At 31.8% G+C, this 57671-nt stretch carries 58 protein-coding genes (2 of these 58 cut by a window edge); 35 read left to right on the top strand and 23 right to left on the bottom strand.

Annotated features, from left to right (window positions below):
- Together C8N27_RS04305 and C8N27_RS04300 are read right to left on the bottom strand one after the other, a co-directional pair.
- On the bottom strand, window positions 1-15 hold the beginning of the coding sequence (locus C8N27_RS04305; protein WP_121146415.1) for a RagB/SusD family nutrient uptake outer membrane protein. The gene continues 1473 nt to the left of window position 1, outside the view; 15 of the gene's 1488 nt are visible here — the first part of the coding sequence; its start codon is at window positions 13-15; its stop codon lies beyond the left edge, outside the window.
- Between the two features lie 12 nt (window positions 16-27).
- Window positions 28-3363, bottom strand: a complete 3336-nt coding sequence (locus C8N27_RS04300; RefSeq protein WP_121146414.1) for a SusC/RagA family TonB-linked outer membrane protein — start codon at window positions 3361-3363, stop codon at window positions 28-30.
- Window positions 3364-3575: 212 nt separating this feature from the next.
- On the opposite strand from C8N27_RS04300, the gene mutY reads away from it, so the two are divergent.
- The 4 genes from mutY to gldD are packed head-to-tail and all read left to right on the top strand — an operon-like array spanning window position 3576 to window position 6986.
- Entirely contained in the window at window positions 3576-4616 is a 1041-nt protein-coding gene (mutY, locus tag C8N27_RS04295; RefSeq protein WP_121146413.1) for an A/G-specific adenine glycosylase, read from the top strand.
- 37 nt (window positions 4617-4653) lie between these two features.
- Window positions 4654-5091, top strand: coding sequence for a single-stranded DNA-binding protein (locus tag C8N27_RS04290; RefSeq protein WP_121146412.1), 438 nt, complete (start codon window positions 4654-4656; stop codon window positions 5089-5091).
- A 19-nt stretch (window positions 5092-5110) separates the two neighbouring features.
- Window positions 5111-6439 (top strand): gliding motility-associated protein GldE, encoded by a 1329-nt coding sequence (gene gldE, locus C8N27_RS04285; protein ID WP_164723398.1) that lies wholly within the window; start codon window positions 5111-5113, stop codon window positions 6437-6439.
- Entirely contained in the window at window positions 6432-6986 is a 555-nt protein-coding gene (gene gldD / locus C8N27_RS04280; RefSeq protein ID WP_121146411.1) for a gliding motility lipoprotein GldD, read from the top strand. Before gldE ends, gldD begins: the two co-directional genes overlap by 8 nt.
- On the opposite strand, the gene C8N27_RS04275 is transcribed toward gldD, so the two are convergent.
- Window positions 6983-8014, bottom strand: coding sequence for a COX15/CtaA family protein (locus C8N27_RS04275; protein ID WP_121146410.1), 1032 nt, complete (start codon window positions 8012-8014; stop codon window positions 6983-6985). The two genes, gldD and C8N27_RS04275, sit on opposite strands and share 4 nt — an antisense overlap.
- Window positions 8015-8099: 85 nt before the next feature.
- Window positions 8100-8579: a cation transporter gene (locus C8N27_RS04270; RefSeq protein ID WP_244174712.1), complete on the bottom strand. Its 480-nt coding sequence runs from the start codon at window positions 8577-8579 to the stop codon at window positions 8100-8102.
- An 89-nt stretch (window positions 8580-8668) separates the two neighbouring features.
- On the opposite strand from C8N27_RS04270, the gene C8N27_RS04265 reads away from it, so the two are divergent.
- Complete coding sequence (locus C8N27_RS04265) at window positions 8669-9541, top strand: DMT family transporter (protein WP_121146409.1); 873 nt, start codon at window positions 8669-8671, stop codon at window positions 9539-9541.
- 79 nt (window positions 9542-9620) lie between these two features.
- Here C8N27_RS04265 and C8N27_RS04260 read toward each other — a convergent pair whose 3' ends face one another.
- Window positions 9621-11669: an insulinase family protein gene (locus tag C8N27_RS04260; RefSeq protein ID WP_121146408.1), complete on the bottom strand. Its 2049-nt coding sequence runs from the start codon at window positions 11667-11669 to the stop codon at window positions 9621-9623.
- 19 nt (window positions 11670-11688) lie between these two features.
- Window positions 11689-13005, bottom strand: a complete 1317-nt coding sequence (locus tag C8N27_RS04255; RefSeq protein WP_121146670.1) for a M16 family metallopeptidase — start codon at window positions 13003-13005, stop codon at window positions 11689-11691.
- A gap of 208 nt (window positions 13006-13213) precedes the next feature.
- Between C8N27_RS04255 and rplU the strand changes: the two genes are divergently transcribed.
- From rplU to C8N27_RS04235, 4 genes are all read left to right on the top strand, one after another.
- Window positions 13214-13699, top strand: coding sequence for a 50S ribosomal protein L21 (rplU, locus tag C8N27_RS04250; RefSeq protein WP_099214854.1), 486 nt, complete (start codon window positions 13214-13216; stop codon window positions 13697-13699).
- Between the two features lie 22 nt (window positions 13700-13721).
- Window positions 13722-13982, top strand: coding sequence for a 50S ribosomal protein L27 (rpmA, locus tag C8N27_RS04245; RefSeq protein WP_028891690.1), 261 nt, complete (start codon window positions 13722-13724; stop codon window positions 13980-13982).
- A 370-nt stretch (window positions 13983-14352) separates the two neighbouring features.
- Window positions 14353-15090, top strand: a complete 738-nt coding sequence (locus tag C8N27_RS04240; protein ID WP_121146407.1) for a LytR/AlgR family response regulator transcription factor — start codon at window positions 14353-14355, stop codon at window positions 15088-15090.
- Window positions 15091-17013 carry a tetratricopeptide repeat protein gene (locus C8N27_RS04235; protein WP_121146406.1) on the top strand — a complete coding sequence of 641 codons (1923 nt, stop codon included), beginning with the start codon at window positions 15091-15093 and terminating at the stop codon, window positions 17011-17013.
- On the opposite strand, the gene dinB is transcribed toward C8N27_RS04235, so the two are convergent.
- From dinB to trhO, 4 genes are all read right to left on the bottom strand, one after another.
- Window positions 17010-18092 (bottom strand): DNA polymerase IV, encoded by a 1083-nt coding sequence (gene dinB, locus C8N27_RS04230; RefSeq protein WP_121146405.1) that lies wholly within the window; start codon window positions 18090-18092, stop codon window positions 17010-17012. The genes C8N27_RS04235 and dinB overlap by 4 nt on opposite strands.
- 88 nt (window positions 18093-18180) lie before the next feature.
- A complete protein-coding gene (locus C8N27_RS04225) occupies window positions 18181-18411 on the bottom strand; it encodes a ferredoxin (RefSeq protein WP_047787972.1) in 231 nt (76 codons plus the stop codon).
- Entirely contained in the window at window positions 18411-19658 is a 1248-nt protein-coding gene (locus C8N27_RS04220; protein WP_099214850.1) for a peptidase U32 family protein, read from the bottom strand. Before C8N27_RS04220 ends, C8N27_RS04225 begins: the two co-directional genes overlap by 1 nt.
- Window positions 19658-20689 carry an oxygen-dependent tRNA uridine(34) hydroxylase TrhO gene (trhO, locus tag C8N27_RS04215; protein ID WP_099214849.1) on the bottom strand — a complete coding sequence of 344 codons (1032 nt, stop codon included), beginning with the start codon at window positions 20687-20689 and terminating at the stop codon, window positions 19658-19660. The genes C8N27_RS04220 and trhO overlap by 1 nt, the downstream gene beginning before the upstream one ends.
- 225 nt (window positions 20690-20914) lie before the next feature.
- Between trhO and C8N27_RS04210 the strand changes: the two genes are divergently transcribed.
- Entirely contained in the window at window positions 20915-21922 is a 1008-nt protein-coding gene (locus C8N27_RS04210) for an aspartate-semialdehyde dehydrogenase (RefSeq protein ID WP_099214848.1), read from the top strand.
- Window positions 21923-21986: 64 nt separating this feature from the next.
- The gene (locus C8N27_RS04205) at window positions 21987-22640 is read left to right on the top strand and encodes an HD domain-containing protein (protein WP_121146404.1); all 654 of its coding nucleotides are present in this window, start codon (window positions 21987-21989) and stop codon (window positions 22638-22640) included.
- A gap of 200 nt (window positions 22641-22840) precedes the next feature.
- On the opposite strand, the gene C8N27_RS04200 is transcribed toward C8N27_RS04205, so the two are convergent.
- The 4 genes from C8N27_RS04200 to C8N27_RS04185 are packed head-to-tail and all read right to left on the bottom strand — an operon-like array spanning window position 22841 to window position 26718.
- Entirely contained in the window at window positions 22841-23623 is a 783-nt protein-coding gene (locus C8N27_RS04200; protein ID WP_121146403.1) for an enoyl-CoA hydratase/isomerase family protein, read from the bottom strand.
- 7 nt (window positions 23624-23630) lie between these two features.
- Complete coding sequence (locus C8N27_RS04195) at window positions 23631-25043, bottom strand: sensor histidine kinase (RefSeq protein ID WP_099214845.1); 1413 nt, start codon at window positions 25041-25043, stop codon at window positions 23631-23633.
- Window positions 25044-25093: 50 nt separating this feature from the next.
- Window positions 25094-25564 (bottom strand): hypothetical protein, encoded by a 471-nt coding sequence (locus C8N27_RS04190; protein ID WP_121146402.1) that lies wholly within the window; start codon window positions 25562-25564, stop codon window positions 25094-25096.
- Between the two features lie 2 nt (window positions 25565-25566).
- Window positions 25567-26718 carry a DNA polymerase III subunit gene (locus C8N27_RS04185; RefSeq protein WP_121146401.1) on the bottom strand — a complete coding sequence of 384 codons (1152 nt, stop codon included), beginning with the start codon at window positions 26716-26718 and terminating at the stop codon, window positions 25567-25569.
- A gap of 120 nt (window positions 26719-26838) precedes the next feature.
- On the opposite strand from C8N27_RS04185, the gene C8N27_RS04180 reads away from it, so the two are divergent.
- The 3 genes from C8N27_RS04180 to C8N27_RS04165 all read left to right on the top strand — a co-directional run bounded on the left by C8N27_RS04180 (window position 26839) and on the right by C8N27_RS04165 (window position 29891).
- On the top strand, window positions 26839-27063 hold the full coding sequence (locus tag C8N27_RS04180) for a FeoA family protein (RefSeq protein ID WP_099214842.1): 225 nt from the start codon (window positions 26839-26841) through the stop codon (window positions 27061-27063).
- Between the two features lie 3 nt (window positions 27064-27066).
- Window positions 27067-29172: a ferrous iron transport protein B gene (gene feoB / locus C8N27_RS04175; protein ID WP_121146400.1), complete on the top strand. Its 2106-nt coding sequence runs from the start codon at window positions 27067-27069 to the stop codon at window positions 29170-29172.
- Window positions 29173-29390: 218 nt separating this feature from the next.
- Window positions 29391-29891 (top strand): DUF3575 domain-containing protein, encoded by a 501-nt coding sequence (locus C8N27_RS04165; RefSeq protein ID WP_099214839.1) that lies wholly within the window; start codon window positions 29391-29393, stop codon window positions 29889-29891.
- Window positions 29892-29974: 83 nt separating this feature from the next.
- Here C8N27_RS04165 and brnQ read toward each other — a convergent pair whose 3' ends face one another.
- A complete protein-coding gene (gene brnQ, locus C8N27_RS04160; RefSeq protein WP_121146399.1) occupies window positions 29975-31261 on the bottom strand; it encodes a branched-chain amino acid transport system II carrier protein in 1287 nt (428 codons plus the stop codon).
- The gene (locus C8N27_RS04155; protein WP_124587754.1) at window positions 31258-31707 is read right to left on the bottom strand and encodes a hypothetical protein; all 450 of its coding nucleotides are present in this window, start codon (window positions 31705-31707) and stop codon (window positions 31258-31260) included. Before C8N27_RS04155 ends, brnQ begins: the two co-directional genes overlap by 4 nt.
- 130 nt (window positions 31708-31837) lie before the next feature.
- Here C8N27_RS04155 and C8N27_RS04150 point away from each other — a divergent pair, with 130 nt between their 5' ends.
- Window positions 31838-32641 carry an alpha/beta fold hydrolase gene (locus C8N27_RS04150; RefSeq protein WP_244174711.1) on the top strand — a complete coding sequence of 268 codons (804 nt, stop codon included), beginning with the start codon at window positions 31838-31840 and terminating at the stop codon, window positions 32639-32641.
- Window positions 32642-32684: 43 nt separating this feature from the next.
- On the top strand, window positions 32685-33338 hold the full coding sequence (gene upp, locus C8N27_RS04145) for a uracil phosphoribosyltransferase (RefSeq protein WP_121146396.1): 654 nt from the start codon (window positions 32685-32687) through the stop codon (window positions 33336-33338).
- Window position 33339: 1 nt separating this feature from the next.
- Here upp and C8N27_RS04140 read toward each other — a convergent pair whose 3' ends face one another.
- A complete protein-coding gene (locus tag C8N27_RS04140) occupies window positions 33340-34245 on the bottom strand; it encodes a DUF6427 family protein (RefSeq protein WP_121146395.1) in 906 nt (301 codons plus the stop codon).
- Window positions 34246-34287: 42 nt separating this feature from the next.
- Between C8N27_RS04140 and C8N27_RS04135 the strand changes: the two genes are divergently transcribed.
- The 19 genes from C8N27_RS04135 to C8N27_RS04045 all read left to right on the top strand — a co-directional run bounded on the left by C8N27_RS04135 (window position 34288) and on the right by C8N27_RS04045 (window position 52867).
- Window positions 34288-34509: a DUF6341 family protein gene (locus tag C8N27_RS04135; RefSeq protein WP_099214833.1), complete on the top strand. Its 222-nt coding sequence runs from the start codon at window positions 34288-34290 to the stop codon at window positions 34507-34509.
- 12 nt (window positions 34510-34521) lie between these two features.
- Entirely contained in the window at window positions 34522-35193 is a 672-nt protein-coding gene (gene trmB / locus C8N27_RS04130) for a tRNA (guanosine(46)-N7)-methyltransferase TrmB (RefSeq protein ID WP_099214832.1), read from the top strand.
- A gap of 81 nt (window positions 35194-35274) precedes the next feature.
- On the top strand, window positions 35275-35598 hold the full coding sequence (locus tag C8N27_RS04125; RefSeq protein WP_121146394.1) for an MGMT family protein: 324 nt from the start codon (window positions 35275-35277) through the stop codon (window positions 35596-35598).
- The gene (locus C8N27_RS04120) at window positions 35595-36140 is read left to right on the top strand and encodes a DUF4269 domain-containing protein (RefSeq protein WP_164723397.1); all 546 of its coding nucleotides are present in this window, start codon (window positions 35595-35597) and stop codon (window positions 36138-36140) included. The genes C8N27_RS04125 and C8N27_RS04120 overlap by 4 nt, the downstream gene beginning before the upstream one ends.
- A 210-nt stretch (window positions 36141-36350) precedes the next feature.
- A complete protein-coding gene (locus C8N27_RS04115; protein ID WP_099214829.1) occupies window positions 36351-37481 on the top strand; it encodes an Mrp/NBP35 family ATP-binding protein in 1131 nt (376 codons plus the stop codon).
- Window positions 37482-37487: 6 nt separating this feature from the next.
- Window positions 37488-37724 (top strand): NifU family protein, encoded by a 237-nt coding sequence (locus C8N27_RS04110; RefSeq protein WP_099214828.1) that lies wholly within the window; start codon window positions 37488-37490, stop codon window positions 37722-37724.
- Window positions 37725-37914: 190 nt separating this feature from the next.
- Window positions 37915-38970 (top strand): NAD(P)/FAD-dependent oxidoreductase, encoded by a 1056-nt coding sequence (locus C8N27_RS04105; RefSeq protein WP_121146392.1) that lies wholly within the window; start codon window positions 37915-37917, stop codon window positions 38968-38970.
- 7 nt (window positions 38971-38977) lie between these two features.
- On the top strand, window positions 38978-39553 hold the full coding sequence (locus C8N27_RS04100) for a GrpB family protein (protein ID WP_121146391.1): 576 nt from the start codon (window positions 38978-38980) through the stop codon (window positions 39551-39553).
- A gap of 5 nt (window positions 39554-39558) precedes the next feature.
- On the top strand, window positions 39559-40455 hold the full coding sequence (locus tag C8N27_RS04095) for a sterol desaturase family protein (protein WP_244174709.1): 897 nt from the start codon (window positions 39559-39561) through the stop codon (window positions 40453-40455).
- Between the two features lies 1 nt (window position 40456).
- On the top strand, window positions 40457-40789 hold the full coding sequence (locus tag C8N27_RS04090; protein WP_121146389.1) for a 2Fe-2S iron-sulfur cluster-binding family protein: 333 nt from the start codon (window positions 40457-40459) through the stop codon (window positions 40787-40789).
- A gap of 172 nt (window positions 40790-40961) precedes the next feature.
- Complete coding sequence (locus C8N27_RS04085) at window positions 40962-42470, top strand: pyridoxal phosphate-dependent decarboxylase family protein (protein ID WP_121146388.1); 1509 nt, start codon at window positions 40962-40964, stop codon at window positions 42468-42470.
- A gap of 5 nt (window positions 42471-42475) precedes the next feature.
- On the top strand, window positions 42476-43798 hold the full coding sequence (locus C8N27_RS04080; RefSeq protein ID WP_121146387.1) for a lysine N(6)-hydroxylase/L-ornithine N(5)-oxygenase family protein: 1323 nt from the start codon (window positions 42476-42478) through the stop codon (window positions 43796-43798).
- Between the two features lie 4 nt (window positions 43799-43802).
- Entirely contained in the window at window positions 43803-44978 is a 1176-nt protein-coding gene (locus C8N27_RS04075) for an MFS transporter (protein ID WP_244174708.1), read from the top strand.
- A gap of 3 nt (window positions 44979-44981) precedes the next feature.
- A complete protein-coding gene (locus C8N27_RS04070; protein WP_121146386.1) occupies window positions 44982-47399 on the top strand; it encodes a GNAT family N-acetyltransferase in 2418 nt (805 codons plus the stop codon).
- Window positions 47400-47401: 2 nt separating this feature from the next.
- Window positions 47402-47992, top strand: a complete 591-nt coding sequence (locus tag C8N27_RS04065) for a GNAT family N-acetyltransferase (RefSeq protein WP_121146385.1) — start codon at window positions 47402-47404, stop codon at window positions 47990-47992.
- Entirely contained in the window at window positions 47982-49820 is a 1839-nt protein-coding gene (locus C8N27_RS04060; RefSeq protein ID WP_121146384.1) for an IucA/IucC family protein, read from the top strand. Before C8N27_RS04065 ends, C8N27_RS04060 begins: the two co-directional genes overlap by 11 nt.
- Window positions 49821-50921, top strand: a complete 1101-nt coding sequence (locus C8N27_RS04055; RefSeq protein ID WP_121146383.1) for a heparan-alpha-glucosaminide N-acetyltransferase domain-containing protein — start codon at window positions 49821-49823, stop codon at window positions 50919-50921. It abuts the gene before it with no gap.
- Window positions 50922-50923: 2 nt separating this feature from the next.
- The gene (locus tag C8N27_RS04050) at window positions 50924-51952 is read left to right on the top strand and encodes an alpha/beta hydrolase (protein ID WP_121146382.1); all 1029 of its coding nucleotides are present in this window, start codon (window positions 50924-50926) and stop codon (window positions 51950-51952) included.
- A 3-nt stretch (window positions 51953-51955) separates the two neighbouring features.
- Window positions 51956-52867, top strand: coding sequence for a sterol desaturase family protein (locus tag C8N27_RS04045; protein ID WP_201796517.1), 912 nt, complete (start codon window positions 51956-51958; stop codon window positions 52865-52867).
- Between the two features lie 19 nt (window positions 52868-52886).
- On the opposite strand, the gene C8N27_RS04040 is transcribed toward C8N27_RS04045, so the two are convergent.
- From C8N27_RS04040 to C8N27_RS04015, 6 genes are all read right to left on the bottom strand, one after another.
- Window positions 52887-53861 carry a helix-turn-helix domain-containing protein gene (locus C8N27_RS04040; protein ID WP_121146381.1) on the bottom strand — a complete coding sequence of 325 codons (975 nt, stop codon included), beginning with the start codon at window positions 53859-53861 and terminating at the stop codon, window positions 52887-52889.
- 43 nt (window positions 53862-53904) lie between these two features.
- Window positions 53905-55977, bottom strand: a complete 2073-nt coding sequence (locus C8N27_RS04035; protein ID WP_121146380.1) for a PepSY-associated TM helix domain-containing protein — start codon at window positions 55975-55977, stop codon at window positions 53905-53907.
- Complete coding sequence (locus C8N27_RS04030) at window positions 55977-56279, bottom strand: hypothetical protein (RefSeq protein ID WP_121146379.1); 303 nt, start codon at window positions 56277-56279, stop codon at window positions 55977-55979. Before C8N27_RS04030 ends, C8N27_RS04035 begins: the two co-directional genes overlap by 1 nt.
- A 1-nt stretch (window position 56280) precedes the next feature.
- Window positions 56281-56610 (bottom strand): hypothetical protein, encoded by a 330-nt coding sequence (locus tag C8N27_RS04025; protein WP_121146378.1) that lies wholly within the window; start codon window positions 56608-56610, stop codon window positions 56281-56283.
- 107 nt (window positions 56611-56717) lie between these two features.
- Window positions 56718-57452, bottom strand: a complete 735-nt coding sequence (locus tag C8N27_RS04020) for a DUF4198 domain-containing protein (protein ID WP_121146377.1) — start codon at window positions 57450-57452, stop codon at window positions 56718-56720.
- Window positions 57453-57503: 51 nt separating this feature from the next.
- Window positions 57504-57671, bottom strand: partial view of a TonB-dependent receptor domain-containing protein gene (locus C8N27_RS04015; RefSeq protein WP_121146376.1) — the 3' end only. 2181 nt of this gene lie beyond the right edge of the window; the window shows 168 of its 2349 coding nt (coding positions 2182-2349); its start codon lies off the right edge, out of view; the stop codon is at window positions 57504-57506.

Here is a 57671-nt window from a genome sequence, read left to right as displayed (position 1 = left end):
TTTATTTTTAATCATACTATTATTTTGTTAAAATCCTAAATTTAATGAGAAAGTATATTGCCTAGTAATTGGTAATGCAACTCCACCTGTTTGATAGAATTCTGGATCTTGACCGTTAAGTTTAGAGTCAGAGTATAATAAAAACAAGTTTGTTCCTTGAAATTTAACTTTTAAATGTGAAAGGCCTAGTTTTTCAACTAGTTCATTATTAAATTTATATCCTAATGAAATGTTTTTCATACGTAAAAAATCTCCATCTGCTACTCGCTCAGTAGAATAGTTGTAAGCATTATAAACCGTTCTTAAGTTTGAGTTTCTTTGAAAAGCAGAAGGGTCTGGTACTACAGGGATGTTGGTTATATTCTCATCTCCAGGGTTAAGCCATCTGTTTACATGGCTCTTAGAAAAAATGCTTGTATCTGAATAAGTAGAGCTAAATACAGGGTTTAACCTTACTTTATTTCCTCCGCTACCAGTTATCAATACTCCTAAATCCCAGTTCTTATAAGTAAAATTGTTAGAAAAACCAACTGATATATTAGGGTTTACGGAACCTTCGTGTTTTAAGTAGTCAGTTAAGTTTTCGTTGTTTTGAAAGTCTAAAACAGAAGCTACTTCACCATCTTTATTTATAAACTGTGGTAATCCTTCATTATTTAAACCAGCAAATTGAAAAGAAAACATTGAGTTGATAGGGTATCCTACAACATTACCCCCAGTTTGATCTACTAAATCAAAAGCAATAGGTGTATTGTCTAATTTTGTAATTTCTTGATCAAAATATGAGAAATTAATGTTAGAAGACCATGTAAAGTTGTCTGTTACTATGTTTTTAGTGTCTAAAGTAAATTCTATACCATAAGTTTCAACATCTGCGTTATTTCCTTGTTTTATAAATTGCCCACCGATACCAGAAGTTCTTACAAAATCAATATTATCAAATATATCTCTTTTGTAAACATCTGTTATTAAATTAACTCTATTGTTGAATAAGCCTAAGTCGACACCAAAGTTTAATTCATATTGCTTTTCCCATGTTAACTCAGAGTTTTGTAATGCAGTTATATTTAAGAAATTTTCTCTATCTGCTGGTAAAAGTCTGTCTGCTATTTGACTTGTAAATATAGCTAATGCATTTGTTGCGTTACCAGGAGTTGCCACTAAACCATATGAAGTTCTAAACTGTAAGTTGCTAAAAGTGTTAGAGTTTTCTAAGAAAGACTCTTTACTAGCGTTCCATTTAGCACTAACAGTTCCTGTTGGTAACCACCTTGAGCTACTACTGCGCCCTTGTCTGTTAGACCCGTCATATCTTCCTGTTAAAGAGAAAACATACTTATCATCATAAGAATAAGTTGCCTTACCAAAGAAAGCTACTGTTCTTTCTCTTTCTTTAGTTAATCCAAAATAAGCTTCGCCTCCATTTATCAGTTTTTCAAGAATTCTAGGGTCTGTAAATGCTGTTAAACCATTGTCGTATTGTAACCCATATCCTGTAAATCTGTCTGAATTTCTATTTACAAACCTTATCTCTTGACCTAACAATGCATTAAAATTATGTTTTTCATTAAACGTATTGTCGTATTTAAAGCTATTTCTAGCATAAAAAGTTGTTAAGTAGTCGTCGTTTTTAAAATAGATACCACCGTTTGGTAAAACCGCAACAGGTAAAGCATCAGGATCTGTAGGGTCTTGATATAAGAATATATTATCGTCTCTTAAAACTGTTGAAGAATCAGCATTATAAGCTCTTACAACATTTGAATTTTCTCTAACGTTATGTTCTCTTACTGTATTAACAAAACGACCAGCACCATTAAAGTCGTAAGTGATGTTGTCTGTTATTTTATAAGATGCATCTAATTGGAATCGAATATCTCTTTGGTTAATGTCAATAGAGTTGTTTGCTAACTCTTCTAATATATTAAAGTCAGCCCAGTTGTTTCTATAATACTCATAACCTCCAGTATCGTTATATGGTCTTAATGTTCTAGAGGTATTAAGAGCGTAGCTAAAAGGGTTGATATCAAATTCACGAGATATGTCTCCTGTTACTGGATCTGACTCTCTGCTGAATGTACCTGGTGCTTTTTGTTTTCTTATGGATGCGTTTACAGCAAGAGTAGCATTAAACTTATCAGAAAAATAGAACGTATTTTTTAAGTTAGTTGTAAAACGAGTTACCTTATCAGCAATAGTCCACCCCGGATCATGCAAAAGACTCACAGAAGCATAGTAAGAATTATTTTCACTACCACCAGAAAGACTTAAAGAGTGGTTTTGCATTAAAGAGCTATTTCTAAATAATGTTTTAAACCAATTAGTGTTGGCTAGTTCATATTTGCGTAAAAAAGCTTCTCTGGCTTCAGGAGTGTTCCCTAGTTCAAACATTCCAGTTGACTCGTTATAGTTATCTAAAGCAGTAGCTCTGATGTAATAAACACCGCCATATCTACCTCTAGAAACACTTGGTAGTTGGAAAAAACCTCTACTTTCATTTTCTCTAAAAATAGCCATGCTTTCTTTTGAGTTTAGCAAATCAAAATTACTATATGAAGGTATGTCACGTATTGTTTGCTCTAGGTTATAGTTTAGTTTTAAAGGAGAGTCTTTTCTTCCAGATTTAGTAGTTATTACTACTACACCATTTCTAGCTCGTGCACCATAAATTGATGTTGCAGAAGCATCTTTTAAGATATCTATTTTTTTTATATCGCTGGCGTTTATACCAGCTATAGATGAGCTAATTAAAGTTGAAGGGTCTCCTGATGTTAATTGATCTAAGTCTTGTTCTATTACATCCTCTTGTACTACACCATCAATTACGTATAGAGGTGTGTTGTTCCCAAAGATAGAGGAAGAGCCTCTAATAGTGATGTTTGGAGCAGTACCAAAAGTACCAGAAAGATTTTGGATATTGACTCCTGCAACTCTACCCTCTAACATTCGAGTTACATCTACAACCCCGTCTATTTTTAAATCATCGATTCCAACTGAAATAGCAGATCCAGTAAAAGTTTTTTTGTTTATTTTGTCATAACCAGTAGCGATAACTTCTACTTCGTTAAGAATATTAGAATCATCTTCCAATACTAAATTAATAACGGTTTGGTTTTGTACCTTTATCTCAGTAGTTTTTTTACCAACAAACCTGAAAACAAGTACATCTCCTTGGTTTACTTTTATGGTATAATTTCCATCAAAATCTGTGTCTGTTCCTTTGGTTGTGTTCTTGATTAAAACAGTAACGCCGGGCAGAGGACCAGTAGTATCGGAAACTGTACCAGAAATACTTTTTTCTTGAGCATAGGTTATTCGCCCAAGTAACACTATAAATAGCGTTAGCATGAATTTAGATTTCATTAATTAAATTATTTAAATTAGTACCCGGAAAAAAAATAAATTTTCCCCCTTCATTATTGAATATAATAACAGGTAAAGGTGGTTGTACCCTACTTTTTTTTACGAAAAGGTTTAAAAAACAATGTAATTACATTGTTTTTTTAGTTTTTTTGTTGATAGTTCAATAGTGTTGGTGTGTTTTTGATTTTTGTTAAAAATAAACGTATTTTTTTGTGGTTTTAGAATTGATTTATTGGTATAGTAAAAATAAAAGGAGTCTTCCTTGGAGAAAAACTAAGGATCCATACCGGGTTTGGTTAAGTGAAATTATGTTACAGCAAACACGTGTAGCACAAGGCTTACCTTATTTTTTAAAGTTTACAGAAACTTTTCCAACAGTGTTTGATTTAGCTAAAGCAGATGAAAGTGAAGTACTGAAGTTATGGCAAGGACTTGGTTATTATTCACGCGCAAGAAACTTACATTTTACAGCTAAGTTTGTAGCAAATAAATTAAATGGAGTATTTCCTAAAACATATAAAGAGTTACTTAAATTGAAAGGAGTGGGGGATTATACTGCTTCTGCAATTGCTTCTATTTGTTATGATGAGCCAGTTGCAGTTGTTGATGGTAATGTTTATAGAGTTCTTTCTCGTTTTTTTGGTATATATACCCCAATTAATTCTACTAAAGGGATTAAAGAGTTTAAAGAATTAGCACAAACGCTAATAGATGCATCCCAACCAGGAGTATATAATCAAGCTATAATGGATTTTGGAGCGTTACATTGCAAACCTAAAATACCTTTATGTGATAAGTGTCCACTAGCTGACAGTTGCATGGCTTTGGCAGAGAGTAAAGTAAAGGAGCTTCCTGTTAAAGAAAAGAAGATAAAGGTAAAAAAGCGATATTTTAACTATCTAGTTCCAATAACAGAAGAAAATGAAACTGTTTTAGAAGAACGAAAAGGGAAAGGTATATGGCAAGGACTTTATCAGTTTCCTTTGGTAGAAACACAAAAGATAATAAGTGAAGAAGAGTTGATAGAAAGTGAGCAGTTTGTGAAACTTTTTCCAAAAGAAACTACTATCTCACTTTTTAATAAAGAAGAGATTATTCACAAACTATCACATCAGCATTTAATTACTAAGTTTTGGGTAGTAAAAACTATAGGTGTAAATACAAAAACTATGGATTGGACAACAGTTAAAGAACGTCCAGTACCCGTGTTAATTGATAAGTTTTTAGAGGAATATTTAAACAAAGAATCTTAAAATTTGTATATTTGATTTTACACAAAACTATAATGCTATGGCAGGAACAATAAACAAGGTTATTTTAATAGGACATTTAGGAGATGAGGTTAAAATGCATTATTTCGAAGGAGGAAACTCAATAGGTCGTTTTCCTTTAGCAACTAATGAAACTTATACAAATCGTCAAACAGGAGAGAAAATAACAAATGTTGAATGGCATAATATAGTAGTGCGTAATAAGTTGGCTGAAATTTGTGAAAAGTATTTAACCAAAGGAGACCGTGTGTATTGCGAAGGACGTATAAAAACACGTCAGTATGAGGTTGATGGACAAAAAAGGTACACAACAGAAATTCATGTACAAGATATGACGTTCTTATCAACAAAAAAAGATCCAAATGACACACAATCAAATACAGCACCAACTCAAGGGAGCCCTAATCCTACATCACCAAGTGTAGCTAGTGAAGAAGATGATGATTTACCGTTTTAGTTTAATTAAATTTTAAAAATTGGATCCAGAACCCGAACCTTTACTTTTATTACTATCAAGTTTTGATTGGTTGACTGCCATTAACTGTTTATTATTGGTTTTATTATTGGTTTGCTCTGCGTTAGTTTCAGGAACTGAAGTAGCTTTCTTTTCAATTTCACAAACTGAATTAGATGAGTTATCAGCAAACTCTAAAGAAGAAAACACCGTAGTAAAATTACTTGATGACCCCAAAAAACTATTAGGAACTATTCTAATAACTAATAACTTTATTAATATTCTTATCGTGTTGCTTTTTGCAAGTATTGGTAAAGTGTTGTTTGCTGGGTTAAATTATGAATTAAACTTTTACTTTTTTAACGTATCAGTGCTTTTTCTAATAGAAATAGTACTCATTACTTTTTTAATTTTATTGTTTGGTGAAGTATTGCCAAAAGTATATGCTAGCAGAAAATCATTACAGTTTGCAGAGTTTATGGCTAAGCCTATTCAAGTACTAAATACTTTGTTAACCCCATTAAGCCTTCCTCTTATAAGGTTAACAAGTGTTGTTGAAAACAAGCTAGGAAATAAGAATAATAATCTTTCTGTAGAACGTTTGTCACAAGCATTAGAGTTAACATCTGATGATGCAACGACTAAAGAAGAGCAAAAGATTTTAGAAGGAATTGTAAGTTTCGGGAATACTGAAACGGTACAAATTATGAAGCCTCGAACAGATGTGTGTGCTATTGCTGATGACACTAGTTATGAGGATGTGTTAAAAACTATTTTAAAGAATGGGTATTCTCGAAACCCAGTATATCATGAAAATGTAGACAATATTATTGGTGTTTTATATGCTAAAGATTTGTTAGAGCATTTAAATAAGAAAACATTTAAATGGCAGAAGTTGTTACGAGAACCATTTTTTGTTCCAGAAAATAAAAAGTTAGACGATTTATTGGTGGAGTTTCAAGAAATGAAAAAGCACTTGGCTATTGTGGTTGATGAATATGGTGGAACTAGTGGAATTGTAACATTAGAAGACGTAATAGAAGAAATTGTAGGGGATATTAATGATGAATTTGATGATGAAGACCTAACTTATTCGAAACTTGATGAAAATAATTATATTTTTGAAGGAAAAATAACTATTAAAGATTTTTGCCGTGTCTTAGAAGACGAAGATGAGGAAAAGTTTGAAGAGGCTAAAGGAGAAAGCGAAACGATAGCAGGTTTTATTTTAGAGGTCTCAGGAAAATTTCCAAAAAAAGGTGAAAAAATAAACTTCAGTAATTATACGTTTACTATTGAAGCGTTGGCTAAAAAACGTATAAAACAAGTAAAAGTTACCCGAAATGCGTAAACTATTTTTGCTGGTATCAGCAATGTTTTTAATAAGTTGTGGTGAGGAAACCTTACCCAAACCCAAAGGCTATCTAAGTTTAGAATATCCTGAGAAAACTTATAAAAAAGAAAACTTAAACAAACCATATACGTTTGAAATAGCTCAAATAGCTAAAGCTAAAAACTTACCAAAAAATTGGATGAAAGTTGAGTATCCAAGTTTAAAAGCATCGGTAGATATTACGTATCGTCCTATTGAAGGTAATTTAAGGGAATTACTAATAGAGTCTGAGAAACTAGTATTTGAACATGCCATAAAAGCTGATCAAATCACTGCTCCTGTTGAATATGCAAATCCAAATACGAAAGTATATGGGAGTTTATATCAAATTCTGGGGAATGCTGCTTCTCAAGTGCAGTTTCATGCAACAGATAGCTCTAAACACTTTTTAAAAGGGTCTTTATTCTTTTATACCAAACCGAATTACGATTCTATTTTACCAGCAGTGGAATACATCAAAAAAGATATGATTCATATGATGGAAACACTAGAATGGAAAGATTAAGTTATTGAATAGTTGCTTTTTCTGGATTGCAACCACAAATAAAATTGTAACCCAAATAAAATAGCGCCAGATAACAAGTGTACAGCTTGTGTTCCTAGAGGGAATTCAGCATAGTACATTAAAATACCTGTAATCGTCTCTAAAAAGATTAAAGCAACAATCCAATTTACTAGTTTGTAACCTAAATTTTTCATCTGATTTAAGTAAAATAACCCAAGGTTTACTAATACAATAGCTATAGTAAATGAACGGTGGATGTAAAATTTAATGTTTGGATCCATCAAACTATAATGTTTGTTTTCGAATCCATGTAGTTTTACTTGTTCATCAATAAATTGACGAACTTGAGTTCCTAAAGCAATTTGAATAAGTGAAAATATAGCTGAAAGAATTACTAATTTACTAAACAATGAATTGTATTTATAAGATGTTTTCTTTTGGTCGGAAACTATATACAGTAACCATAACAACAAAGCAACAATAACTAAACCACCAACCATGTGAATGGTGATTATTGTTGGCTTTAGGTTTGAATCTACTACGGTTTTACCAAGCCACGCTTCAAATAACATCAAAAAGAAAGCACCAAATGATAGAAGCGTAATTTGTTTGTTTTCTTTCCAAAACTTAAGAGAGACAAAAATTAAAAACAAAAAAGGGATTCCTGCTAAAGCAGAACTTAATCGGTTAATATACTCTGTCCAAGTATGAAACTTGTTAAATTTTGCGTAATTATGTTTTGTATATTTTTCCCAGTTGTTGGCATTAAACTTTTCAGAGGTTTTAATATCATGACCTGCTACAAATAGTGCTTCGTCTTTCACGATAATCATTCCTTTTTTATACTCAGAATCTGGTTGCCAAGTAATTTGTTCTTCAGAAGTTGGAGGAATGTAATAACCAAAACACTTTGGCCAATCAGGACACCCCATTCCAGAACCTGTCATACGAACAACAGAACCAGCTAAAAAAATAACATATACAGCAATCAACGAGATTTTTACAATGAGAGGAAAATGTTTCTTCATTTGATGAAAAGTTTTAGCAAAGATACTTAAAAGGCATAAAAAAAGCTCCTAATTTAGGAGCTTTCGGTATTGTTTAAATTAACAATTATGCTTTTTTTGCTTCAGCACAACACGCCATAGTACAATCTTCTTTACATGCCTTTTTTTCAGCTTCAGTTTTTGTAGAGCATTCTTTTTTACAATCAGCGTCACAAGATTTCTTATCAGCTTTTTTAGTAGTTTCAGAAGCTTTGTACATGTCTCCGCTACCAATTCCTTCTACAAAAGCAATTAAATCCGCTTTGTTTGTTTTGTTAGCATCGTATTTTATAGTTGCAATACTGTCGTTAAAAACAACGTTTGCTTCTAAAACACCTTCTTTCTTGCTTAAGTCAGAAGCTATTTTTCTAGCACAACCTATTTCACAAGTCATCCCTGAAATACTTAAAGAAAGTTCTTTAGCGTCAGCAGCTACCTCTGTTTTTTGCTCTTTGGTAGCCTCTTCTTTTTTAGCTTCATTTTTACATCCAATAGCTAAAAAACTAACAAAAGCTAATGCAAATAATATTTTATGAATTTTCATCATTTTTATTTATTGAGTTATTCAGCAAATTTATCAATAAATTCAAAATTAAAAACAGAAATAAACGACTTTTGTGCTTAAATTAACTGAGAATGAATAGTCAACAACAAAAATGGTTGTTTTTAATAGTGCTTTCGCTAGTTTGGGGAAGCTCTTTTATTTTAATGAAAAAGGCATTAATTGGGTTAACTCCAATTCAAGTAGGTGCTTTACGAATGCTAATCACAGCAGTTTTTTTACTGTTAGTTGGATTTAAAAGTTTAAAAAGAATAGAAAAGAGGCACTGGAAATATGTTGCATATACAGCAGTTTTGGGTACTTTTTTTCCTGCGTTTTTGTTTGCTTTTGCTGTAAGTAAAATAGATAGTTCTATACCAGCTATTTTAAACTCGTTAACACCTTTTAATACGTTTATTTTTGGAGCGTTGGTGTTTGGGTTTACTTTTAAAAGAAAACAGTTTTACGGAGTTTTAATTGGGTTAGCAGGAACTTTAATTCTTATTTTGAAAGGAGCTGAATTAAATCCGAATCAAAATTATTGGTATGCTGTTTTAATACTAATAGCTTCAATAGGATATGCGTTTAATGTAAATATGATTAAAAAGTATTTAGATGATTTAGATGCACTGGCAATTACAACTGGAAACTTTTTATTATTGATAATACCAGCGTTTATAGTTTTAGCTTTTTCTGGATTCTTTTCAACTTTTGAAGTAACAGAAGAAACAACTTCAGCATTAGGTTATATTACTGTTTTAGCTGTAGTGGGAACAGGAATAGCAAAAGTACTGTTCAATAAAATGGTACATCTATCATCTCCTGTTTTTGCAGCTTCAGTTACGTATTTAATTCCAGCGGTTGCTGTAATTTGGGGAATTGTTGATGGAGAAAAGCTAAGCTTAATACAGTTACTGGCAGGAGGGATTATTTTGTTTGGAGTTTGGTTGGTAAATAAAGCTAGATAGTTTTAAAATTACTTAAAATAAAAAGAGCCAAAATGCAATATTTTGGCTCTTTCATTTTTTATAGACTTAGGTCTAATACTTATTTAAAATCAGCATCAGAAACCCCTTCGTTAATTTTAATTTCTTTTGTAATGAACTCAAAAGTCATTGGTCCATTCTTTTGAATCATTTTATGAGGGAATTTAATTCCGTTTACCTCTTTGTAATCTGAAAAAACAACAGGTACTTTTATTTCTCCTTGTGGTCCTTTAGCAGTTTTTACCTCTTTAACCTTTAATCCAGATTTTACATCATAAAAGATTTCTTTTTTACCATGTTTAATAACATAAGCATTGTTTCCATCTATAGGCTCAATTCTATCTAAAGTTCCAGTCTTATAAGCTTTATCAGCAAAAGGAGCAGATTCTTTTTTTGCTTTTTCTAACTCTTCTTCTGTCATTTCTTTTTTCTGACCGTTAGCTTCTTGGTACCCTTTAGTTCCGTCAAAAATTACTTTTTGCATTACATTACCCATCATAGAAACAATAACAGAAGACTTGTTAGGAGTAGCATTTTTTTGAACTAAACTTAATTGCATTCCTTGAACTGCAGCATTAGAAGTAATCATTACAGATTTTACGTTTGCTACTTTGTCTTTTCCTCCAATTGCTTTAAAATAATCATCCACTACACTAGATGCTGTAACACCGTTAGGAATAGGTAAACTCATTGCTGGTTTCTCAGTTGGATTTCCGTTTTTATCAAAATAGTTGATTTTATAATCAGCTGTTTTTTCTAAGTTCTTTAAAACATCAATTCCTTTACCAGTAATAATAATACGAGCTTTATCTCCTTTGAAGTACTTAATTGCTGCATTTTGAACATCGTTTAATGTCACAGCATTAATGTTTTTTAAGTAGTTCTTGTAATAATCAGCAGGTAAGTCGTTTGTTAAAATGTTTAAAGCATATGAAGCTACTGTTTGAGGCTTCTCAACGTTACGAACAAAGTTCCCAATGTATTTAGCTTTAGCTATATCTAACTCTTCTTGAGTTGCTTTTTGGTAACGGATTTTGTTGATTTCTTTCATCGCTTCAACCATAGCGCTATCAGTAACCATGTTTCTTACAGATGCAGTTGTTTTAAAACGAGAAGCATATCTACTTGACCCGATTCCTGAATAAGCTCCATAAGTGTACCCTTTATCTTCACGAAGATTTTTGTATAATCTACCAGTGCCGCCTCCACCTAGAATTTGGTTAGCTAATAAAGCAGCATAGTAATCTTTATCGTTCATCTTTAAATCTACTGCGTTAATGATAGATAATTCAGACTGAACAGCATTTGGCATATCAATAAAGTTGATCTCAGTAGTTGTTGGATTTTCAACTTTTGGTAATTTTTGAGTAACTAAATCACCTTTTTTCCAAGTTCCAAATAAGTTTTTAACTTGTGACTTAATATCGTTAAAGTTTACATCACCAATTATAATTAAGTATGCATTATTAGGCTTATACGTTTTGTTGTATAAGTCTTTAACATCTTGTAACGTAACATTTTTTAACGTTTCTTCAGAGGTAAACTCTCCAAAAGGGTGATTTTTACCATACGTTAATGCGTTTTCAACTCTACTAGCAATAGCTTTAACACTCTTGGCATTGTTTTTTATTCCGTCAAGAGATTGTTTCATTTGTTTATCAAATTCTTCTTGAGTAAACACAGGGTTAAAAGCAGCATCAGCCATTAATCCTAATACTTTTGGAAAGTATTTAGATAATGAACTTGCTCTAGCTCCTTCATCCCAAAAAGAGATGTTAGCTCCTAAAAAGTCAACTTCTTCATCAAACTTTGCTTTTGGAGTGTTTGTAGATCCAGTTCCAAGCATTCCGCTTAATAAGCCCTCAACACCTTTTTTATCTCCATAAGACATTGGTGGGTTGTCAATAGTTAATGTAGTAGATACTCTTGGTAATTTATGATTTTCAACCACTAAAACTTGCAATCCGTTAGGTAAAGCAAACTTTTTAGGAGTTCCTAAGTTAATTTTAGGAGCTGGACCTGGTTTTGGCTGTTGGGTTCTATCAATCTGCGCTGAAACAGTTAATGATAGAAATAATATTGTGATAATTGAAAATATTTTCGTTTTCATTAAAATTCAGTTTAGATGATTATTTCTTTTTTGGTAAATATTCGATAACAACACGACGGTTTTTAGCTAAATATTTTTTAGCAACGTCTCTAATTTCTTCTTTAGTAATAGAGTTGATAACTTCTAACTCTTTATTAATTTGATTAGTGTTTCCAACTAACATATAATTTCTTGCTAAAGAGTTAGCGATACCTTGTACACTAGAATTTGAAGCAACAAACTGATTTTCAAATTTATTACGAACCTTTTGTAAATCTCTATCAGAAATTAACTCTGTTTGAAGTTTTTCAATTTCTTCATCCATTTCTTTAATTAAATCATCTAAAGAAGTTTTTCCTAAAGGAATAGCTCCAATGTTGTAAACACTGTAATCTTCTAGGTTACGAGCAAAAGAAAATACTTGTAATGCTTTTTTCTTATCGTCAACTAGTTTTTTATACAATCTAGAGCTTTTTCCGTTACTTAAAATAGTCGAAATTACATCCAATACTTTAGAGTCTCTTTCTTTCATTGAAGGAGTTTTGTGTGCTAATAAAATAGCTGGTAATTGAATGTTTGAATCATATTCTTTTACACGCTTTTCTTTAGCTCTTTCAGGCTCAACCACTTTGTCTCTTTTTGGAAGTGTTCTTGCAGGAATTGGCTCAAAATAATCTTTAATTAACTTTTTAGTAGAAGCTTTTTCAAAATCACCAGCAACTACTAATACAGCATTATTTGGCATGTACCATTTGTTATAAAAATCCTGAAATTCACTCAGTTTAGCGGCATCTAAATCTTTAATGTAACCAATCATAGGTCTACCATAATTGTGCTTGTCAAAAATATGACTATACACGTCTCCATATATAATTTTTCCATAAGGAGCATTATCCATACGTTGACGCTTTTCTTCTTTAACCACTTCGTTTTGAGTATCTACAGCTTTTTGGTCGATAATTGGATGTAATAATCGCTCAGATTCCATCCATAAACCTAACTGTAAGTTATTAGAAGGGAATGTTTCGTAGTAGTAAGTTCTATCCCAGTTAGTGTTAGCATTACCAGTTCCACCATTCGCAGCTTCAATTTTATTCCATTCACCACGGCCAATGTTTTTAGTTCCGGTAAATAACAAGTGCTCATAAAAATGCGCCATTCCTGTTTTTCCATCCTCTTCATCTTTGGATCCTACATGGTACATTACGCCAACAGTAACAACAGGAGCAGAATTGTCTTTATGCAAAATAACATGCATTCCGTTGCTTAAATCGTACTCTTCAAACTCAACTTTTTGTGCATTAGCCGATAAGCCTAACAACAAAGCTGAAGCTAGAGTGATAACTCTTTTTCTCATTGATTGAAATTTAATTTTTAATGATTTTCGTGTATTTGACGTGAAATTATGGCATTTGTTACAGTTGAAATAATAAAAACGAACCTTTTTTATGCTAAAAGAGTAATTTTCTGAGTAATACATTTTTTTTTGAAGTAAAAAACGTATATTTGCACCCGCATTTTTATTTAAGAAAGTGTGAATAAAGTATAAACGCAAAACAAATAGTATGTACGCAATCGTAGAGATAGCAGGGCAGCAATTTAAAGTAGCAAAAGACCAAAAAGTATACGTACACCGTTTACAAGAGGCTGAAGGATCAAAAGTAACTTTTGATAATGTAATGCTTATTGAAGATAAAGGAAACGTAACTATTGGCGCCCCAGCTATAGAAGGTGCAGGAGTAACTGCAAAGGTTTTAGGTCACTTAAAAGGTGATAAAGTAATCGTTTTCAAGAAGAAAAGAAGAAAAGGTTACAAAAAGAAAAATGGACACAGACAGTATTTAACTGAAATTCAAATCGAAGGAATTTCTGCGTCAGGAGTAAAAAAGGCGGCTGCTAAGAAAGAAGCTCCTAAGGCTGAAGCAAAAGAAGAATCGAAGGATTTAAGTTCAATGACTGTAGCAGAATTAAAAGCTTTAGCTAAAGAAAAAGGTATTACAGGATACACTTCTTTAAAGAAAGCAGAATTAATTGAAGCATTAAGTAAATAATTAACTTTAAAAACTTACAAAGATGGCTCATAAGAAAGGTGTCGGTAGTTCGAAGAACGGTCGTGAATCAGAATCGAAACGATTAGGAGTAAAGATTTTTGGAGGACAAGCTGCTATCGCAGGTAACATTATTGTTCGTCAAAGAGGAACTCAACACAATCCAGGTGAAAATGTTTACATGGGTAAAGATCATACTTTACATGCTAAAGTTGATGGTGTTGTAAAATTCCAAAAGAAAAGAGATAATAAATCATACGTTTCTGTAACTCCATTCGAGGCTTAAGAAACTAACTGATTAGAATAAGATAAAAAGCTCAACTAAATTTAGTTGAGCTTTTTTGTGTATATAAATAAACGAACAATAAAATTTATATAAAAAAAACACCACTATATAGTGGTGTTTCATAACTTAATATCATTATTGATTAATCCCCCAATTTATCAATATGATTCCCCTTGTGTATTACATTGCAAATATCTTATAAAAGAACCTGTGTTAAAATAAAGGATGTATAAATGGTGTTCTTTTTTGTGTAAATGGTAAAAATTTTATGTTTATCACATGATTTTGGGTTGCTTTTTAGTTAAAATCGTATTAGTTACATTTTATTTTTAAAAGATTATCTGTTACATTTGATATAAATGTACATGAAATGTTAAGAGCAGTTATAGTTGATGATGAGCCAAAAGCAATACAAGGTCTTTCTTGGGAATTATCATCCTTTGGAAGTGATATAGAAATTATAGAAACATTTACGGTTGCAGAGAAAGCAATTAAGTTTATAAATGAGAATAGTATTGATTGTCTTTTTCTAGATATTGAAATGCCTACGATGGATGGTTTTCAATTATTAGAGAAAATTGAGGATAAAGATTTTGCTATAATTATTACAACGGCATATAATGAATATGCAATAAAAGCTTTGAAAAACCAGGCAATAGATTATCTACTTAAACCTATAGATTCTGATGATTTAGAGGAAACGATAGGAAGAGTTAAGCAGCATTATAAGAAGAATAACAATACCGAAAAGGTAGAGAAAATATTATCAAGCTTTAATAAAAAATTCAACAGAAGAAAAATAACTATTAATACAGATGGTAAATTAGTTTTTCTATCTCAAGATGAGATCTTATTTGTAGAGTCAGATGGTAATTATTCAACAATATATACTACAGGAGCTAATAAAAAGATTGTAGTAACAAAAAAACTGAAAGAAATAAACTTACTTCTTCCAGAAGATCATTTTTTTAGAATACATAATTCATATATAATTAACTTGAATAAAATTAAAGAGTTTTTAAAGTCAGACGGTTATGTTGTACTAGAAAATAACCATAAAATTCCTGTTTCTAGACAAAGAAAGTCGGATTTCCTAGAAAAATTTTAAATGAAGAAATTAATCATAATCATCTTTTTATTTTATGTGTCGTTTTCTTGTTTTTCACAAGAACAGAAGAGTAACCTAGATAGTTTAATACAGTTAGCAATTGAAAAAAAGATTGATGATTATTATGACTTATATCGTTTCCTTCAAGGTAAGCGATTTAATAAAGAAGATATAGATTTTCTTTTAAGTGAGAGTCAGCAAAAAGAATACAGGTTAGGAGAGGTTTATGCATATAACTTGTTAGGGAGACATTACAGAAATAACTCTTTTTTTGATAGTTCAATAGAGAGTTATATGAAAGCTCTTGAGTTATCAAGAGAAATCGAAGACGTCAATGCAGAGATTGTTACTCTTAATCAAATAGGAGTAGTATATCGAAGACAAGATAAGATTAGAAATGCTTTGAACTATCATCAAATGGCGCTTGAATTAGCTGATAAAATCGAAATTCCAGATGTTGATACTAAAATAAGCATAAGTATATCAAACAATAGTATTGGTAATATTTACCTGGCTCTTAAGCAATACCAACTAGCTTTAGAAAAGTTTAAAAAAGCCATCTTAATTCAAGAAAAAACAGGAGATAAAAGAGGGTTAGCTATTAACCACCAAAATATGGGGCTTGCGTTTCAAAATATAGGAGACATAGATGCCGCATTAGAGCATTATAACAAATCTTTACAATACAACATAGAGAATAATTCAAGTATAGGAAAAGTTATTTGTCATAATAGTATTAGTAATGTTTTATTGTTACAAGGAAAGTATGAGGAAGCTTATAAGTATATAAGTGAAGTATTAGCTCTTTCAGAGGAAATAGGTAATCAATATTATACATCCGATGTATATGTTACGTTTGGAAACGTACAACTAAAGTTAGATAGTTTAGATAAAGCAAAAATATATTTAGAAAAAGGTTTAGAGGTAGCTAATAAGCATAAAATTCCTTCAGGAATTAATCAATCTAACTTGTATTTATCTGAGTTGTACGAGAAACAAAAGGATTATGAAAAGGCGTATAGTTTTTATAAGAAGGCTATTGAAGGAGAACGTAAAACCTTTAACGATAAAAATATATTATACGTAAACAACCTTATTAATAAATATGATAATGAGGTAAGTAGAAATAAGATAAAAAACTTAGCAAAAGAGAATGAAATAGCAAAACTAAAACTATTAAGAAATAGGAATGTTTTAATTATAGCATTAGTTTCTATAGCGTTATTAGGTGTGTTGTTGTATTCTATGTACAGACAACGTTTGTTAAATAATGACAAGAAAATATTAATGTTAGAACAGGAAGCTTTGAGAATTCAAATGAATCCGCACTTTGTGTTTAATGCATTAAACTCTATTAAACTCTATGTTATAAATAATGAGCAGAAGAATGCCGTATACTACTTAAACAAGTTTTCAAAGTTAATTCGAAATATTTTAGAGTCTTCTACAGTAAAAGAAGTAACGTTAAGTGAAGAGTTAAAAACAATGAACTTATATATGAGTATCGAGAATATTCGATTATCAAATGAAGTTAATTATATAGAAAACATAGACCCAAATGTAAATATAGAAAGGATAAAGGTTCCACCATTAATACTGCAACCCTTTTTAGAAAACTCTATTTGGCATGGGCTTTCATCTAAGAAAGGAAAAAAAGAAGTTTCATTATCGGTTACAAAAATATCAGATGAATTTATACAAATAGATATTACAGATAATGGAATTGGTAGAGATGCTGCTATGAAAATTAGAAAAAACAAGTCACTAAACCGTAAATCAATAGGTATAGACTTAACAAAAGAACGATTACGAAATTTTGCAAATGAGTATGTAAATAACTATTCATTAATTTATACAGATATAATTGATGAAGAAGGAAAGCCAAAAGGAACCAAAGTATCGTTGAAAATACCAATACTTTAAAAATCAAATCGTAACTGTACCCAAACAGGATCTTTTTTCTCTGTATTTAAGTTACTGAAAGAAATACCTAGTAAACGGACAGAGTTGTTAAGAGTATCTTGATACAGTAACTCTTTTACAATAGGATAGAAGTCTTTTTTTAGTTGTAAGTAATGATTGGTGGTCTTACTACGAGTTTGTTGCGTAAAATCGCTGTATTTGATTTTGAGAGTTACCGTTTTACCTTTTGTGTTCGACTTTTTCATTCGACGTTCCAATTCATCAGCTATTTTTTCAAGACGCTCTAGCATAAAAATCTCTGAAGATAAATTTTCTCTAAAAGTTGTTTCAGCAGCAATAGATTTTCTAACGCGATTTGGCTTCACTTCCGAATTATGAATGCCTCGAACAATGTTGTAATAATGCAACCCCGATTTCCCAAACAATTTACTGAGTTCTTCTAATGATTTCTGTTTTAAATCTAACCCAGTAAATATGCCTAAGTTGTGCATTTTAGCAGCAGTGACTTTACCTACTCCATAAAATTTATTTACAGGAAGTTGTTCTAAAAATTCTATAACCTCTTCTGGATTGATAGTTTTTTGTCCGTTAGGCTTGTTAATGTCAGAAGCTACTTTTGCTATAAATTTGTTGATTGATATCCCTGCAGAAGCTCGTAACTCCAATTCCTCCCATATTCGCTGACGAATTTCCTGAGCAATTATGCTTGCAGAAGGATTTCCTTTTTTGTTTTCAGTAACATCTAAATAAGCCTCATCTAATGATAAAGGCTCAACCAAATCAGTGTAATCATAAAATATTTTTCTAATTTTTGAAGAAATTTCTTTGTAGCGATCAAACCTTGGAGGAACAAAAATAATATGCGGACATTTTTGTTTAGCTAAAACACCACTCATAGCAGAACGAACCCCAAACTTTCTAGCTTCATAGCTTGCCGCCGAAACGACACCACGTATTTCACTCCCCCCAACTGCAACAGGTTTTCCTTTTAATTCAGGATTATCCAATTGCTCTACTGATGCATAAAAGGCATCCATATCTACGTGAATAATTTTACGAAAAGGAGGTTGTAATTCCATTCTGTAAAAATAACAAAAGCCCTCGTAAGAGAGCTTTTGTTAGTCTTGATTCTTTTTTCTAACAAGCGAAGCGGTCTTTTCTCTAAAACTATACTTGTTTTACTTCAATTATTTTAACAGGGCATGCCTTTTTAGCTTCATGAGAGGCTTCAAAAATACTGTCGTCGTGAGACTTTATGGTAAAGAAACCCTTTTTCTCAGTTGAATGCAGTAAAACAGATTTTCCGTCTTTTTTAGACATTTGAAATTGAGCGGGAGCTAATTCCACACAATAATTACAACCAATACATTTGTTTCTTTGTAAGGTAATTACAACCATTAGTTTTTAGCAAATTCGGTTTTTACAATTTTATATAATTTGTCTGAAGGACGAATTCTGAAATCTAACTTCATCGTAACTTCATCACCTTTGGTAGCAGTTTGCGCTTCTTTGTCATTTACAAACATACTCTTTAATTCCATTTCTTGAGCACCTGTTGTTGGCCCTGTAATTAAAATGGTATCACCAATTGCTAAATCGTATGCTTCAATCTTAAACTCTCCAACTTCTGCTTTAGGGAAATAGTGCATTCCCTTTCCTAAATACACCTTCTTTTGAGTAGCATGCGAACCAGGTTCTTTACTCCACTCACCTAACTTTTGTCCTAAATAATAGCCATTCCAAAAACCACGATTGTATACTTTCTCCAGTTCTTGCATCCAGCTAATCACCTTCTCTTTATCGTAGGTTCCGTTATATAAACTATCAATAGCATCACGGTAACACTTAATTACTTTAGCTACATATTCTGGTGCACGACCACGACCTTCAATCTTCAATACTTTAATACCAGCATCAGCCACTTGGTCTAAGAAATCAATAGTACATAAATCTTTTGGAGACATGATATACTCATTGTCTAACTCCATTTCAAAACCAGATTCCTGATCGATTACCGTATATTTTTTACGGCAATTTTGTTTGCAAGCTCCCCTGTTTGCCGATGAGTTGTGTGAATGTAAACTCATATAACATTTCCCAGAAACTGCCATACAAAGTGCTCCGTGACCAAAAATTTCAATTTCTAACAAACGACCAGAAGGTCCTTTGATTTCTTCTTTTTCAATTTGCTCTGTAATCTTTTTTACCTGACGTAAACTCAATTCTCTACTCAACACCACAGTATCAGCAAACATTGCATAAAACTTAACTGTTTCGATGTTGGTAATATTAATTTGAGTAGAAATATGAACCTCCATACCTTCAGCTCTAGCCATTGCAATTACAGCTTGATCCATTGCGATTACGGCAGTAATATTAGCTTCTTTAGCTCTTTTGATTAAGGTTTTTACGATAGATAAATCATGGTCGTATACAATAGTATTTAATGTTAAATACGTACGAACATTTTTCTCAGTACATCTACGAGAAATTTCTTCTAAATCATCTAAGGTAAAATTGATAGATGCTCGAGCACGCATATTTAATTGCTCTACACCAAAGTATATAGAATCACATCCATTATCTAAAGCTGCTTGTAACGATTCAAAATTACCAGCAGGAGCCATTAACTCAATCTTTTGCATTACTTTTTAAATTTTAAAGCTTCTGAACGTCCTTTTTTAAATATTTTATTACTTGCGTGTTTTCCTTTACGCAATTCTTTTTGTTCTTCGTAAGGTAAATGAATGATTTCTTGACATTCAGGAGAACATGTATTTTCCATTTTTTCAGCACATTCATCACACTGAATAAATAGTAAGTGACAACCTTCGTTAGCACAGTTAGTATGTGTATCGCAAGGTTTTCCGCATTGGTGGCAATTAGCAATTACATCATCAGAAATCTTTTCAGCTCTTCTATGGTCAAAAACAAAATTTTTTCCTAAAAATTTGTTCTCTAAACCTTCTGATTTTACTTGACGTGTATATTCAATAATTCCTCCTTCTAACTGAAATACATTTTTAAAACCTTTGTGTTTGTAGTAGGCAGATGCTTTTTCACATCGAATACCGCCAGTACAATACATTAATAAGTTTTTGTCTTCTTTATGGTCTTTTAAATCTTCTTCAATAATATCTAAAGAATCTCTAAACGTATCTACATCTGGAGTTACAGCGCCATCAAAATGTCCAATTTCACTTTCGTAATGATTACGCATATCTACACAAACAGTATTAGGGTTTGCTAGCATTTCATTGAACTCTTTTGCATTTAGGTGCACTCCTTTATCAGTAACATCAAAAGTATCGTCATTTAATCCGTCAGCAACAATCTTGTTACGAACTTTTACTTTTAGTTTTAAAAAGGATTTGTTGTCGTGTTCAATGGCCACGTTTAAACGAATTCCTTTTAAAAAGGAAATACTGTCTAATTGATCTTTTAAAGCTAAAAAGTTTTCAGATGGTACAGATATTTGAGCATTAATTCCTTCGTAAGAAACATATGTTCTTCCTAAAACATCTAGTTCATTCCACTCAAGGAATAATTTATTTCTAAATAAAGTTGGGTTTTCTATCTTGTGGTATTGATAGAATGAGATGGTAATACGGTCTTTACCCGCATCGTCTATTAATTTAGCGCGTTCTTCAGCGCTTAACTTGTTGTACAGTTGCATGCTATACTTTTTTAAGTTAAACAAATATGTTATGATTTTAATAAAAAATCGGTGCAAATGTACTGATTTTTTGAGTTTTACTGTTTAAAACAATACTTTTTAATCAAAAGTGATATAATTTTAAACTTTAACGTATTTTTTCGTATAATTAAGATACAACCAATTTGTTTTTTTTAAACCTTTGTAGCATACAAACAATTAATTTTATACTCAAATAGTAAAAAGATGAGAGTAGCAGTAGTAGGCGCTACCGGAATGGTAGGTAATGTAATGTTACAAGTTTTAGCAGAACGTAATTTTCCAGTAACAGAGTTAATTCCTGTTGCTTCAGAGCGTTCGGTAGGAAAACAAATAGAATTTAAAGGCACAAATTATACAGTGGTTGGTTTAGAAACCGCAGTGGAGATGCAACCTGATATCGCGTTGTTTTCTGCTGGAGGTTCTACTTCAATAGAGTGGGCTCCTAAGTTTGCTGCAGTTGGTACAACGGTAATTGATAATTCTTCAGCGTGGAGAATGGATCCAACCAAAAAACTAGTAGTTCCTGAAATCAATGGAGATGTATTAACAAGCGAAGATAAAATTATTGCAAATCCTAACTGTTCAACTATTCAGTTAGTAATGGCTTTGGCACCATTACATAAAGAATATAACATGAAACGTGTTGTGATTTCAACTTATCAGTCAGTTTCAGGAACAGGTGTAAAAGCTGTTCAGCAATTAGATAATGAAGAAGCTGGAGTTGAAGGAGAAATGGCGTACCCACATCCAATTGGAAGAAATGCATTACCTCATTGCGATGTATTCTTAGAAAATGGATATACGAAAGAAGAAATGAAGCTTGTAAAAGAACCTAAAAAGATTTTACGAGACGATTCTTTTGCAGTTACAGCTACAGCAGTTAGAATACCAACCGCTGGAGGGCATTCTGAGGCTGTAAATGTTCAGTTTGAAAATGATTTTGAATTAGACAAAGTACGTGAGTTACTTACACAAACTGATGGGGTGGTTGTACAAGATGATGTACAAAACAATGTATACCCTATGCCTATTTTAGCAAATAATAAAGATGAGGTTTTCGTGGGTAGAATTAGAAGAGATGAATCTCAACCAAATACTTTAAATATGTGGATTGTTGCAGATAACCTTCGTAAAGGAGCTGCAACGAATACAGTTCAAATAGCAGAATATTTAGTAGCTAACAATTTGGTTAAACCATCGGTTACTGCATAAAATAATTTATAATAATACTTTTAAAATCCTGTGCTTATAAGTGCAGGATTTTTATTTTTGGATAATGAACAAAGAACAAATAATACAAAACACCATTGAGTTTGTAAAAGAAACTTTACAAGGAGCAGAAGGAGGACATGATTTTTTTCATATTGAACGAGTTTATAAAAATGCTTTGTTGATTGCTAAAGATGAAAATGTTGATGAGTTTGTGGTTTCTTTAGGAGCATTGTTACATGATATAGCTGATAGTAAATTTCATAATGGAGATGAAACAGTTGGCCCGAAAAAAGCTAGAGAGTTCCTTCTTAATCAACAGGTGTCCGAAGAAATAATTACTCACATAGAAAAGATAATTACAAATATTTCTTTTAAAGGAGGGAATTTTGAGCAAAATTTTACATCCCCTGAACTAAATGTTGTTCAAGATGCTGACCGATTAGATGCCATTGGAGCTATAGGTATTGCTCGTTGTTTTAATTACGGTGGATTCAAAAATAGAGAACTTTATAATCCAGAGATCGTTCCAAATTTAAAGATGACTAAAGAAGAATATAAAAAGTCTACAGCACCTACGATTAACCATTTTTATGAAAAACTTTTGCTTTTAAAAGATAAGATGAATACTACTACAGGAAAATCAATAGCAGAGCATAGGCATTCTTATATGGAAGGTTTTTTAAATCAATTCTATAATGAATGGAATGGAAAGGTATAGTTGTTATTGTGTTAATAATGCAAAATTAATGTTTGTTTTATAAAAATTCATCGCTAAAATTTGGATATTATTGAATTTAGTATATATTTGCTTCAGTTAATAACCCCCATTTTATTAATGTAATCCCCTTATTGTAAAAATAGCATCTAAATATTATTTAGATGCTATTTTTTTATATAGAATATTCTGTTGAAAAGATATTACTTTCCTGGAAAATCAGGTTTACGTTTCTCTAAAAAAGCAGTAGTTCCTTCTTTAAAATCTTCGGTACCAAAGCAGTTTCCAAACCCTGTAATTTCGCTTTCAAAACCATTTACACCATCTTTAAAATTATCGTTTACGGCTTTAATTGCTGCGCTGATAGCTACTGAGGAGTTACGCATAATTTTTGAAGCTATTTTTTCAGCTAAAGGTAAAAGCTCTTCTTGTGAAGTTACATGATTTACCAATCCAGCTTCTTTAGCTTCCTCAGCAGAAATCATACCTGCTGTCATTATTAATTCCATTGCCTTTCCCTTACCAACTAATTGAGGTAAGCGTTGTGTACCACCATAACCAGGGATAACTCCTAAAGAAACTTCAGGTAAGCCCATTTTGGCATTGTCTGAAGCTACCCTAAAATGACAAGCCATTGCTAACTCTAATCCACCTCCTAAAGCAAAGCCATTAACAGCAGCTATAACTGGAGTAGATAGGTTCTCAACAAAATCAAATAAAATTTCCTGTCCTTTTTTAGCTAACATTCCTCCTTCTTCAACAGAGAAATGTGCAAACTCAGAAATGTCTGCCCCTGCAACAAATGCTTTTTCTCCACTTCCTGTGATAATAATTACTTTAACAGCACTGTCTTCATCCAAAGCATTGAAAGCATTGTGAAGTTCTTGGATCGTAGCTTTGTTTAAAGCGTTTAATTTTTTTGGTCGGTTAATTGTAATAGTTGCCAATTCGTTGGCTTGTTCAACTAAAATATTTTCAAAATTCATACTATGTTTATGTTTTAGGTAATATTACAGTAAAAACAGTTCCAACTCCTTTAGTTGAAGTAAAGGAGATAGTACCGTCATATGCTTCAATTATATTTTTTATTATAGAAAGCCCTAAGCCCATTCCGCTTGTTTTAGTAGTAAACTTAGGCTCGAAAATTAGTTCTTTATTTTCTTCACTAATACCTTTTCCGTTATCAGAAACTGTGATTTTAACACTATTCCCTTCAGAAGCAACTTTAACTTCAATTTTAGGGTTTTTATCGGTGTCTTTTATTGCCTGAATTGAGTTTTTAACTAGGTTGGTGACAATTCGTATTAATTGAGTTTTGTCTAAACTAGCGTATAACTCTTTTTCCTGAGGAAAATAGTGTATATAGTCTTCAGTAAAAATATCTAAAGAATGTTTAACAATATCAACTACATTTAATTTTTCTCTACGTTGTGTAGGCATTTTAGCAAAATCAGAAAAAGCTGAAGCAATAGAACTCATTACATCGATTTGCTGAATAAGCGTTTCGCTGTATTCAGACATTTTTTCTTTAATGTTTGGGTCTTCTGGGTTGAATTTCCTTTCAAAACTTTGTACTGATAAGCGCATTGGTGTTAACGGATTTTTAATCTCGTGAGCTACCTGTTTAGCCATTTCTCTCCAAGCCTGTTCACGTTCACTTTGAGCTAGTTTTACAGCACTTTCTTCTAATTGATCAATCATGTTGTTATAAGCGGCAACAAGAGAGTTGATTTCTGAACTAGCAGAGTTTAAGGTAATCTTTTCGTTACGCTTATTTAAACGAGTTTCATTTATTTTTTGCGAGATGGTTTGAATTGATCGGGTAATATAGGTTGATAAGAAGTAAGCTAAAATAATGGCAATTATAAGCATTAGTAGATAAACTAATGATAAGCGAGAAATAAACTCTCGTAGTTCTTGCTTTTGCTCTTCATTATCTTGTGCTATTTGTAGCTCTAAAATTCCAATCCTTTTAAAACGTGGGTCGTTTAAGTAGGTGTATGAAGACTGGTAAGTGATACCTTTTTCGGATCTACTTTTAAAAATTTTGTGATTTGAATTGTTAGCTAAATCTCTAACAGTTTCGTTAGCTAAGTCTTGACCTTCTTTTTTGTCAAAGTTATATGGAATAGAAGATTTTAACAGTTTTCCATCCATGTCATACATAGAGATAGTAAGTTTATGAACATAAGCGATGTCATAAATTCTATCTTGAAAAATTTTAGATAAATTCTCAGTAGTTACTGGGTAAGTGGTTCTACGTTTAAGTTCTATTTCAATATCTTGCTTTGTAGAGAACTCTTTACGCTCAAAACGTGCAGTATTATAATCTTTTGTTTGCTCGTCGTATTGATATATAGTAACCATTACAATTAAAATTGATGCCAATAGCACCAAAAGTATCATTGACAAGAAAATTCTAATTCGTAGTGATATGTTGTTGAAAATACGCAATTTTATAATTCTATTTTTTTAGTTTTCATAAGCAAAGTGTCATCATTTTCCCCATCATTATCCCAATCATAGGTAGACCTAGCATTAAACCCGTCGTTTGTTTGTGTAATTTTATACCAAGCTTGTACTTGTTTCCCTAAATAAGGGTAATCAACAAACAGACTATCGCCACTTGTTTCCCACTTTCCATCTGTTTCACCAACTTTTTTTCCGTCAGCTTGTACAAACCATGCAGAAAAAGTGCCATCGTTGTTATAGGTAGACTGGGCTTTTCCTGAATTAGGTTTACTAAAATCATCTTCAAAAACAGAAGTACTATCGGTTTCGTTAGCAGTTAAATATTCAATTTTTAAATATGTAGTTTCCCAGCTTCCAACCAAATACTCTTGTAATAACGGTTCTTTTTTTGCTTGTTTACAAGCAACAAAAAGTATTCCGAAAGTAAGTGCGGTAATTATATGCTTTGTTTTCATAATTAAGATTGAATTTTTTCTTCTTTAGTATGAAGAAGGCGCGTTAGTTTAATAGATAAATCTAACAAAATAATTTTAGCATTTCCGTTTCTTTCAATATGATATTGAGCATCGCTTACTTCTTTTTCGATAATTAGAATATTAGCACTATGAATAAACGGAGCAAATTTAGCAAGGTCAAAGTTTGCAGATTTTGTTTCTAAAAACACTAAATCTGGAGTTCCATAGTTGAGAAGTAAAGCCTGTCTGAAAAATTGTAAACAATATTGTAAAAACTGTTTTTGAGTTTCTCTACCAGATTTAGCAATTTCTTCTGACCATCCTATTAAATCTTGAATAACGGCAGCATTTCCTTTAGCTCTAAAGGCAGCTCTAATCCATGTAATAAACCATTGTTCAAAAACTAAGTCGTTTGAATTATTGTTTAAAACATGTAGTGCTTTGTTGTAGTTTCCTTCAGATTGATGAGCAATTTTTACTGCTTCATTTTCTGATACACCTTCTTGTTGAATTAGATTATTAGCTATATCACTTTCACTTAATGCAGGAAAATGTAAAGCCTGACATCTAGATTTTATAGTGTTTATAATCTGTTCTTCATCTTCAGTAATAAGAATGAAAATAGTTTTGTTTGGCGGTTCTTCAATTAGTTTTAATAATTTGTTAGAGGCAGCAACATTCATTTTTTCAGCCATCCAAATAATCATTACTTTAAAACCACCTTCATACGATTTTAATTGTAGCTTTTTTACAATGTCTTCTGCTTCATCAACACCAATTTGACCTTGTTTATTTTCAACACCAATATGTTGTAGCCAATTAAACAAACTTCCATAAGGTTGCTCTTCAATAAAAGAACGCCAATCCTCTAAAAACAAATTACTAACTGGGTGCTTTTTTACCGAGTCATTTGTGGTTACTGGAAAAGCAAAATGTAAATCAGGGTGTTGTAGTTTGCTACATTTTATATTACAAGCTTCTGGATTATCAGAAAAATTACATAATAGGAATTGAGCATAGGCAATAGCCATAGGTAAAGTACCACTTCCCTCTTTACCAACAAAGAGTTGTGCATGCGGAATTCTATTGTTTTCAGCTGATTGCTGTAGGTGTTTTTTGATGTGTTCTTGCCCAATAATATCGTCGAAAGTCATACCACAAATATAAGACATCATACAAAGAGAACAACCTATTGTAAATAAATGATATATTGTGTTGATATACTGTTTAGAATGATTCTATTTTAGTATATTTGCAAGCTAAAAATATATCTTTTGAGTACTATCGCATCGTTACATTTAGGGGAAAAAGGAATTATATCTGAAGAGTGCTTAGATAAGATTCCGCTGAAGTTATTAGAAATGGGGTGTTTACCAGGAAGTGAAGTAGAGTTACTCCAAATTGCTCCACTAAAAGATCCTATGTATATATGCGTAAATGGAAGTCATTTAGCGATTCGAAAAGAAACAGCTAGTCAAATTTCAATTGTAAAACTATAGCTGATGAGTAATCGTATTAATGTAGCTTTAATTGGAAATCCTAATACAGGTAAAACATCGTTATTTAATCAGTTAACAGGTTTAAACCAAAAAGTAGGAAATTATCCTGGGGTTACGGTTGATAAAAAACAAGGAATTTGTAAGTTGCCTAGAGGTAAAAGTGCAATAATTACTGATTTACCAGGTACATACAGTATCAATCCAACTTCTTTAGACGAAAGCATTGTTTTAAAAGCTTTGATGACTACACATCAGGAAGAAAAGCCAGATGTAATTGTTGTAGTTGCAGATATTGAAAACCTAAAAAGAAACTTATTACTGTTTTCACAAATTCAGGATTTAGAAGTTCCTACGGTTTTAGCTTTAAACATGGCAGACCAATTAAAACGAAAAGGAATTTCTATAGATATACCAGCTTTAGAAAAAGAGTTACATACTAAAGTAGTGTTAATGTCAGCAAGAACAAATGAAGGTGTTGACGACTTAAAAGAGGTAGTAGCGAATTATGAATCGTTAAAAGTACATTCAAATTTTAACGAACTATCTAAAAAAATTGATGTGACTTACTTTGACCGATTGGCTACAGTAAGTAAAGAGTTTACATCGTATGAGTTGTGGATGATGTTAACTAAAAACCACACTCCATTACTTTCTTCTTCAGAAAAAGACGCAATAAAAGAGTTTGAAAGTGAAATTACAAAGCAGAAAAAATATCAGCATAAAGAAACGATATATAGATATCAGCAAATAAATGCTGTTTTAAATAAAACTTATAAGATAGACGCTTCTAAAGCAACAGATGTTCGCAGTAGATTAGATAGAGTTTTTACTCATAAAATATTTGGGTATGTTATTTTCTTCGGATTGTTATTGCTAATATTTCAATCTATTTTTGATTGGGCGTCTACACCTATGGATCTTATAGATGGGTTATTTGCTAATATGGCAGAGTTTACAAAAGCACAATTACCAGCAGGAATGTTTACTGATTTATTAACAGATGGAATTATTCCTGGTGTTGGTGGAGTTGTAATTTTTATTCCTCAAATAGCTATTTTGTTTCTTTTTATATCCATTCTTGAAGAAACAGGATATATGAGCCGCGTGGTGTTTTTAATGGATAAAATTATGAGTCGCTTTGGAATGAGTGGTAAAAGTGTTATTCCTTTAATCTCAGGTACAGCATGCGCTATTCCAGCAATTATGGCAACTAGAACTATTGGTAGTTGGAAAGAACGATTAATTACCATTTTGGTAACACCATTTACAACCTGTTCTGCAAGATTACCTGTGTATGCTATTTTAATAGCTTTAATTATTCCTGATACTAAGTTGTTTGGTTTTTTAAGTTTACAAGGTTTTACCCTGTTGGCTTTATACATTTTAGGATTTGCGGCTGCAATCATCGCAGCATATGTGTTACACAAGACATTGAAGATAAAAAACAACTCGTTTTTTGTAGTTGAGATGCCTAACTACAAGATACCATCGGTTAAAAATGTGTTTTATGATGTGTTAGATAAAACAAAAGCATTTGTTTTTGGAGCAGGAAAAATCATTTTAGCAATTTCAATAGTATTATGGTTTTTAGCATCCCATGGACCATCATCGTTTGAAAAAGCAGAGAAAAGTGTAGTTGAAAATGTAGCAAATCAACAATTATCAGAAGAAGAGCTAGCTAAAAAAGTCGCTTCTGCTAAACTAGCAAACTCATATATAGGAATAGCAGGAAAAACAATAGAACCAGTTGTTAAACCATTAGGTTATGACTGGAAAATTGGTATTGGGTTAATTAGTTCTTTTGCTGCTAGAGAGGTGTTTATTGGTACGTTAGCAACTATTTATAGTGTAGAAGACGATGGAGAAGATACGACTACTATCAAACAAAAAATGGCATCAGAGATAAACCCTGACACAGGAGAGAAGAGGTTTAATTTTGCTACAGGAATTTCTTTATTGTTGTTTTATGCGTTTGCAATGCAATGTATGGCAACGTTAGCAATTGTAAAAAGAGAAACTAAAAGTTGGAAGTGGCCAACGGTTCAATTAGTAAGTATGGGGGCTTTGGCATATTTATCAGCATTTATAGCCTATCAAATTTTAAGTTAATGCAAGAAGTTTTAACATATGTGGTTGTTTGTGGAGCAGTTGTTTTTTTAGTTAAAAAGTTCTTTTTTAAACCTAAAAAAAATAGTGGTTGCGATACAAACTGTAACTGCTCGTAAGAGAGAAAATATATTTCACTAAACTGTTTTTTATAAAAAAATGTATGTTTGTGGTATTATACTTGTGGGCAATACATAAATTATAAATAGTAAAAATTTCAAATGAAAAAAATATTATTAGCAGCTGTGGCTTTTGTTAGCTCTTTTACCTATGCACAGCAAGAAGTAAAAGTAGATTTACTAGATGCATTAGCTTTTAAAACGTTAGAAGTATCGTATGAATATTATACTACCGATCGTTCCTCAATTGGTATTTCAGCGTTATTTAACTTTGAAAAAAGATCAGCAGATTTTAGATACAACGAAGAACGAATGTTCACACCTTTTTTCCGCCATTATTTTACGAACAATAGCAATTGGAACTATTTTGGTGAAGTTTTTATGGGGATTAATACTGGAGAAAGAGAAATTGAGCTTGATGGTTCGCCTAATACTTTTAAGGAATATACTGATGGGGCTTTAGGGTTAGCTTTTGGCTCAAAATATGTGTCTTCAGGAGGTTTTGTACTTGATGTTTACGGAGGTTTAGGAAGAAACCTATTTACTTCTGAGGCTCGTTCAATTGTACCTAGAGTAGGAATAAATTTAGGATATCGTTTTTAACAATACTCAACCCGAATAAAAATATAAAGCTCGCGATTGCGAGCTTTTTTAGTTTATATATAAAATATCGTTTATTAAGTAACTTATTCAGTTAGAATTTGCTTTTTCCTTTTAAGCAAATTAGCAAATATAAAACTCAATATGGCAGGTAATACCCATCCTAAATTATGATTAGCAAAAGGAATAGTGTTTTTTATTTCAGTTAAATAACTTGGATTAATAACATAACCTAGAAAATCAGGAATACTAAATAAGAAAGTCACCCCTACTACAATTTTAAAAACTAAAGTTGAGGTGTATTTTTCTGGAAGTACATTCAGTACAATTAATATAATAGTAATAGGGTAAATAAACATTAAAGCTGGTAGCGCAATGTAGATGATGTATTTTACATCAAATTGACCAACAGCAATCCCTAATATGCACCCGATAATAGCAGTAACTGTAAAAACGTTTTGAGAGTTATTGTTAATACCTTTAAAATAATCGGCAGTACCAGTAATAACTCCAACAGCAGTTGTAAAGCAAGCTAAAGCAACTAAAACACTTAGAAAAACACTTCCAATATTTCCTAAAGTTTGGTTACTCAAAGAGGTTAAAATTTCTGTCCTGTTAGCATTTTCAGAAAAAGTAGAACTAAATAATACACCATTGTAAATAAGACCTGCATAGATAATTAACAATCCTAAACCAGCGATAAAACCAGCTTTGGTAATTAGCTCTTTTTTCTCTTCAAAAGTTGTATTTGTATTAAAATTCATTGAAACAACTAAAACACCACCAACAACTATGGAAGCAATGGCATCAAAAGTTTGATACCCTTCTAGTAAACCATCAACAAAAGGAGCTTTAAGTGTAGTTGGAGTTATTATATCTGGAGCTGTAAAAATTCCAACAAAAATTATAGCCAATAAAATGAAAATAATAAGTGGTGTTAAAAATTTGCCTAGTAGGCTTAGTACTTTTGATCGGTTCAAGGTAAAAAGAAAAACAAGTCCGAAATAAATTGTACTTGTAACTAAAGAACTACTATTATTAAAGTAAGGAGCAATGGCCATTTCATGAGTAACCGATGCAGTTCTAGGGGCAGGCAAAGCAATACAAATGGTGTATACAACAAAGCAATATATAAGACTAAAAGTTGGAGATACTTTTTTACCAAAATCGTACATAGTACCTTGTATTTTAGCATGAGCTAAAATACCTATCATAGGAATAAAAACAGCAGTAATAAAAAAGCCAATAGTTACCCAAAACCATAAGTTGCCAGCACTCTTTCCTAAAAAAGGAGGCAAAATTAAATTACCAGCTCCGAAAAACATAGAAAATAAAGCAAAGCCTGTAATTAAAGTTTCTTTTGAGAATTTCATTTGTTTTGTTTTTTGAATAACAAATAAACAAAATTGAAAAGGATATAAAGTATTCCAATAGCAATAAAAACAAACTTAGGTATAGCAAAAAAATAAGCAACAGAGCTCCATTGCTGTTTCGTGCTTCCCATTAGTAATTTAATTAACCCAATGTTTTCGATAGCATCACAAAAACCAGCAAAAAATAAAGAAAATATAAGGATTACTCCAAAGCTGTATAAAGAAGAGTCTTTCCAAAGTTTCTTATTAAACTTATGAATAAAAACAGCTATTAATAAAGAATAAGAAATTAAAAAAAGATAATCAAGCCCTAAGCTAATGCCGCAAGCTATTTTAGAAGTTTCGTTCCAAGAATTAATATATTTCTCAGATACTGCGATGTCTTTTGCTAATTCAAAGCTTATAATACCATTTTTACATACTTCATTTTTTAGAAAACTATCCAAATAAAGCATACAAAGTATAAGAATTAATGTAGAAACTATAAGAAAAATAGTGAGGTTTTGCTCTTGTTTTTTAGAAAGATTTTGAAAAGGAGAAATCAACATTTTTAGCAATTATTTGATAAGTTAACTAATGAAAGATACATATTTTTGCCTAATGCAAAACAGTATAGAATTTAAAAACACAAATATTTACTTTACTGATGAAGGAAAAGGAAGTGTTATAGTATTACTCCATGGATTTTTAGAAAACTCCACGATGTGGAATAATATAAGTAAAGAATTATCTAAAAAATATAGAGTAGTTTGTGTTGACTTATTAGGAAGTGGAAAAACAGGGTGTATTGGATACGTACATTCGATGGAAGAAATGGCAGATGCTGTAAAAGCAGTGTTAAAAGAGTTAAAAATCCGTCGAGCTACTTTTGTAGGGCACTCTATGGGAGGGTATGTTGCTTTAGCCTTTGCAGAAAAATATCCCAAAAATGTAAAAGGAGTTTGTTTGATGAACTCTACATCTCAAGCAGATAGTGAAGAAAGAAAAAAGTTGCGACTCAGAGCTGTTGAAATGGCTAAGGAAAACTATGAAACATTAGTAAAAATGTCAATTAGTAACTTATTTGCAGAGAGTATGCGTTTACAGTTATCTGAAGAAATAGAGAAAATAAGAGAAGAAGCCTTAAAAACACCTGTTAGAGGGTACATTGCAGCTACAGAAGGAATGCGTTTGCGTAAAAACAAAGAAGCTGTTTTACAAACAATAGAAAAGAGGTTAATAATTGCAGGGAAAAATGATCCAATATTAAATTATACTACTGTTGAAGAAGAAGCAAAGAGAACCAATACCTCATTAATAGCATTACCGAACGGACACATGAGTCATGTTGAAGCAAAAGAAGAACTATTAAAAGCACTAACCAACTTTATAAAAGCTTGATAAAATCCGTTACTTTTGTAGAGTACAAAAAAGAATACACTTCATGAAAACTCATCACTTAGCCAAACAAAATTCTATTCTTAATAAATTCCTAGCTGAACTCAGAGATATCTCAATTCAAAAAGACTCGATGCGTTTCCGTAGAAACATTGAAAGAATAGGGGAAGTTTTAGCCTACGAATTAAGTAAAGAGTTAAATTATGAAGCAAAAGAAATAACAACACCATTAGGAACAAAAAAGGTAGAATTACTAGCAAATAATATAGTTTTATGCTCTATCCTTAGAGCAGGGTTACCATTACACAATGGAATGTTGAATTATTTTGATGATGTAGAGAATGCTTTTATCTCAGCATACCGTCATCACCCGAATAACGATGAAGAATTCGAAATAGTAGTAGAGTACTTCGCATCACCTTCTATTGACGGAAAAACATTATTATTGGTAGACCCAATGTTAGCAACAGGGCGTTCTATGGTTGAGGTTTATGAGGGAATAAAAAAATACGGAACACCAAAAGAAATAATTATAGCTTCGGTTATTGGTTCAATTGAAGGTGTAGAGTATGTTGCTAAACACTTACCAGAAAGTACTACTTTATGGATTGCTGATATTGACGAAAAGTTAAACGACAAAGGTTATATAGTTCCTGGCTTAGGAGATGCGGGTGATTTGGCTTACGGAGTAAAATTATAATTTACGCAACAGTACTTATAGTAAAAGAAGCTATTAAAAATAAAATAATAATAGCGTCGGCATACCATTTCTTTTGAAAAAATTCTATTCCATTAGCTAGAATAACAGAAACAGGGAAGAATACATACAAGAACTCACTTCCAGAGCCATCTTGAACTAAAAGTAAAATGGCTATAGTAATGGTAAGGTGGGCAAGAATTAATATCCAGTTTTTTCTAAATTTATTTTTAACAGCAAGTGCCTTGGGACTTTTTAAAATGATTGAAGCTACTAAAAAGAAAACTATAAAAAGAATAGGGAACAAATACTTTTCATGAGAATAAAAGCTTAAATCAGGATAAAAATTCCAATCAAAAAGCAACCAAAATTTTTCAAGGTTATCATACCAAAAATAGTAAGTGTAATACAGAAAAACCGGAGCAAAAAAACCAATTACAGGTGTTAATAATGTTTGATAGGTAAATCGTTGGTGTAAAAATATAGACAAGTAAAGTAATATCAGTAATAAAGGAGCATAAGGCTCTATTAAAAATGAAATTCCAAGCCACAAACCACCATCGAATAACTTATGAAGAATATTTTTAGAAGACTGTAAGCTATACACTTTTCGTAAAAAAAGAAGTATAGTTAAGTTGGCGTAAAAAGTTTTATTTATCTGTATGGTATCAGGAAAAAAACCAATTAATATCACAAAAAATAAAAAAGCAAAAGAGTTATCATAAGTCAATAAGTTCTTAGCAATAATAAAATTATACACCGAAAAAACGACTAAAAACCAACCAAGTTCCTTAACAAGGTTGAAAGATAATTCTTTAGAAAAAATACTTAAAACAAAATACCCTAAGAATAGTACAAACAGTACAATAAAATTTATAGGTTTAGATTTACCGAAAAAATTGGCTAACATTGTTTCTTTTTATATTTTTGCAGCTGTAAAGATACTTAAGATATGATAGCAGGCAATATTTTTAGATGGATTGGTAGTTTATTTACCGACTTTTTATTTGCACCATTCAATTGGTTACGTTTAACAGTAGCTAAATCAGATGCAGGTTGGTGGACTTCAAACGCCGTAAACTGGTTCTTTTTATTAATCCTATTAGTGTTATTTGCTTATTGGATGAAAGAAGCTGCTCGTTTTCAAAGAGAAGGAACAGAAGATAGAGCCTAATTTCTATACACTTTGGGAAGTAAAAACAAACTAAAACGTTTCAGAGAAAATGAAACGTTTGCTAACGTTATTCAACCAACACGAGAAGAAGTAACCAATAACTTTTCTTATAAAGGAAAGTGGAATACTTTTTTTAAAAACGACAACCCAATAGTTTTAGAGCTAGGTTGTGGTAAAGGTGAATATACGATTGCTTTAGCAGAAAAAAATCCTGATAAAAACTTTATTGGAATTGATATTAAAGGTGCACGATTTTGGCGAGGAGCTAAAACAGCACTAGAAAATAACATGGAAAATGTGGCTTTTATTAGAACTCAAATAGAGCTAGTAGATTATATTTTTGCTGAAAATGAAGTTTCTGAAATTTGGATAACCTTCCCAGATCCACAAATTAAGTATAAGCGTACTAAACACCGTATGACGAATTCTGAGTTTTTAAAGAAATACCATGGTATTTTAAATTCAGAAGGAACAGTCAACCTAAAAACCGATAGTGAATTCATGCACGGTTACACTTTAGGTTTATTGCATGGAGAGGGTCACGAAATTTTACACGCTAATCACGATGTTTATAAAAATGTGTACAGTCCTGAAGAAGTAACAGGAACACAAACATTTTACGAAAAACAATATTTAGAAATCGGAAAACCGATTACCTATATAAAATTCAAACTAAACTATTAATCCTGCTAATTAGCAGGATTTTTTATTTAGGCGTTCTTGATATATTCCAATTTAATTCTAAAAGAAAGCTATCTTTACCAAATGGTAGATAAAAATTTCTTCGAAAAAGTGTATGAAGTAGCTCGTTTAATACCACATGGAAGAGTAACAAGTTATGGAGCCATAGCAACCTATTTAGGAGCAGCTCGTTCGGCAAGAATGGTAGGTTGGGCAATGAATAACTCTTCAGAAAAAGAAGTACCAGCACATCGAGTAGTAAACAGAAAAGGATTGTTAACAGGAAAACACCATTTTGATGGAACAAACCTGATGCAACAATTGTTAGAAAGCGAAGGAATTGAAGTTGTTGACAACCAAATTCAAAATTTTGAAAAGGTGTTTTGGAATCCAAGCGAAGAGTTGTGATAAACTTTAAAGATGTAACATACTTAAAAGAAGGAACTGTCCGACAAAAAGAAGCTTATAAAATATTATTAGAGTTAAATCTTTTTGAGCTATTAAAAAACTTTAACCCTATCTTGGTAGGTACAATACCTATCAATATTGATGTAGAGTCAAGCGATTTAGACATTATTTGTCAAAGTGAAAATCATGAAGACATTGTAAAAGTTGTGCGTGAGAAATATGGAAAACTTCCTGGGTTTGAAGTAAAAACAATTCCATCATATAAAAACTTAAAAACAACAATCATTACACTTGAGTATAAAACCTTACCAATAGAAATTTTTGTACAAAATAAACTACCAGAAGAGCAAGACTCATACCTACATATGCTTATTGAATATCAGGTGTTGTTAAAAGAGGGAGAGGTATTTAGATCTAAAATTATAGCCTTAAAGCAACAAGGACTCAAAACTGAACCAGCATTTGCAAAACTTTTAAACTTAGAAGGGAGCCCGTATGAAGCATTATTAACTTATGGATTTCAAAAAGGCTACATATCCTAGTTTTTTAAGAAAAAACTAAACTTTACTTTGGTTGATTTTGGAAAGACAATTCAACTTAAAACTTCTCTATAAAACCAACTTATCAACCTATAAATATTACCAATCTAAAGACTTTATTTTCTGAGGGCTAAAACGTATCTTTGCAGTTAAGATTAAATAAAAATAAGCAACAAGCTTACCGCTTGCTGTTTAAAGCATATAGCATAAAACATGAGTTTTAAAAAACAAGATATATACAAAGCGTTAGAAACGATAACAGCACCAGGAGAAGGTAAAAGTTTAGTAGAAAACGAAAATATAACCAATGTAGTTACATTTGGAGATGAAGTTATTGTTGATGTTACTATAGCAAATCCATCATTACAAGCCAAAAAGAAAGTAGAAGTAGAGATAATGAAGGCTATTCACCAACACGTTGATCAAAAAATCGATGTAAAAGTGAATGTGAAGGTGGAAGTTCAACAAAAAGAAAATCCAAATCAAATTAGAGGAAAAGAAATTCCTAATATTCAAAACATCATAGCTATTGCCTCAGGTAAAGGTGGAGTAGGAAAATCTACCATTACCTCAAACATGGCTGTTTCATTAGCAAAAATGGGATTCAAAGTAGGAGTGTTAGATGCCGATGTTTATGGGCCATCACAGCACTTAATGTTTGATGTAGAAAGAGAAAAGCCGTTAGCGGTAAACGTAAATGGGCGCTCAAAAATGAAGCCGATTGAAAGTTACGGAGTAAAATTATTATCACTAGGTTTCTTTACCGATCCAAGTCAGGCAGTAATTTGGCGTGGGCCAATGGCTTCAAAAGCATTAAATCAATTAATCTTTGATGCAGATTGGGGAGAGTTAGATTTCTTATTAATCGACTTACCTCCAGGAACAGGAGATGTACATTTATCAATAGTACAAGCAGTACCAATTAACGGAGCAGTCGTAGTAAGTACACCGCAAAACATTGCCTTAGCAGATGCTAAAAAAGGAGTAGCAATGTTTAAACAAGAAAGTATTAATGTACCGGTATTAGGTATCGTTGAAAATATGGCGTATTTTACACCAGCAGAACTTCCTAACAATAAATATTATATTTTTGGAGAAGGAGGCGCTAAAAATTTAGCCGAAGATATTGAAACAAGTTTCTTAGGAGAAATACCATTAGTACAAAGCATACGTGAAGCAGGAGATGTTGGACATCCAGTAGCTTTACAAGAAAACACACCACTAGCAAATGCTTTTACAGAGGTAACCAAAGAAATGGTTTCGCAACTATTAAAAAGAAATGCAAACTTACCACCAACAGAAGTAGTACGAATTACTACCATGAGTGGTTGTAGCTCAAAATAAGCAGTTATGGCAACAGCAGACATAAGAAATAACGTAGAAAAAGCGTTGGAAGAAATCCGACCTTTTTTAGTAAGTGATGGAGGTAATATTAAACTATTATCTATTGAAGACAGTACAGTAAAAGTACAATTAGAAGGAGCTTGCAGCGGTTGTTCAGTCAATCAAATGACCTTGAAAAACGGAGTAGAAGCAACTATAAAAAAATACGCACCAGAAATTACAGAAGTAATTAACGTAGCTTAACTGATAAAAGTCAGGTTTTAAGCTAAACAAATACTTTAATTTTGGGCGTTCGAGCGTGCTTTCGTTACTCGCTTTCCAATTAAAAAATTGGAAGAGCTCAAACAAGCCACTCAATCACTAACGCATACATATTCCTGTCTTATTTCAAAAGGCAGGAATCTCAGTATAAATAAGAGAATTTTGTTATAAAATGATACAAACAGATATATTAATTATTGGAGCAGGACCTACAGGATTATTTACGGTTTTTGAAGCAGGATTATTAAAATTACGTTGTCATTTAATTGATGCCTTACCACAACCAGGAGGGCAATGTTCAGAAATTTATCCTAAAAAACCAATTTACGATATACCAGCATATCCAGAGATTTTAGCTGGTGACTTAACCGATAAATTGATGGAACAAATTAAACAATTTGAACCAGGTTTTACTTTAGGAGAACGTGCTGATACTATTGAAAAGCAAGATGACGGAACGTTTATCGTAACCACCAATAAAGGAACAAAACACCAAGCACCAGTAGTAGCAATTGCGGGAGGTTTAGGAAGTTTTGAACCACGTAAACCACCTATTCCAAATATTGCTAATTTTGAAGATAAAGGAGTGGAATACATGATTAAAGAACCAGAAATTTATCGTGGTAAAGACGTGGTAATTGCTGGTGGTGGAGATTCTGCTTTAGATTGGTCTATTTTCTTAACTGATGTAGCAAAATCTGTAACTTTAATTCACAGAAGAAATGAGTTCCGTGGAGCTTTAGACTCTGTTGATAAAGTACAAGAATTAAAGAATGAAGGAAAACTAATGCTAATTACACCAGCAGAAGTTAAAGGTATTGTAGGAGAAGAAAAGGTAGAAGGTGTATTAGTAGAGCAAAAAGATAAAGAACCGTTTACATTACCTTGTCAGCATTTTATTCCATTGTTTGGATTATCTCCAAAATTAGGTCCAATAGCTAATTGGGGATTAGAAATAGAAAAAAATGCCATAAAAGTAAACAACGCTTTAGACTACCAAACAAATGTAGAAGGAATTTATGCAATAGGTGATGTGAATACATACCCTGGAAAATTAAAGTTAATTTTATGCGGATTCCACGAAGCAACGTTAATGTGTCAGAGCGCTTACAAACGTATTCATCCAGATAAAAAATACGTGATGAAATATACAACGGTTGGTGGGGTTGATGGATTTGATGGTACTAGAAAAGAAGCGCCTAAAGCAGTAGTAAAAGCGATTAACTAAGTAATTAGTGAAAAGGACATTATACGATTTAACAAGGGAAGATTGGAATACACTCTTTCCCATTGAATTATCTAATCATAATACCAATTGGAAACTTGTTTTTGAAGAAGAAAAACAGCAAATTCTAGAAAACATAGATAATTCGTATTTTAATAGAATTGAACATTTTGGAAGCACTTCAATTCCCAATATAAAAGCAAAGAATTATATTGATTTGTTTATAGAAATTCCAAAAAAGTTTCTTTTCAATAAAGAATTAATAAAACAATTTGAAAAGTTAGGGTATTCTTTCTTTGAAGTTCCTGCCCGAGAAGATATAGAGGCTTATATGTCTTTCGCTAAAGGATATAATTTTGAAGGAAAAAATGAGCAAATTTTTCATATTCATATGTGTCCAAAGGATAATGTAATGTGTGATCAGTTAAAATTTAGAGATTACTTAATTGAAAATCCCGATAGAGCAAAAGAATACGAAAAATTAAAAGTTGAACTAGCTTCAAAATATAGAAACGATAGAGGAGCCTATGTTTTAGGAAAAACAAACTTTGTAAAAGAGACATTAAGTTTATATAAGAACCAATAAAAATATTGACATTAACTGAATACATACAGCAATTATCAGAAGACAAATTATTGTACTTCGCCTTACCTGTATTTTTCATCTCTATGTTCGTGGAATACCGAATAGCAAAAGAAAAATACCATGGTAAAGATACTGGAGTATCAATGTTGATGATGGTGTTTTCTGCCATTGTTGAATTTATTCCAAAAATTTTAGCTTTTGTAGCTTTTTTCTATTTATATGAAATCAGTCCGTTAAAAGGTGTTGTAGAACGCCAATGGTGGGCGTGGATTTTATTATTACTTGCCGATGATTTTGCCTATTACTGGTTTCACCGATTAAATCATGAAATACGTTTGTTCTGGGCAGGTCATGTACCACATCATTCATCGGTACATATGAATTTAGGAACAGCACTGCGCCAAGGTGTGGGTGAACGTATTCATAAATTTTTCTTTTGGATGTGGATTCCGTTATTAGGATTTGATCCTTTAATGATGTTTACCATGATGGGAATCAGTTTAATTTATCAGTTTTTTGTACATACAGAATTGGTTGATAAGCTACCAAAACCAATTGAATTTATTTTTAATACACCATCACATCACCGAGTGCATCACGCATCTAATATTCGTTACTTAGATTGTAATCATGCAGGAATTTTAATTATTTGGGACCGTATGTTTGGTACTTTTTCTGAAGAATTAAAAGAAATTGATAAACCAGTATATGGATTAACTGTAAATATTGAAACGTTTAATCCAGTAAAAGTGGCAACACATGAGTATGCTGCTATTTGGAAGGATGTAAAAAGAGCAGATAAATGGAGTGATAAACTCAATTATATATTCAATTCACCAGGTTGGACACATGATGGAGAAGATAAAAGAGCAAAAACACTTCGAAAAAAAATGAACTTGTAAAATGGAACAAGATATTACGATAAAAATTACCGACCGTGATGGAGTAACGCACGAGGTACAAGCACCAACAGATATGGCTATGAACTTAATGGAAGTAGTTCGCTCGTACGAATTAGCTCCTGAAGGAACCATTGGTATTTGTGGAGGAATGGCAATGTGTGCATCATGTCAATGCTATGTAAAATCAGATCACGAATTACCAGAAATGGGAGATGATGAAGAAGCAATGTTAGCAGAGGCTTTTTATGTAGAAGATAATAGCCGATTGGGTTGTCAAATACAAATGACCTCCGATCTAGATGGTTTAGAAGTAGAGTTAGCTCCAGAGAGCTAAGAACAAAAGAATAAAGTTTTTAAAGCGCCAGTATTTAGTGTACACTAAATACTGGCGCTTTCCTTTTTTGTAAAATATGCTATTTACGTCATTTTAAATTCCATTTACGTCATTTAGTTTGTTTGGTCTAAATATACTTTTGCTTTAAATTATTAAGACTAAATAAAAATAAATGATTCTTAAAACCACTCCTTCACTAAAAGAATTGTCATTAAATAGTTATTTGTTTAGTGATGAATCAGCACAGTTGTATGAAGAGTATATTCGGAAAACAACCACTTATATTCAACAATTTTTATCCAAAAGAACTTTTTATCAAGGAGACAACCTTGAAGAAATTTTAGTAAATAAAGAACAAGCGAAACTGGTAAATATAGAAGAAACACAACCTATAGATAGTGTTTTGGAAGAGTTGAATAACTTATATATAAAAAATGCTATTGCATTTCATAATCCAACATACGTAGCGCATTTAAATTGTCCAATTACTTTACCATCAATCATTGCAGAGATGATTACAACCACAATTAATACTGCAGTTGAAACATGGGATCAAAGTACTTCAGCAACTTTTATAGAACAAGAAGTTATTCAATGGATAACCAATGTATTTAATCTTTCAAATAAATCAGATGGTGTTTTTACAAGTGGAGGAACACAATCTAATTTCATGGGGTTATTAATGGCTCGAGATAACTATGCTTTCAAACATTTTGGAATTAACATCAAGCAACATGGATGGAGTAATGAAATAAGTAAGTTCAGAATTTTTTGTTCAGAAAAAGCACATTTCAGTATCCAAAAAAGCGCAGCTTTACTAGGTATGGGCTATGATGCGGTTATACCTGTAAAAGTTGATAAGAAAATGCAGATGGATGCAAATGAATTTGTGTTGGCTATAGAAAAAACAAAGCAAGAAGGTAATATTCCAATAGCAGTTGTAACAACATTAGGTACTACTGATTATGGAAGCTTCGATCCGATACAAACGATAGGGAAAATAGCCAACGAACACAACATGTGGTTACATGCAGATGGTGCTTATGGTGGTGCTTTTGCGCTTACAAATACCCATAAAAAATATTTTAAAGGTATTGAGTTAGCGGATTCTATTACCATAGATTTTCATAAAACCTTGTTTCAACCTGTAAGTTGTAGTGCTTTCCTAGTTAATAACAAGGAACATTTTCAGTATGTATCTTACTATGCAGACTACTTAAACCCTATTGAAGATAAAGATCCAGAACGACCAAACCTTATAGAAAAATCAATCCAAACTACACGCCGATTCGATGCCTTAAAAGTTTGGTTAACCTTAAAAATTTTAGGAACAAAAACTATTGCTAATTACTTAGAAGACGTACACTCTTTAACAAAGAAAGTATATGAAAGCATAAGAGGTCAAGAATGTTTTGAAGTTGCTCATATACCAGAACTAAGTACACTAGTATTTAGATATAAAGCAGAAGGTGTAGCTGAAGATATTATTCATAACTCGATTAATTTATATATCAAAAACACTTTATATAAAGCTGGGAAAGCATCAATTGCAAGTACAAAGTTAAATGGTAATATCTATCTGAAATTTACCTTACTCAATCCTAAAAATACAATTAACAATCTCCTCAATATTATAGAAATGATAAAAACTACGGGAGAACAATACAAAACTACAAACTAAAAAAGATGAAGAATAATATAGTAGATTTTATAGCTATCGGAGTAGGTCCTTTTAACCTAGGATTAGCATGTTTATCAGAACCTATTGAAGGTTTAAATGGAGTTTTTCTTGATAAAAAAGAAAAATTTGATTGGCATCCAGGAATGTTGTTGGAAGACACCACTTTACAAGTGCCTTTTATGGCAGATTTGGTAACACTTGCCGATCCAACAAGTCCTTTTAGTTTTCTTAACTATATAAAAGAACAAGGAAGAATTTATTCTTTTTACATACGAGAGAACTTCTTGCTACTTAGAAATGAGTACAACCACTATTGTCAGTGGGTAATTAGCAAGCTTTCTAACATATATTTTAATACAGAAGTTACGAATGTAGACTACGATCAAAAAGAAGGAATTTATGTAGTTACTAGTGTTTGTACAAAAACACAGGAAATTAAAATATATAAAGCAAAAAAATTGGTTTTAGGAACAGGAACACAACCTTACATTCCTGCTTGTTGTAAAAAGTTAAAAGATACTGCTGTTCATTCATCACAATACTTGCCTAACAAAGAACAATTACAAAGTAAGAAAAGGATAACAGTATTAGGAAGCGGACAAAGTGCTGCTGAAATATTTTCTGATTTATTACAAGAAATAGATACTAAAGGCTATGAATTAAATTGGATAACCCGTTCACCTCGTTTCTTTCCGTTAGAGTATTCTAAACTAACGCTAGAAATGACCTCACCAGAGTATGTAGACTACTTTTTCAACTTACCAGCATCAAGAAGAGATGCGCTCATTAAAAATCAAAAGCATTTATACAAAGGAATCAACCAAGATTTAATAGGATCTATCCACGATACGTTGTACGCAAAACGAGTAGTGTCAAAAGAGCCATTAAAAGTTTCGTTACGTACCAATTCTGAATTGAAAACCACCAAGGTATCAGATGAAGGTATTAAACTTGAGCTACATCAGGTAGAACAAGACAAGTATTTTGAACATGAAACTGACGGATTAGTTCTTGCTACAGGTTATGAATATCAATTACCTGATTTTATAGAGGGAATTTCAAACAGGATTTTATGGGATTATCAAGATCGATTCGATGTACAACGCAATTACAGCATAGATAAAAATCACAATGAAATCTTTGTACAGAATGTAGAGTTGCACACCCACGGTTTTGTAACACCCGATTTAGGTATGGCTGCTTATAAAAACTCATATATCATTAAAGAGATAACAGGAGTAGAGCATTATCCTATTGAGCAAAAAATAGCGTTTCAACAATTTGAAGTAACGCAAGAGGAAGAAATAGAACTCAATGTTTTTGCTTAAGAATATGAAGCTAAAAACATTTTTAATTGTAATGACGTTGGTTGCAGTAGTAAGTGATTACCTACTGCATCCATTTTATCCGCAGTTTTTCGAGCTTCGCTTCGGAATCACGAATCCCAAAAATGTAGGATACTACTTTGCAGCCATCTGTTTTATGGTAATGATTGCATTTCCATTTTGGGCATATGTTTCTAAAAAAGTATCAGAATTAAATATTTTAGTATACACCCAAGCAATTGCAGGTGTATTAGCATTGTATTGCTATTACACTACATCATACATTAATTTTTGGATAATATCACTTGTCATGGTGTTATTTAAAGGAAGTTACTTGTTAGTGTACCCTTACATTTTAAAGATTATTACTAAAGAAGAACACCCAAGTACAATTGGGTTACTTTCTGTAGTGGTGCATTTAGGTGGAATTTTAGGAGCTGTATTAGGAGGAATAACGGTGGACTATATAAATCCGAGTAGTATTTTTTTAATTATGGCAGCAGGAGACTTTATTCAAATGGCTATGAGCGGTTATTTATTAAAAAGTAAAAAATACGCTACCGATTTAATTATTTCAGAAGAACCAGCTGTTACCGATAAAAAGCTTATTCCGAAAGGATTTATTTTAAAGCTAGGTCTAATCACATTGATATTATACTTCAGCGATTTTTTAATCAGACCTTTCTTTTCAACGTACTGGGAAAGTTTTTCAATGTATAAAAGCAAATTGGTTTCTGGTACTATGTATGCCATTCCTGGTTTTGTAGCATTGGTAGCCTTGTGGATTAACAACAAACGAAAATCAGAAGGACACGAAGGAATTATCAATGCTTTGTGTATCGGGTTAATTGGACTTGTATTACAAGGAATACCCAATGAAGCATCAGTAGTTTTAGGAAGAATTATTTATGGATGGGCAATTTTTCAAGGAGTCGTGAAATTCGACATTTTATTATTCGAATTAAGCACACCAGAATCTTACTCCGTAGATTATAGCAAAATCCATTTCTTTCAAAATTTAGGTGTGCTCTTAGCTTCATTAAATGTAGGAATTATAGTAGAAGGTTTCGGATTACGTATACCGTTTGTCATTGCCTTAGGAGGTTTTGTATTAACACTTGTCTTGTACTTTATGGTTTTTAAATCAGTAAAAAAAGTACATAAACAACTAGCTAAAGCCTAAATTATGATAACTACAGATACCATAGTTTTTTTAAAAGATTATAAAGACTTCGGAACGATTACCATTCGTCCTTTTCAAGTAAAAAAAGACAGTGCTTTTTTACAACAATGGGTAACTCAAGAATATGCTGTTTTTTGGGGAATGCAAAATGCAACGGTAGAAGAAGTTGAAGAAGAATATACCCAACTTGTTGCACCAAAACATTACGATGTTTTTGTAGGAATGTTTCATAACGAACCCGCATTTATAGTAGAACGCTACAATCCGCAACTAGATATTATTAATGATTTTTATAAAGCTAAAACATCCGATTGTGGAGTACACATTATTGTAGCACCGCCAAAAATCACTAAAACACCAAACTTTACATGGTTTATGTTTCGAGCAATTATGGATTTTGTTTTCACAAACCCAACTATTAACAGAATAGTAGTTGAGCCAGATATTCGAAACAAAAAAATGTTTGCACTGTGCCAACGCATAGGTTTTCAACTAGGAAACGTAATAGAATTACCTAACAAAATAGCACAACTAGCATTTTTAAACAAGACCAATTACCAACAAAAAATCCAATCCTTTTTACCATCAAAAAGAAGTGCCATGAATACCTTAGATAATGTGGTTTCTCCACAACAATCAACACAACATATACAACCCAAAGTTTGGCAAAAAGCCAATCTATTATTAGTAAAAAAAGCATTGTGTGAGTTTTCACATGAACTACTAATACAACCTGAAGTAATTCAAGAACTAAATAGCGGATATAAGTTATATAAAGTTCATGCAGATAATACAGAAACTCAATATGAGTTTAAAGCAAAACCAATGGCTTTGAATCATTTAATGATTGATGAAGGTTCTATAAGAAGGTATGTAAAAGATGTTGAAGAAGAGGTTGATGCAATCACTTTTATAAAAGAGTTTAGAAAAGCGCTGGGAATTGCTGATGAAAAAATGCCAGTGTATTTAGAAGAAATCATAAGTACGCTATATGGAAGTGCGTTTAAGATTACAAAAGGAAATCCTACAGCCAAAGAATTAGCAACAGCCGATTTTCAAACGATAGAACAATCAATGACTGAAGGGCATCCAGGTTTTGTAGCAAATAATGGTAGAATAGGTTTTGATAGTAGCGATTATCGTTCGTATGCACCTGAAGCAGGAAACTCTTTTTCGTTATTATGGTTGGCGGGGCATACTGCGAAAGCAGTGTATTCAGCAATAGAGACATTGCCTTATGAAACCTTAATACATAAAGAGTTAGGCGCCGATACCATAGCACAATTCAATAAAATAATTGAAGAAAAAGGCTTTAGTCCAAAGGATTACTTATTTATTCCTATTCATCCATGGCAGTGGTTTAACAAATTAGCTACAATTTTTGCTTCAGAAGTAGCCAAAGGAGATTTAATCTGCCTAGGATACGGACCAGACCAATACTTAGCGCAGCAATCCATAAGAACCTTATTTAATATAACCAATCCGAAGAAATTTTATACGAAATCGGCATTGTCTATTCTAAATATGGGCTTTATGAGAGGGTTACCATTGTACTATTTAGGAACAGCTCCAAAAATGGCGGTTTGGTTAGAAAATCTATTATATAACGATGCTTATATAAAGGCAAACGGATTTAGGATGTTAAGTGAAATAGGTTCAGTAAGCTATGTGAATTCATATTTTGAAGAGTTTGGTCCACACAACGATTACAATAAAATGTTAGCATCATTGTGGAGAGAAAGCCCATATTCAGTAGTTAGACAAAACCAAAAACCACTAACGATGGCTGCATTATTACATATAGACCATCATGGAAAAGCATTATTACCAGAAATTATTAAAGACTCTGGTATTTCAATAGACAACTGGTTACGTAGCTATTTAAAGGCGTATTTAAGCCCAATGTTACACTGTTTTTATGAGTACGATTTGGTGTTTATGCCACATGGGGAAAACATTATCATGGTATTAGAAAATAACATTCCAGTATATGTTTTATTAAAAGATATTACTGAAGAAGCATGTATTTTAAATCCTGAAGTTGAACTTCCTGAAGACTTGAAGAGAATGTATGCTCCAGTTCCAGAAGACGTAAAACTATTATCAATTTTTACAGATATGTTTGATGGTTTCTTCCGCTTTTTAGCACCAATTTTAGAGGAACATGCTAATTACAGCGAGCACCGTTTTTGGGAGTTGGTAGCAGAAAATATTCAGGAATATCAAGAACAGTTTCCAGAATTATCAAATAAGTTCAAACAGTATGATTTGTTTGCTGAAGACTTTAAGCTTTCGTGTTTAAACAGACTGCAATTAAATAATCACAAACAAATGATTGATTTAGATGACCCTATTGCCCTACTCCAATTTGCAGGAAAGTTAAAAAACCCGATAGCAGCATTTAAAACTCAGGAAGTATAACTATGGTTCAAACACATCAAAAAGTATTTAGTAAAGAAATTAAGGAATTGGGGGTAATCAGTATTCGTCCATTTCAATTGGAAACAGATACACCAATGTTGCATAGTTGGGTAACACAACCTTATGCAAAATATTGGGAGATGTTAAATAAGTCTTTAGAAGAAGTACATACTGAGTATCATGAAATAGAAAATAATCCATTTCATGATAGTTATATAGGAATGTTAAATGATACTCCTGTTTTTTTAATGGAGTTGTACAAAGCATCAGAAGACATCATAGCAAACTATTACAATGCACAAGAAAACGATTACGGAATGCATGTTTTGGTAGCACCAGTAGAAAGAAGAATACCACAGTTTACATGGCATGTATTTTCAACCATTATCGATTATTTTTTCAGCTTGCCACAAGTGGAAAGAATTGTTGTAGAACCCGATGTGAATAACGAAAAAATTCATACGCTAAATAAAAAAGCAGGTTTTGAATATCAAAAAGAAGTTGAGTTACCTCATAAAAAAGCAGCCTTAGCTTTTTGTACAAGAGAGATTTACCAATCAGCTTTAATCAAACTAGAACAACATGACAAATAATATAGCACATTTACAACCCGAAGTATGGAGTTTTGTAAATCGTCAACTAATAAAAAAAGCAATCAGTGAGTTTTCACATGAGCTTATTTTAATTCCTGAATTTATTTCAGAAGAAGTTCATGGATGTGTATATCAGATAATTTCTGATAATAAGGAGTTTACATATCATTTTAAGGCGAAGAAATATTTACTCGACCATTGGATGGTGGATGCAAAGAGCATTATCAAAAAGAATAATTCATCAGAAGAAGTTTGCTTAGATGCACTGCACTTTATTACGGAATTCCAAAATACATTAGGTATCCCAAATGAATTTTTAGCAACCTATTTAGAAGAAATAGCGAGTACGCTTTCTGGCGCAGCATATAAATACACGAACGAAAAATTTTCAGCAAGTGAATTAGCCGAAAAAAACTTTCAAGAAATAGAGCATGCAATGACTGAAGGACATCCATGTTTTGTAGCAAACAATGGAAGAATAGGATTTAATATAGATGATTACCATAGATATTCACCAGAAAGTAATCAATCGTTTAAACTCATATGGATTGCAGCTCATAAAAAATATGCGACTTACACAGCCATTAAAGGTTATGAATATGAAAAACTTCTAGAAAATGAGTTAGGTGAAGAAAAAGTGAGTTCATTTAAAGAAGTCTTGAAAAAATATAATGTTGCTTCAGAAGATTACATTTTTATGCCAGTGCATCCATGGCAATGGAAAAATAAGATAGTAGCTGTTTTTGGAGCAGATATTGCTCAAAAAAATATCATTTTGGTAGGTGAAAGTGATGATGACTTTTCAGTTCAACAATCTATCAGAACACTTTTTAATGTTTCACATCCAGAAAAGTTATATACGAAAACAGCATTGTCGATTTTAAACATGGGCTTTATGCGTGGACTTTCTCCTTATTACATGCAAAGTACGCCGCACATCACCCAATGGATAACAGATTTGTTGGCAGAAGACACATACTTACTAAACAATGGATTTACCATGTTGGGGGAAGTAGCAACGGTAGGATATCATAATCACTATTATGAGGTGTTAGGAAAAACGAATCCGCATAACAAGATGTTATCAGCCTTGTGGCGTGAGAGTCCGTTTACAAAAATAAGCTCTAACCAACGAGTACTTACGATGGCTGCTTTACTGCATGTAGACTATCAAGAAAAATCATTTTTAACCGCTTTAATAGAAGCATCTCCTTATGACACCGGTACTTGGGTTCAGCGTTATTTAAAAGCTTATTTAACACCACTATTACACTGCTTTTATAAGTATGAATTTGTGTTTATGCCACATGGAGAAAACCTTATTCTAGTATTAGAAGAAAACACGCCAGTATATGTGTTAATGAAAGATATTACTGAAGAAGTGATTGTTTTTAATGAAGCAATGCACTTGCCTGAGCACGCTAAAAGATTGTTTACTAAAACCTCTGATGCAATGAAAGTACTTTCAATTTTTACAGATGTTTTTGATTGCTTTTTCCGTTTTATGGCACAACAATTAGACAGTTATGCAAACTTTTCAGAAGAAAACTTTTGGGAATTGGTAGCAGAATGTGTGTATGAGTATCAGGAAGAGCATCCAGAGTTTTCAGAGAAATACGAACGATACGATTTATTTGTTAATGAGTTTGATCGTTGTTGCTTAAACAGGTTGCAGTTAAGTAACACAAAACAAATATTGAGTTTAGCCGATCCAATTGAAAGCTTAAAATTGGAAGGAATTCTAGAGAATCCACTAGCAAAATTTAAAAAAGAAGAGACAGCAGTAAAAAATAATAGCTCAAAAAATATAAAATTTAAAAAGAATTAAATGGAAAAACAAAATAGAGTAAGAGCTGTGGACTTTGTAAGAGGATTTAGTGTTCTTATTATGATTCCAGTACATGTGATGATGATTTTTTCAAATATGGATACTTGGGAAAACTCGATAACTGGAAATATAGCTCAGATATTAGAAAGAGGATCACCCGTTTTCCTTATTGTAATGGGGATATCATTTGCATTCTCAAGAAACTCCAATAAAAAAGGAATCTTTAAAAAAGCTTTATTCATTATTATTTTAGGATACATTTTAAACTTCTTAAGATTTATAGTACCTCTTTTGTTTTTTGGAGGTTTTCCAGAAAGTTTTGTAAAGGCAAGCGGGCTTCAAGTAAGTAATCCGTATAGTATGTTAAACTACTTTTTAAAAGGAGATATGTTTCAACTAATAGGGATATCATTATTTTTAATAGGGATATCGTTTAAGTTCTTAATTAAAAATAAAAACATACTCATACTTATAGCATTGGTCGTTATGTGGCTTTCAAAAATTGTAAGTGGTATTCAACTAGGAATTCCTGGGGTAGATTATGTTTTAAACCTTATTTGGGGTAATAACTTTGATGTATACTTTCCTTTATTTCCGTGGATTTCATTTATTCTGATGGGGCTGTATTTAGGATTAAGATACCAAGAAGCACCTGAAAATGCTGATAAATCTTTATTCAGACCAATGTTGTATATAGGTATCGTTTTTCTCGTAACAGGAAAGTTACTGTGTGATTATAATTATGAATACCATTTTGGAGATTATTATCATTTAGGCCCAGGAGGAAGTATGGGATTAATGGGGTGTATCTTAGTTCTTTTCTGGGTGTATTATTTAATAGAACGAAATCTTCCTAAGAACAATTATGTAAGCAGATTGTTTTTTTACTGTAGCAAGAATGTTACCCTTTTTTATATGATACAATGGGTGTTAATTTACTGGTTACTAGTGTTTACAGAATTTTCAGCTTATAACGAACCAATGGTTTTAGCCATTATGTTGGCTGTAAACATAGGAACTTTCAGTTTATTATATCTGTTTAACAAATACAAGGTTGCAAAAAGAAGTAAAAAAGCAAGGTTAGCACAACAAATGGCATAGGTATGAAGAGGTTATTAGTAATTATTGTTGTCTTATTGCAGCTTAAATCTGCAGCGCAAGCAACATTAGCAGGGAGTTATGGATTAGATCCTACTGTTCAAGAGTTTTTAGAAGCTATTCATTCTTATCAAGGCCCACCATTACAAGATTTGCCTTTGGATGTGGGAAGGTTAGCTATGGAAAACATGCAAAAAGATTCAACCTTAACCTATGATAACGTAATTTTTACAAAAGTTACCTTTAAAGAAGAAGATAGGAAAGTTAATTCAGTAATCATAAAGCCAAAAAAGGCTGAAAAATTGCTTCCAATACTAGTGTATTTTCATGGAGGAGGATGGGTGTTTAATAGCTTTGAAACACACAAAAGGTTAATGCGAGATATTGTTTTAAAAGCTAATGTAGGAGTTGTTTTTGTAGAATATTCAAGAGCACCAGAAATAAAGTATCCTGTAGCAAATGAAGAAGGGTATGCAGCAGCTTTATTTATGTCAAAATATGGGAAGAACTATGGATTAGATTCAAACAGAATTATAGTTGGTGGTGACAGTGTAGGAGGAAACATGGCAACGACCGTAGCAATGAAGGCAAAAGAAAAAGGAGCTCCTAAAATTCTTGGGCAAGTGTTGTTGTATCCTGTAACCGATGCTAATTTAAACACCAAATCATATGAACAATTTTCTAAAGGGCATTATTTAACTAAAGCTACCATGAAATGGTTTTGGGAAGTATACGCTTCTGATAAAAGCACGCAATCATTAGCAACTGTAACTCCTTTAAAAGCAAGTTTAGAAGAACTTCAAAATTTACCTAAAACACTTTTAATAACGGCGGAATATGATGTGCTAAGAGACGAAGGTGAGGCGTACGCCAAAAAGTTAAGAACAGCTAAAGTACCAGTTGTTTCAACAAGATATGGAGGAACAATACACGATTTTATAGTACTAAATGCTCTTAGAAAAACCGAAGCTTCAAAAGGAGCAGTAGCACAAGTGTGTGCTTTTTTAAAGAATAATTTTTATAAGAATAATTAAAAAATGGATTTATCATCTATAAAAGTACTTGTAGGTCAATTAGAACATATGAGTATAATAGTGCTTGTTTTAATGCTAGTTGAATGGGGAATTCTTATAGTAACAAGTTATGTAGAAAAAAACAAAGAAGGAGTCGTTAGTATTATATCATATTTAGTGCAAAGCATTCCATATTTTTTACTGTCAAAAGTGTTTATTGTGGCTAGCATGTTTTGGTTGTATGAAAATAGATTTTTTACCTTAGGGTTTCAATGGTATGTTTGGATTGCGGCTTACTTATTGTACGATTTTACAGTGTTTTTTATTCATTTATTAGGACATAAAGTTCGAGTTTTATGGTGTATCCATGGTGTACATCATACAGCAGAAGAAATGAATTTAACTGTAGTTGCACGAGGATCAATATTTGATGTGTTTTTTACTCCGTTTAATTTTATATGGCTTCCAATAGTAGGATTTCATCCATTGATGATTTTTGTAATTGAGCCGATAGCAAGACTATATGCTACGTTAACACATATAAACGAAAAAGTTATTGGAAAGCAGAAACAGTTGGATAAGATATTAATTACGCCTTCAGTTCATAGGGTGCATCATGCTAAAAACCATATTTATTTAGATAGAAATTATGGCGAAACCTTTAGTATTTGGGATCGCTTATTTAAAACTTTTCAAAAAGAATTAGATAATGAAAAGATTGAATATGGAATTATGCATGACAAATTGAATAGTGAAAGCATATGGGATGTACAGTTTTTACTATGGAAAGAATTATGGTTAGACGTTAAAAAAGCACCAAGATTAATAGACAAAGTAAAATATGTTTTTATGCCTCCAGGTTGGAACCATATTGATGGAGGAAAAAAGGCAAGAGAGTACAGGAATGAAGCTTGGTTAAACAAACTTGAGAAATAAATGAGTATAAACTCAGACTCTAGTTTGAAGACTCATAAGAATAATTCTTTCTAAACTCTTTAGGAGTAACTTTTTCAAACTTTTTAAAAGCAGCTGTAAAATGAGTAGGGTTTTTATACCCTACCATATCAGCTACTTCATAAATAGGTCTTTGAGTATGAGTCAATAGGTTTTTAGCCTTCTCCATTCTTAATTTTTTAGCATAATTGAAAATAGTTTCATCAAACAATTTTTTAAACTCATTTTTTAAAACATTTTGATTCAATAATACTTTGCGAGCAAGCTGCTGTATGGATATTTGTTCATGTAGATTTGTTTGAAGTATAGCTTCTACTTTATATATTTTCTTAAGAATATTCTCATTAGAATTACTCGCTTTTTTTGTACGAATAGCTAATTGAAGATGTAGCAATTCTAAAGTTTTTGATTCTAAAAAAAGACGTTTAAGTAACCCTTTTTGTGAGTTAAGGAGTATTTCGGTAACAATTTTCTCCATATTAGAAGTTAATTGTTGAGTAAAGGTTTCTGTTTTTTTTAAACCAAGCGCCTTATCATTGGACAAAAGAGCTTGCATTTGATGTTTTTGTATGAAAGAATCATACATGCTAATTTTAATTTCGTTTATAGGTTTGTCTCTGTAAAAAAAGGCTTTACTATCTTCATTGTTATTGTATAGAAGACAGCTTTCATTTTTTTCAAGAATAAGGTCGTTTTTGAAATCAGAAAAACGAATAATCTTTTCCCCTTCTATTAAAACAGATAGTTCTAAAGAACTTAAGTTATGATCTGAGGTAAAAAGAAAATCTTTTTTAAACTTAGCATTTATTATAGTAATTAATAAACCATCAAAATAGTAACTAGTTATAATTCCATTACCATAGGCAGCATTAACTGTATAGGTATAGGTTGTTATACCACAGTTTATACTTTTATTTTGTAACTGTAGTATTTTTTTTAATTGCAATGTATCATCGTTGGCTATAGCAATTTCCATAAAATTGGGGGACTAAGGAAATGTAGATTAAGCTTATTGTATATTAAATATCTTTAATCCATTTATAAATATTAATAATTAAAAATATACTTGCAATAGCTACTAAAAGAAGCATAAATATTTCAGAAATATTACTTGATTCATGTAAGATAGCCTCAAAGAAATGATATACGTTATATAAACCAGCTATACTAGCCCATACGATTGAAGTTATTTTAAACCATTTCTTAGAAATTTCAATAGTTAATAAACCAAAAAGCAAACACATTCCTTCAAATAAAATACGATATATGTGATGTATAAAAGGAGCTTCACCAGTTGCCCCCTCCATTACTAAGGTTTCATTGTAGTATATATTAAACAGTCCGTAAATGTGGTGAACTATCCAGCCAATTGCTAAAAATATCCAAAGGATTATAATTTTTGTTCTCATAGGTATGTGGTTTTTATTGTTTAATAATTGTTTCTTTTCGTTAGTTAAATCTTTAGTTGTTTTTTGTGCTTCTTCAGCTAATAACTGTTTACGATTTTTATAATCTATAGGGTGTTTTGTAAAAGTACTTTTAGCTTTTACTTCTGGTTTTATTTTTAGATAGATAAATAATGCAGTAACAGAAATTCCTATCCATAGTAAATCAACTGTAAGAATGTCAAATTGCTTAGCTTTGTAAGTGTTCCAAATCCAGTTATTGGAAATAATGCCGCTAGCAATTGGAACTAAAAAGCCTAGAATTGCACCTGCTAGTAAAGTAGTTTTGTTTGTGAAATAATTATTTCGTTTAAATCTAAAATAGAGGATTGCTACTAACCAAATAACAAAAAACCAAGTGTATAAAATGCTCATTTTTTGAGTTTGGTAAGTTTCTGGTAATAATTTTACGACCAAGAAAAATAAGGCAATAACAGGAAATAATGACAAGCAAATAGCAAGATAAATATGTCCTACCTTGGCAGTGTAAAGACGTTGCTTTAAACTCATACTTTTTTTATTGCGAGCTTCAATCCAAATTAATACCCCCGTGATAATTACGAAGCAAGTAATAAGCGCTAGGATAAAGTAAATAGCTTTTACAGTAATACCTCCAAAATTACCATAGTGTAAACGGCTTACAGAAAGTTGAATATCATCTGTATACTTACTTTCATTAGGATTTCTTACAATCGAAGTTTTATCGGTCTCAAAATCATAAAATATCATTCCCGAACTTAAAAAGCGTTCTTTATAATCTAGTTCACCAATCAAGCAATATTTCATGTTGGTACCGCCATAGTTTTTAATTAAAACATAATTTGAGTTAAAATGAGACCAGCGGTTAGCATTTTCTTTTACAAATTTATTGACACTAGGAATTTCTTTGTCAGTTTTAGCAATCCATTCATACGATGTACGGTCGGGGCGCAAATCTTCCATTAGTTTATCTTGATCACCACCATATAAAAAGTTTGCAGGAAGTAAAACAAACAAACTTAAACAGAAATAAGCAGCAGTAACAGCGTACATAAACTGAAAAGGAAGTCCTATAATTCCTAATGCAGTATGTGCGTCTGTCCAGACTCTTTTTAAAGCAATTTTGGGATTGAACTGGTAAAAGTTTGAAATAATTTTTTTCCAATGCACAATCACTCCAGTAACAATGGCAAACAAAAAGAATAAGGATACAAAACCGGCAAGGTAAATTCCAATAGTAGGAATTTGTGTAAAGAAATGTAAACGGTATAAAAACTCTCCTAAACCATATTTCTCTACATAACTAGCTGTTTCACCAGTATGAATATTTATAGCTTGATAGTTTTGATATTTAGCTTCATCAGGAATATTTACTGTGTCTTTAGCAGCTGAGGTTAAGACATAGATATTGTCGCTTTTATGCCCTAAGTAAAAACGAATATCTCTACTCGTTAAATAATGATTTTCTGAGAGTTTTTTTAATAAAGAATCATAATCAATATTTTCTCTAGCAATATTTTGTGAATGTTTACCATCTTCCCAAGCTTCAATTTCATCTTTAAAAAGAGCAAAAGCACCTGTAAAAAAGATAACATATAAGGCTACACTTATAACAATACCGCTAACTGTATGTGTATTGAAAAATACATTGTAATTTCTGTTACTCATTATACAAATGGATTTTGTTGATTTCCGAAGTAATAAATTACATATAGGATTATTGAAATTATGAGATATAAAATCCAAACTTTCCATCCATTTTTAAACAAGTAAGGAACAATTAACAAAGCGCCCCAAACAATAAAAATGGTATAAATAGAGGTGATTAGTACTTCTTTTGGATTGGGTAGCCATAAAACTAAACACATATGTAGTAGAGCACTTATGATGTATCCACCAATGAGACCAGCAGAGATTTTTGCGAACTGCTGCCAAGGTGATTGGTTTAAATATTTAGAATTAGCAGGCATATTAAAAAATGAGTTCTATTAAAAAAGTTAACGTAAATAAGACAGTTAAAAAAGCATAGTTTATCATTCTTAAAGGAGTAATGAGAATGATAAGACTTAAAAATAGAGAGACAGCTACAATCCAAGTAATAATTCCAGCTGAAAGTCCAAAAAAAGTGATTGATAATAATAAACCTACTAATAGGAAGATTAATCCAATTATATTAGTAAAATGTTTATGAGACTGAAACCATTTTTGCAAAGAAAAAGTATTTGATAAATAAGCTTTTTCAGAAGTGTTATACAAAGCATAACATCCGAGGAAAATAATAAGAAAAGTAACTGTTTTCATAGTGGTTTAATCAAAGAACAAAACCCTGAACATAAAAGTTCAGAGCTTTGTATTTGCTATATTTAATAATTCAAATAGTTATTCATGTTTAAAATTTATAACTAAAGCTATAGTTTGTTATTAATAAAATATGTAGCGCAGTGCCAAATAATTTTATAGTCATCTCCTTTAAAGGTTCCAGGAGTTTTTTCTTCATGAGTTGCTTCTACAGTATACGTAGTTTTTTTAGGTAACTTGAAAGTGACTAGCCCTTTTTCGTTAGTCTTTCCCTTTAAAGACCATTTATCACCACTGAATAAAGTAATCTCTCCATTTTTAAGAGTCAAATTTTTATACAATACCTTTAAAGTAATTTTATCAGAGCGGTTATGAAGTTTTGGAGTAACATCAATAATCTCTATTCCTTTAGGGTTTGTAGGTTTTAATTCACTAATTGAGTTACCAACTACAATTCTTGCTTTTGCATGATATTCAGGTTTAAAAGTTGTATAATCATATTTTGTATAATCAAACACTTTTATTTTTTTGTTGTCTAAAGCAATAGTATAGGTTCCTTTTTGTTTCGGAATGAAAGAGGTGCTATAGTAATCGTTTTTAGCTATTGTTTGTAAAGAAGTTTTGCTTCCGTCAGGAGCTATTAACCAAACAGTAAAGTCTTTGACATTACTGAAATGTTCTCCGTCTACTTTTTCAATCACACCCTCAGAAAATTCTCCGAAGCGAATTTTAACCTCATGTTTATTGTTGACCCTTCCTGAAGGATTAGTTTCAATCCAAATGTAATGGGCAAAAGAATTACTAATTACCGCTAAAAAGAGTAATGTTAAAATTGATTTTTTCATTTTTAATAAATTATATAAACCACCTAAACTCTTTAGGTGGTTATTGATTTTTTAGAATAGGTTATAGGTAAGAGAAACTCTTCCGTTAATTCCTGGCTCAGACTGCCAGTATAAATAAGTTCCGTAGTTTGCACCAGAATATAAATGCTTGTTTAAAATATTATTGATATTTAAGGCAACACGTAACTTGTTGTTTTTCCAATGAACACCACCATCCAT

The sequence above is a fragment of the Tenacibaculum discolor genome (assembly GCF_003664185.1).
Taxonomy (GTDB): Bacteria; Bacteroidota; Bacteroidia; order Flavobacteriales; family Flavobacteriaceae; genus Polaribacter; species Polaribacter discolor.
The sequence above is the reverse complement of the archived record's forward strand: the minus strand, read 5'-3'. Positions and strand labels throughout refer to the sequence as shown.

Excerpts from the sequence above, each read along its gene's own strand:
- C8N27_RS04300 (WP_121146414.1), bottom strand. The coding sequence starts at position 3,363 with ATGAAATCTAAATTCATGCTAACGCTATTTATAGTGTTACTTGGGCGA.
- C8N27_RS04290 (WP_121146412.1), top strand. The coding sequence starts at position 4,654 with ATGGCAGGAACAATAAACAAGGTTATTTTAATAGGACATTTAGGAGAT.
- gldD (WP_121146411.1), top strand. The coding sequence starts at position 6,432 with ATGCGTAAACTATTTTTGCTGGTATCAGCAATGTTTTTAATAAGTTGT.
- C8N27_RS04275 (WP_121146410.1), bottom strand. The coding sequence starts at position 8,014 with ATGAAGAAACATTTTCCTCTCATTGTAAAAATCTCGTTGATTGCTGTA.
- C8N27_RS04270 (WP_244174712.1), bottom strand. The coding sequence starts at position 8,579 with ATGATGAAAATTCATAAAATATTATTTGCATTAGCTTTTGTTAGTTTT.
- C8N27_RS04265 (WP_121146409.1), top strand. The coding sequence starts at position 8,669 with ATGAATAGTCAACAACAAAAATGGTTGTTTTTAATAGTGCTTTCGCTA.
- C8N27_RS04260 (WP_121146408.1), bottom strand. The coding sequence starts at position 11,669 with ATGAAAACGAAAATATTTTCAATTATCACAATATTATTTCTATCATTA.
- C8N27_RS04255 (WP_121146670.1), bottom strand. The coding sequence starts at position 13,005 with ATGAGAAAAAGAGTTATCACTCTAGCTTCAGCTTTGTTGTTAGGCTTA.
- rplU (WP_099214854.1), top strand. The coding sequence starts at position 13,214 with ATGTACGCAATCGTAGAGATAGCAGGGCAGCAATTTAAAGTAGCAAAA.
- rpmA (WP_028891690.1), top strand. The coding sequence starts at position 13,722 with ATGGCTCATAAGAAAGGTGTCGGTAGTTCGAAGAACGGTCGTGAATCA.
- C8N27_RS04240 (WP_121146407.1), top strand. The coding sequence starts at position 14,353 with ATGTTAAGAGCAGTTATAGTTGATGATGAGCCAAAAGCAATACAAGGT.
- C8N27_RS04235 (WP_121146406.1), top strand. The coding sequence starts at position 15,091 with ATGAAGAAATTAATCATAATCATCTTTTTATTTTATGTGTCGTTTTCT.
- dinB (WP_121146405.1), bottom strand. The coding sequence starts at position 18,092 with ATGGAATTACAACCTCCTTTTCGTAAAATTATTCACGTAGATATGGAT.
- C8N27_RS04225 (WP_047787972.1), bottom strand. The coding sequence starts at position 18,411 with ATGGTTGTAATTACCTTACAAAGAAACAAATGTATTGGTTGTAATTAT.
- C8N27_RS04220 (WP_099214850.1), bottom strand. The coding sequence starts at position 19,658 with ATGCAAAAGATTGAGTTAATGGCTCCTGCTGGTAATTTTGAATCGTTA.
- trhO (WP_099214849.1), bottom strand. The coding sequence starts at position 20,689 with ATGCAACTGTACAACAAGTTAAGCGCTGAAGAACGCGCTAAATTAATA.
- C8N27_RS04210 (WP_099214848.1), top strand. The coding sequence starts at position 20,915 with ATGAGAGTAGCAGTAGTAGGCGCTACCGGAATGGTAGGTAATGTAATG.
- C8N27_RS04205 (WP_121146404.1), top strand. The coding sequence starts at position 21,987 with ATGAACAAAGAACAAATAATACAAAACACCATTGAGTTTGTAAAAGAA.
- C8N27_RS04200 (WP_121146403.1), bottom strand. The coding sequence starts at position 23,623 with ATGAATTTTGAAAATATTTTAGTTGAACAAGCCAACGAATTGGCAACT.
- C8N27_RS04195 (WP_099214845.1), bottom strand. The coding sequence starts at position 25,043 with ATGATACTTTTGGTGCTATTGGCATCAATTTTAATTGTAATGGTTACT.
- C8N27_RS04190 (WP_121146402.1), bottom strand. The coding sequence starts at position 25,564 with ATGAAAACAAAGCATATAATTACCGCACTTACTTTCGGAATACTTTTT.
- C8N27_RS04185 (WP_121146401.1), bottom strand. The coding sequence starts at position 26,718 with ATGACTTTCGACGATATTATTGGGCAAGAACACATCAAAAAACACCTA.
- feoB (WP_121146400.1), top strand. The coding sequence starts at position 27,067 with ATGAGTAATCGTATTAATGTAGCTTTAATTGGAAATCCTAATACAGGT.
- C8N27_RS04165 (WP_099214839.1), top strand. The coding sequence starts at position 29,391 with ATGAAAAAAATATTATTAGCAGCTGTGGCTTTTGTTAGCTCTTTTACC.
- brnQ (WP_121146399.1), bottom strand. The coding sequence starts at position 31,261 with ATGAAATTCTCAAAAGAAACTTTAATTACAGGCTTTGCTTTATTTTCT.
- C8N27_RS04150 (WP_244174711.1), top strand. The coding sequence starts at position 31,838 with ATGAAAGATACATATTTTTGCCTAATGCAAAACAGTATAGAATTTAAA.
- upp (WP_121146396.1), top strand. The coding sequence starts at position 32,685 with ATGAAAACTCATCACTTAGCCAAACAAAATTCTATTCTTAATAAATTC.
- C8N27_RS04140 (WP_121146395.1), bottom strand. The coding sequence starts at position 34,245 with ATGTTAGCCAATTTTTTCGGTAAATCTAAACCTATAAATTTTATTGTA.
- C8N27_RS04135 (WP_099214833.1), top strand. The coding sequence starts at position 34,288 with ATGATAGCAGGCAATATTTTTAGATGGATTGGTAGTTTATTTACCGAC.
- C8N27_RS04125 (WP_121146394.1), top strand. The coding sequence starts at position 35,275 with ATGGTAGATAAAAATTTCTTCGAAAAAGTGTATGAAGTAGCTCGTTTA.
- C8N27_RS04115 (WP_099214829.1), top strand. The coding sequence starts at position 36,351 with ATGAGTTTTAAAAAACAAGATATATACAAAGCGTTAGAAACGATAACA.
- C8N27_RS04110 (WP_099214828.1), top strand. The coding sequence starts at position 37,488 with ATGGCAACAGCAGACATAAGAAATAACGTAGAAAAAGCGTTGGAAGAA.
- C8N27_RS04105 (WP_121146392.1), top strand. The coding sequence starts at position 37,915 with ATGATACAAACAGATATATTAATTATTGGAGCAGGACCTACAGGATTA.
- C8N27_RS04090 (WP_121146389.1), top strand. The coding sequence starts at position 40,457 with ATGGAACAAGATATTACGATAAAAATTACCGACCGTGATGGAGTAACG.
- C8N27_RS04085 (WP_121146388.1), top strand. The coding sequence starts at position 40,962 with ATGATTCTTAAAACCACTCCTTCACTAAAAGAATTGTCATTAAATAGT.
- C8N27_RS04080 (WP_121146387.1), top strand. The coding sequence starts at position 42,476 with ATGAAGAATAATATAGTAGATTTTATAGCTATCGGAGTAGGTCCTTTT.
- C8N27_RS04075 (WP_244174708.1), top strand. The coding sequence starts at position 43,803 with ATGAAGCTAAAAACATTTTTAATTGTAATGACGTTGGTTGCAGTAGTA.
- C8N27_RS04070 (WP_121146386.1), top strand. The coding sequence starts at position 44,982 with ATGATAACTACAGATACCATAGTTTTTTTAAAAGATTATAAAGACTTC.
- C8N27_RS04065 (WP_121146385.1), top strand. The coding sequence starts at position 47,402 with ATGGTTCAAACACATCAAAAAGTATTTAGTAAAGAAATTAAGGAATTG.
- C8N27_RS04060 (WP_121146384.1), top strand. The coding sequence starts at position 47,982 with ATGACAAATAATATAGCACATTTACAACCCGAAGTATGGAGTTTTGTA.
- C8N27_RS04055 (WP_121146383.1), top strand. The coding sequence starts at position 49,821 with ATGGAAAAACAAAATAGAGTAAGAGCTGTGGACTTTGTAAGAGGATTT.
- C8N27_RS04050 (WP_121146382.1), top strand. The coding sequence starts at position 50,924 with ATGAAGAGGTTATTAGTAATTATTGTTGTCTTATTGCAGCTTAAATCT.
- C8N27_RS04045 (WP_201796517.1), top strand. The coding sequence starts at position 51,956 with ATGGATTTATCATCTATAAAAGTACTTGTAGGTCAATTAGAACATATG.
- C8N27_RS04040 (WP_121146381.1), bottom strand. The coding sequence starts at position 53,861 with ATGGAAATTGCTATAGCCAACGATGATACATTGCAATTAAAAAAAATA.
- C8N27_RS04035 (WP_121146380.1), bottom strand. The coding sequence starts at position 55,977 with ATGAGTAACAGAAATTACAATGTATTTTTCAATACACATACAGTTAGC.
- C8N27_RS04030 (WP_121146379.1), bottom strand. The coding sequence starts at position 56,279 with ATGCCTGCTAATTCTAAATATTTAAACCAATCACCTTGGCAGCAGTTC.
- C8N27_RS04025 (WP_121146378.1), bottom strand. The coding sequence starts at position 56,610 with ATGAAAACAGTTACTTTTCTTATTATTTTCCTCGGATGTTATGCTTTG.
- C8N27_RS04020 (WP_121146377.1), bottom strand. The coding sequence starts at position 57,452 with ATGAAAAAATCAATTTTAACATTACTCTTTTTAGCGGTAATTAGTAAT.